The 52,522-nt window shown below is 38.3% G+C and carries 54 protein-coding genes and 1 other annotated feature; of the genes, 10 read left to right on the top strand and 44 right to left on the bottom strand.

Features of this window, described 5'->3' with window-relative positions:
- Positions 1-34: 34 nt before the first annotated feature.
- The 3 genes from gltA to aroD all read right to left on the bottom strand — a co-directional run bounded on the left by gltA (position 35) and on the right by aroD (position 3,175).
- Positions 35-1,438 carry an NADPH-dependent glutamate synthase gene (gene gltA, locus LI241_RS09365; RefSeq protein WP_226897012.1) on the bottom strand — a complete coding sequence of 468 codons (1,404 nt, stop codon included), beginning with the start codon at positions 1,436-1,438 and terminating at the stop codon, positions 35-37.
- Between the two features lies 1 nt (position 1,439).
- A complete protein-coding gene (locus tag LI241_RS09370) occupies positions 1,440-2,282 on the bottom strand; it encodes a sulfide/dihydroorotate dehydrogenase-like FAD/NAD-binding protein (RefSeq protein WP_008688547.1) in 843 nt (280 codons plus the stop codon).
- Between the two features lie 122 nt (positions 2,283-2,404).
- Positions 2,405-3,175, bottom strand: coding sequence for a type I 3-dehydroquinate dehydratase (gene aroD, locus LI241_RS09375; protein WP_008688548.1), 771 nt, complete (start codon positions 3,173-3,175; stop codon positions 2,405-2,407).
- Positions 3,176-3,874: 699 nt separating this feature from the next.
- Between aroD and LI241_RS09380 the strand changes: the two genes are divergently transcribed.
- Together LI241_RS09380 and aroF are read left to right on the top strand one after the other, a co-directional pair.
- Positions 3,875-5,140 carry a shikimate kinase gene (locus LI241_RS09380; protein WP_008688549.1) on the top strand — a complete coding sequence of 422 codons (1,266 nt, stop codon included), beginning with the start codon at positions 3,875-3,877 and terminating at the stop codon, positions 5,138-5,140.
- A gap of 18 nt (positions 5,141-5,158) precedes the next feature.
- Positions 5,159-6,175, top strand: coding sequence for a 3-deoxy-7-phosphoheptulonate synthase (aroF, locus tag LI241_RS09385; RefSeq protein ID WP_008688550.1), 1,017 nt, complete (start codon positions 5,159-5,161; stop codon positions 6,173-6,175).
- A 143-nt stretch (positions 6,176-6,318) separates the two neighbouring features.
- Here aroF and LI241_RS09390 read toward each other — a convergent pair whose 3' ends face one another.
- The 3 genes from LI241_RS09390 to LI241_RS09400 all read right to left on the bottom strand — a co-directional run bounded on the left by LI241_RS09390 (position 6,319) and on the right by LI241_RS09400 (position 9,111).
- Complete coding sequence (locus LI241_RS09390; protein WP_008688551.1) at positions 6,319-7,350, bottom strand: M20/M25/M40 family metallo-hydrolase; 1,032 nt, start codon at positions 7,348-7,350, stop codon at positions 6,319-6,321.
- A 229-nt stretch (positions 7,351-7,579) separates the two neighbouring features.
- Positions 7,580-8,413 carry a DegV family protein gene (locus LI241_RS09395; protein WP_008688552.1) on the bottom strand — a complete coding sequence of 278 codons (834 nt, stop codon included), beginning with the start codon at positions 8,411-8,413 and terminating at the stop codon, positions 7,580-7,582.
- 14 nt (positions 8,414-8,427) lie between these two features.
- Positions 8,428-9,111: a M48 family metallopeptidase gene (locus LI241_RS09400; protein ID WP_008688553.1), complete on the bottom strand. Its 684-nt coding sequence runs from the start codon at positions 9,109-9,111 to the stop codon at positions 8,428-8,430.
- Positions 9,112-9,341: 230 nt separating this feature from the next.
- Here LI241_RS09400 and LI241_RS09405 point away from each other — a divergent pair, with 230 nt between their 5' ends.
- The gene (locus LI241_RS09405) at positions 9,342-10,292 is read left to right on the top strand and encodes a TIGR01212 family radical SAM protein (RefSeq protein WP_008688554.1); all 951 of its coding nucleotides are present in this window, start codon (positions 9,342-9,344) and stop codon (positions 10,290-10,292) included.
- Positions 10,293-10,362: 70 nt separating this feature from the next.
- Positions 10,363-11,028 (top strand): gamma-glutamyl-gamma-aminobutyrate hydrolase family protein, encoded by a 666-nt coding sequence (locus LI241_RS09410; protein WP_008688555.1) that lies wholly within the window; start codon positions 10,363-10,365, stop codon positions 11,026-11,028.
- Here the strand turns inward: LI241_RS09410 and LI241_RS09415 are convergent.
- The 4 genes from LI241_RS09415 to LI241_RS09430 form a co-directional block, all read right to left on the bottom strand.
- Positions 10,983-11,549, bottom strand: coding sequence for a YqaA family protein (locus LI241_RS09415; RefSeq protein ID WP_008688556.1), 567 nt, complete (start codon positions 11,547-11,549; stop codon positions 10,983-10,985). The genes LI241_RS09410 and LI241_RS09415 overlap by 46 nt on opposite strands.
- Positions 11,550-11,632: 83 nt before the next feature.
- The gene (locus LI241_RS09420) at positions 11,633-12,160 is read right to left on the bottom strand and encodes a hypothetical protein (protein ID WP_008688557.1); all 528 of its coding nucleotides are present in this window, start codon (positions 12,158-12,160) and stop codon (positions 11,633-11,635) included.
- Positions 12,161-12,293: 133 nt separating this feature from the next.
- Positions 12,294-14,384, bottom strand: a complete 2,091-nt coding sequence (locus tag LI241_RS09425) for a sodium-translocating pyrophosphatase (protein ID WP_008688558.1) — start codon at positions 14,382-14,384, stop codon at positions 12,294-12,296.
- Positions 14,385-14,585: 201 nt separating this feature from the next.
- A complete protein-coding gene (locus LI241_RS09430) occupies positions 14,586-15,746 on the bottom strand; it encodes an MFS transporter (RefSeq protein WP_008688559.1) in 1,161 nt (386 codons plus the stop codon).
- 137 nt (positions 15,747-15,883) lie between these two features.
- Here LI241_RS09430 and LI241_RS09435 point away from each other — a divergent pair, with 137 nt between their 5' ends.
- Both LI241_RS09435 and LI241_RS09440 read left to right on the top strand, forming a co-directional pair.
- Positions 15,884-16,456 carry a TetR/AcrR family transcriptional regulator C-terminal domain-containing protein gene (locus LI241_RS09435; RefSeq protein WP_008688560.1) on the top strand — a complete coding sequence of 191 codons (573 nt, stop codon included), beginning with the start codon at positions 15,884-15,886 and terminating at the stop codon, positions 16,454-16,456.
- The gene (locus tag LI241_RS09440; RefSeq protein WP_008688570.1) at positions 16,457-16,795 is read left to right on the top strand and encodes a cupin domain-containing protein; all 339 of its coding nucleotides are present in this window, start codon (positions 16,457-16,459) and stop codon (positions 16,793-16,795) included.
- A gap of 126 nt (positions 16,796-16,921) precedes the next feature.
- Here LI241_RS09440 and LI241_RS09445 read toward each other — a convergent pair whose 3' ends face one another.
- The 11 genes from LI241_RS09445 to LI241_RS09495 form a co-directional block, all read right to left on the bottom strand.
- The gene (locus LI241_RS09445) at positions 16,922-17,275 is read right to left on the bottom strand and encodes a hypothetical protein (RefSeq protein ID WP_008688572.1); all 354 of its coding nucleotides are present in this window, start codon (positions 17,273-17,275) and stop codon (positions 16,922-16,924) included.
- Positions 17,272-18,576 carry a pyrimidine-nucleoside phosphorylase gene (locus LI241_RS09450; protein ID WP_008688574.1) on the bottom strand — a complete coding sequence of 435 codons (1,305 nt, stop codon included), beginning with the start codon at positions 18,574-18,576 and terminating at the stop codon, positions 17,272-17,274. The genes LI241_RS09445 and LI241_RS09450 overlap by 4 nt, the downstream gene beginning before the upstream one ends.
- Positions 18,573-19,061 (bottom strand): dihydrofolate reductase, encoded by a 489-nt coding sequence (locus tag LI241_RS09455; protein WP_008688576.1) that lies wholly within the window; start codon positions 19,059-19,061, stop codon positions 18,573-18,575. The genes LI241_RS09450 and LI241_RS09455 overlap by 4 nt, the downstream gene beginning before the upstream one ends.
- Positions 19,058-19,756, bottom strand: coding sequence for a pseudouridine synthase (locus LI241_RS09460; RefSeq protein ID WP_008688577.1), 699 nt, complete (start codon positions 19,754-19,756; stop codon positions 19,058-19,060). The genes LI241_RS09455 and LI241_RS09460 overlap by 4 nt, the downstream gene beginning before the upstream one ends.
- Position 19,757: 1 nt before the next feature.
- Positions 19,758-21,410, bottom strand: coding sequence for an oligosaccharide flippase family protein (locus LI241_RS09465; RefSeq protein ID WP_008688578.1), 1,653 nt, complete (start codon positions 21,408-21,410; stop codon positions 19,758-19,760).
- A 14-nt stretch (positions 21,411-21,424) separates the two neighbouring features.
- Positions 21,425-21,988: a hypothetical protein gene (locus LI241_RS09470; RefSeq protein WP_008688580.1), complete on the bottom strand. Its 564-nt coding sequence runs from the start codon at positions 21,986-21,988 to the stop codon at positions 21,425-21,427.
- 151 nt (positions 21,989-22,139) lie between these two features.
- Positions 22,140-22,304 carry a DUF1540 domain-containing protein gene (locus tag LI241_RS09475; protein WP_008688582.1) on the bottom strand — a complete coding sequence of 55 codons (165 nt, stop codon included), beginning with the start codon at positions 22,302-22,304 and terminating at the stop codon, positions 22,140-22,142.
- 40 nt (positions 22,305-22,344) lie between these two features.
- On the bottom strand, positions 22,345-22,524 hold the full coding sequence (locus LI241_RS09480; RefSeq protein WP_008688585.1) for a sporulation protein Cse60: 180 nt from the start codon (positions 22,522-22,524) through the stop codon (positions 22,345-22,347).
- Positions 22,525-22,563: 39 nt separating this feature from the next.
- A complete protein-coding gene (gene dapA, locus LI241_RS09485; RefSeq protein ID WP_008688586.1) occupies positions 22,564-23,415 on the bottom strand; it encodes a 4-hydroxy-tetrahydrodipicolinate synthase in 852 nt (283 codons plus the stop codon).
- Entirely contained in the window at positions 23,415-23,996 is a 582-nt protein-coding gene (locus tag LI241_RS09490) for a dipicolinate synthase subunit B (protein ID WP_008688587.1), read from the bottom strand. The genes dapA and LI241_RS09490 overlap by 1 nt, the downstream gene beginning before the upstream one ends.
- Positions 23,986-24,756, bottom strand: coding sequence for a hypothetical protein (locus LI241_RS09495; protein WP_008688588.1), 771 nt, complete (start codon positions 24,754-24,756; stop codon positions 23,986-23,988). Before LI241_RS09495 ends, LI241_RS09490 begins: the two co-directional genes overlap by 11 nt.
- A 129-nt stretch (positions 24,757-24,885) precedes the next feature.
- On the opposite strand from LI241_RS09495, the gene LI241_RS09500 reads away from it, so the two are divergent.
- Complete coding sequence (locus LI241_RS09500; protein ID WP_008688589.1) at positions 24,886-25,458, top strand: TetR/AcrR family transcriptional regulator; 573 nt, start codon at positions 24,886-24,888, stop codon at positions 25,456-25,458.
- A gap of 178 nt (positions 25,459-25,636) precedes the next feature.
- Positions 25,637-26,053 carry a DUF2871 domain-containing protein gene (locus LI241_RS09505; RefSeq protein WP_008688590.1) on the top strand — a complete coding sequence of 139 codons (417 nt, stop codon included), beginning with the start codon at positions 25,637-25,639 and terminating at the stop codon, positions 26,051-26,053.
- A 536-nt stretch (positions 26,054-26,589) separates the two neighbouring features.
- Here LI241_RS09505 and tyrS read toward each other — a convergent pair.
- The 23 genes from tyrS to gpr form a co-directional block, all read right to left on the bottom strand.
- On the bottom strand, positions 26,590-27,813 hold the full coding sequence (tyrS, locus tag LI241_RS09510; protein WP_008688593.1) for a tyrosine--tRNA ligase: 1,224 nt from the start codon (positions 27,811-27,813) through the stop codon (positions 26,590-26,592).
- 38 nt (positions 27,814-27,851) lie between these two features.
- Positions 27,852-28,057, bottom strand: a binding site (T-box leader).
- 42 nt (positions 28,058-28,099) lie between these two features.
- Positions 28,100-29,095: a LacI family DNA-binding transcriptional regulator gene (locus LI241_RS09515; RefSeq protein WP_008688596.1), complete on the bottom strand. Its 996-nt coding sequence runs from the start codon at positions 29,093-29,095 to the stop codon at positions 28,100-28,102.
- A gap of 18 nt (positions 29,096-29,113) precedes the next feature.
- On the bottom strand, positions 29,114-29,647 hold the full coding sequence (locus LI241_RS09520; protein ID WP_008688598.1) for a hypothetical protein: 534 nt from the start codon (positions 29,645-29,647) through the stop codon (positions 29,114-29,116).
- Positions 29,644-30,039: a hypothetical protein gene (locus tag LI241_RS09525; protein ID WP_008688600.1), complete on the bottom strand. Its 396-nt coding sequence runs from the start codon at positions 30,037-30,039 to the stop codon at positions 29,644-29,646. Before LI241_RS09525 ends, LI241_RS09520 begins: the two co-directional genes overlap by 4 nt.
- A gap of 49 nt (positions 30,040-30,088) precedes the next feature.
- Positions 30,089-31,402 carry a UDP-N-acetylmuramate--L-alanine ligase gene (murC, locus tag LI241_RS09530; RefSeq protein ID WP_008688601.1) on the bottom strand — a complete coding sequence of 438 codons (1,314 nt, stop codon included), beginning with the start codon at positions 31,400-31,402 and terminating at the stop codon, positions 30,089-30,091.
- Positions 31,403-31,420: 18 nt separating this feature from the next.
- Complete coding sequence (locus tag LI241_RS09535; RefSeq protein ID WP_008688602.1) at positions 31,421-32,176, bottom strand: hypothetical protein; 756 nt, start codon at positions 32,174-32,176, stop codon at positions 31,421-31,423.
- A 19-nt stretch (positions 32,177-32,195) separates the two neighbouring features.
- A complete protein-coding gene (locus tag LI241_RS09540) occupies positions 32,196-32,534 on the bottom strand; it encodes a co-chaperone YbbN (protein ID WP_008688603.1) in 339 nt (112 codons plus the stop codon).
- An 81-nt stretch (positions 32,535-32,615) separates the two neighbouring features.
- Positions 32,616-33,275 carry a tRNA (guanosine(46)-N7)-methyltransferase TrmB gene (gene trmB, locus LI241_RS09545; protein ID WP_008688604.1) on the bottom strand — a complete coding sequence of 220 codons (660 nt, stop codon included), beginning with the start codon at positions 33,273-33,275 and terminating at the stop codon, positions 32,616-32,618.
- Positions 33,276-33,283: 8 nt separating this feature from the next.
- The gene (gene pepV / locus LI241_RS09550; protein ID WP_008688606.1) at positions 33,284-34,675 is read right to left on the bottom strand and encodes a dipeptidase PepV; all 1,392 of its coding nucleotides are present in this window, start codon (positions 34,673-34,675) and stop codon (positions 33,284-33,286) included.
- Positions 34,676-34,869: 194 nt separating this feature from the next.
- Positions 34,870-37,077 carry a polyribonucleotide nucleotidyltransferase gene (gene pnp, locus LI241_RS09555; protein WP_008688607.1) on the bottom strand — a complete coding sequence of 736 codons (2,208 nt, stop codon included), beginning with the start codon at positions 37,075-37,077 and terminating at the stop codon, positions 34,870-34,872.
- Between the two features lie 110 nt (positions 37,078-37,187).
- The gene (gene rpsO, locus LI241_RS09560) at positions 37,188-37,454 is read right to left on the bottom strand and encodes a 30S ribosomal protein S15 (RefSeq protein ID WP_008688610.1); all 267 of its coding nucleotides are present in this window, start codon (positions 37,452-37,454) and stop codon (positions 37,188-37,190) included.
- Positions 37,455-37,705: 251 nt separating this feature from the next.
- On the bottom strand, positions 37,706-38,815 hold the full coding sequence (gene hemW, locus LI241_RS09565) for a radical SAM family heme chaperone HemW (protein ID WP_008688614.1): 1,110 nt from the start codon (positions 38,813-38,815) through the stop codon (positions 37,706-37,708).
- A 22-nt stretch (positions 38,816-38,837) separates the two neighbouring features.
- Positions 38,838-39,557, bottom strand: a complete 720-nt coding sequence (locus LI241_RS09570) for a sporulation initiation factor Spo0A C-terminal domain-containing protein (RefSeq protein ID WP_008688616.1) — start codon at positions 39,555-39,557, stop codon at positions 38,838-38,840.
- A 17-nt stretch (positions 39,558-39,574) separates the two neighbouring features.
- Positions 39,575-40,441, bottom strand: coding sequence for a hypothetical protein (locus LI241_RS09575; protein WP_008688617.1), 867 nt, complete (start codon positions 40,439-40,441; stop codon positions 39,575-39,577).
- A 147-nt stretch (positions 40,442-40,588) separates the two neighbouring features.
- Positions 40,589-42,394 carry a translation elongation factor 4 gene (lepA, locus tag LI241_RS09580; RefSeq protein WP_008688619.1) on the bottom strand — a complete coding sequence of 602 codons (1,806 nt, stop codon included), beginning with the start codon at positions 42,392-42,394 and terminating at the stop codon, positions 40,589-40,591.
- Between the two features lie 254 nt (positions 42,395-42,648).
- Positions 42,649-43,332, bottom strand: coding sequence for a ribose-5-phosphate isomerase RpiA (gene rpiA / locus LI241_RS09585; protein WP_008688621.1), 684 nt, complete (start codon positions 43,330-43,332; stop codon positions 42,649-42,651).
- 4 nt (positions 43,333-43,336) lie between these two features.
- A complete protein-coding gene (zwf, locus tag LI241_RS09590) occupies positions 43,337-44,725 on the bottom strand; it encodes a glucose-6-phosphate dehydrogenase (protein ID WP_008688623.1) in 1,389 nt (462 codons plus the stop codon).
- Positions 44,718-46,133 carry an NADP-dependent phosphogluconate dehydrogenase gene (gene gndA / locus LI241_RS09595; RefSeq protein ID WP_008688625.1) on the bottom strand — a complete coding sequence of 472 codons (1,416 nt, stop codon included), beginning with the start codon at positions 46,131-46,133 and terminating at the stop codon, positions 44,718-44,720. Before gndA ends, zwf begins: the two co-directional genes overlap by 8 nt.
- On the bottom strand, positions 46,134-47,087 hold the full coding sequence (locus LI241_RS09600) for a beta-propeller fold lactonase family protein (protein ID WP_008688626.1): 954 nt from the start codon (positions 47,085-47,087) through the stop codon (positions 46,134-46,136).
- A gap of 172 nt (positions 47,088-47,259) precedes the next feature.
- Positions 47,260-48,189 carry a methionyl-tRNA formyltransferase gene (gene fmt, locus LI241_RS09605; protein WP_008688628.1) on the bottom strand — a complete coding sequence of 310 codons (930 nt, stop codon included), beginning with the start codon at positions 48,187-48,189 and terminating at the stop codon, positions 47,260-47,262.
- 51 nt (positions 48,190-48,240) lie between these two features.
- Complete coding sequence (locus LI241_RS09610) at positions 48,241-48,531, bottom strand: hypothetical protein (protein WP_008688630.1); 291 nt, start codon at positions 48,529-48,531, stop codon at positions 48,241-48,243.
- A gap of 1 nt (position 48,532) precedes the next feature.
- Positions 48,533-49,447 (bottom strand): stage II sporulation protein P, encoded by a 915-nt coding sequence (locus LI241_RS09615; protein WP_008688632.1) that lies wholly within the window; start codon positions 49,445-49,447, stop codon positions 48,533-48,535.
- Between the two features lie 84 nt (positions 49,448-49,531).
- Positions 49,532-50,407, bottom strand: coding sequence for a GPR endopeptidase (gene gpr, locus LI241_RS09620; RefSeq protein WP_008688634.1), 876 nt, complete (start codon positions 50,405-50,407; stop codon positions 49,532-49,534).
- Positions 50,408-50,510: 103 nt separating this feature from the next.
- Between gpr and rpsT the strand changes: the two genes are divergently transcribed.
- Together rpsT and LI241_RS09630 are read left to right on the top strand one after the other, a co-directional pair.
- Positions 50,511-50,777, top strand: a complete 267-nt coding sequence (rpsT, locus tag LI241_RS09625) for a 30S ribosomal protein S20 (protein ID WP_008688635.1) — start codon at positions 50,511-50,513, stop codon at positions 50,775-50,777.
- A gap of 254 nt (positions 50,778-51,031) precedes the next feature.
- Complete coding sequence (locus LI241_RS09630; RefSeq protein WP_008688638.1) at positions 51,032-52,129, top strand: transglutaminase domain-containing protein; 1,098 nt, start codon at positions 51,032-51,034, stop codon at positions 52,127-52,129.
- Positions 52,130-52,522: the final 393 nt, after the last annotated feature.

Genomic DNA, 52,522 nt, shown 5'->3' on the forward strand with positions numbered 1-52,522 from the left:
CGGAACCGTACGTACGGTGGTGTGAGAGGGTGATTTATTTCACCCTACTCGATTTCTTATTTTGAATATAGGCATCCATCGCTTTTGCAGCTGTTTTCCCAGCACCCATGGCCAAAATAACCGTAGCAGCACCTGTAACAGCATCTCCTCCCGCAAAGACACCTTCTCTTGTAGTAGCACCATTATCATCGGCAATTAAACAGCCTTTGCGATTTGTTTCCAATCCTTCCGTAGTGGAACGAATTAAAGGATTTGGTGAAGTTCCGATAGCCATGATCATACAATCCACATCCAAAACAAAATTACTATCCTTTATTTCTACAGGGCGTCTACGACCGCTTTCATCTGGTTCACCTAATTCCATAGATACACATTCCATACCTTTGACCCAGCCGTTTTCATCACCAAGTACACGTACAGGATTAGTTAACAATCTAAAGATAATTCCTTCTTCTTGTGCATGCTCAACTTCTTCCCTACGAGCCGGCAACTCCTCCATGCTACGACGATATACGATGGTAACTTCTTCAACTCCCAGACGTTTTGCGCAACGTGCTGCATCCATTGCCACATTACCGCCGCCGACGATGACTGCACGTTTTGGATGCTGAATTGGTGTATCAACACCTTCTTTATAAGCTTTCATTAGATTGCAGCGAGTTAAGAACTCATTTGCTGAATATACACCTTTCAGATTTTCACCTGGCATATTCATAAAGTTAGGCAAACCAGCACCGCTGCCAATAAATACCGACTCATAACCGGCTTCAAACAAATCATCCACCGATTCACTGCGCCCAATGACCATGTTTGTTTCAATATCTACGCCCATCTGCTTTAAACCATCAATTTCATTTTGTACGATTGCTTTTGGCAGACGGAATTCAGGAATACCATACATTAACACACCGCCGGCTACATGCAATGCCTCAAAAACGGATACTTGATAACCCAATTTTGCCAAATCTCCGGCACAAGTCAAGCCTGCAGGGCCAGCACCAACAACAGCAACCTTATGTCCATTGCTGGCAGGTTTTACCGCCTCATCCTTTACATGTTCGCGATGCCAATCAGCTACAAAACGCTCTAAACGTCCAATTGCTACTGCTTCACCCTTTACACCACGAACACACTTGCTTTCACACTGTGTTTCCTGTGGACAAACACGTCCGCAGACAGCAGGTAAAGAACTTGTCTGGCGGATGATCTGATACGCTTTTTCAAATTCTCCATTTTTTACTTCTTCAATGAAATCAGGAATATTGACAGCTACCGGACATCCGCTAATACATGGTTTCGTAGGACAATGCAGGCAGCGTTGTGCTTCCTCCATCGCCATTTCTTTCGTATAACCAAGGGCTACTTCATCAAAATTATTTCTTCTGACATTCCCATCCTGTGTAGGCATAGGTACTTTTGTCATTGCCATATTTGCCATATTATGCAACCCCCTTCTTCAATAGATTGCAGGCTTCTTCACGTTCTCTAGCCTCAAATTCACGATAGGTAGCACCACGTGACATCGCCTCATCGAAATCAACTTCATGACCATCAAAATCCGGACCATCTACACAAGCAAATTTGGTTTTACCACCTACACTCAGACGGCAACCACCACACATGCCTGTACCATCGATCATGATCGGATTCATGCTGACAATCGTTTTGATGTTATATTTCTTTGTTAATTCGCAAACAAATTTCATCATAATCAGTGGTCCAATTGCAATGACTTCATCAAAGGTTTCTCCCTGATTGATCAAATCTTGCAATACATTGGTAACCAGACCTTTTGTACCGGTACTGCCATCATCACTTACCAAATAAGCATGACTGCTCACCTGTTTGAATTCATCCTCCAGAATGACAAGATCTTTATTTCTAAATCCGGTAATTACCGTCACATCAGCTCCGTTCTCATGCAAGGCCTTCGCGGTTGGATACGCGATTGCACAGCCAACGCCTCCACCAATGACACAAACTTTTTTTAAGCCATCCACATGAGATGGTTTTCCTAATGGACCAACAAAATCTAAAATGCTATCTCCTTCATTCAATTCATTCAACAGCATAGTTGTTTTTCCAACAATCTGAAAAATAATTGTAATTGTTCCCTTTACACGGTCATAATCCGCAATAGTCAAAGGAATACGTTCCCCATTTTCATGCACACGCAAAATGATAAATTGACCAGCCAACGCTTTTTTAGCAACAGCTGGAGCTGCAACCACCATTTTGGTTACGGTTGGGTTCAGGTTCTCTTTCTCTACGATCTTATACATAGCTTCTCCTTCCTGAAACTTTTTCATTATTTCTGAAAAAAGTTCCAACACACCTTTTATTTTACCCTTTTTCGTTTTAATGTGCAACAGTAAAATCATAGAAAAAGAAAGGAAAAGTGGCTTCACTCTTCCTTTAAACTCTTATGCAGCATTTCAACCATATTCTTTAAATCCTTTGCGGCAACTTGTCCTGGTGCACTGGCTTTTGTTGCGGCGCCAAAGGTCATTGCAGAACCAAAGACCTCTCCACATATGCGTGAGACGATACCATCCTTCGCCATCGACATGGTGATAATTGGACGATCCGCAAATTGTTCATACATGATATTTGTTGCAGATAACAGTGTTATAACATCCGCTTTACTCTGTGGCATAACGGCCATTTTCGAAATATCCGCATCGCGTTCCTGCATTGTTTTTAGACGTGCAACAATCTCGTCACAGCTTGGTGTTTTCACGAAATCATGATTACTCATCACGATTGCCACTTGATGGTTATGAGCATCTTTAACAATGGTTTTAACTTCTTCTTCCCCAATAAACAATTCTACATCAATCAGATCCGCATCCTTACTCATGATAATATCATGATACAATGCTACATAATCTTTTTTCTGTATCGCTTTTTCGCCACCTTCCTGTTTTGTACGAAAGGTCGCTAATATCACCATATCGCCTAATGCTTCACGCAATGTATGCAGCATAGCACATGCCTTTGAATGATCCATAATATCATCAAACCAATCCATACGCCATTCTACTACATCAACATCTAATTGTTTCAATTCATCTACTTCTGATAACAGTTCTTCTTTATTTTTACCAAGAATCGGAACACAAATCTTTGGCCGTCCTTCTCCGATTACTGTCTTTCTGACCTTTACCGTTTTCATTTTTTCCTCCTATTGCATATGCTTTAAATGCCTCTAGATTATCATCTCATGAATGGAATACTTTTTAGTCCTTTATGCTTTGAATGCTTTTTATTATACCAAGAATTTCTTTATTTTGCTATTCTTTAGGTTATTTAACAATGAAACAACACCTACACACATTATGGCAATTTACCCAATAACCGTTATTGAACATTCATCATGAAGATAGATACCATCTCCTTCATGCCTGCAAGCGATATGATCGTGTAGTTAAAGAAAAATGATATAATCCTAACAATGTCGGTAATTGTATCTATGATCCTAAGACTACATCGTTTCTTATTGGCGTACCAACGATAGGATCACTCCTTTTATATAACATTGCGCATCTCACAACAACAGGCCAATCGCATGCACACAGCCATTAATCTTTTTTCATTATTTTTCATACATCATGCAAATTCATGAAAATAATTATTGCTTTTTTTGCAGAAACATTGTATTCTATAAGCAATAGGAGTGATACTCATGCATACAACAACCTACGAAACATTTTACTTTTACTTTAGATAGCCCTGAAAAAACCATGATAAATTGAATGGTTCCTTTTCAGGGCTTTAATAAAGCATCGAACAGTTATCAGACGTTGATGCTTTTTTTGTTGCACGGCATGATGTACTTCTATTCATAATCATGAGAAAGAAGAGGTAGAAAATTATGAGATATGGACTTATCGGAGAAAAACTCGGGCATAGCTTCTCAAAAGAAATTCATGAGCGCATTGCTGATTATACGTATGATCTGATTCCCCTTTCCAAAGAAGCATTTCACGCATTTATGGAAAAACGTGATTTTACCGCAATCAATGTCACGATCCCTTATAAAAAAGAAGTTATCCCCTATTTAGATGAAATTGATGAGCATGCAAAAGCTATTGGTGCTGTAAATACCATTGTGAATAAAGAAGGCAAATTGATTGGCTATAATACAGATTTCACCGGTTTTCATTACATGGTAAAAAAGCATGGTGTGCAAATGAAAGGCAAGAAGGTACTGATCATAGGCAACGGTGGAGCATCCGCAGCAATACAGGCTGTTGTGCAGCATGAACAAGCAAAACAAATGATCATTGTAGATGTGGTTGCAGGAAATGGTGCCATCACATATGATGAATGCTTTTTGCATCATCTAGATGCTGAAATTATCATTAACACCTCCCCTGTCGGCATGTATCCTCATATTGGCAATACTCCTATTGACATTACATTGTTTCACAAATGTGAAGCAGTTATGGATGTGATTTATAATCCAATTCTAACACGTTTCTGTTTAGAAGCCCAAAATGAAGGTATCAAACATGTCAACGGCTTAGAAATGCTCATTGCACAAGCAAAACAAAGCGTTGAGTATTTTCTGAACAAAACCATCGATGATGCCATCATAGATGAAATCTATCAAGATATGTTAATGAAACGCTGCAACATCGTTTTGATTGGCATGCCAAGTTCAGGAAAAACGACAATCGGTAAAATGCTAGCAAAACGGATGCAGAAAGAGTTCATTGATTTAGATGATAAGATTATTGAAAAAGCTGGTAAAAGCATTCCTGAAATTTTCACAGAAAGTGGAGAAGCTGGATTTCGCGCTATAGAAACAGAAGTTGCTATTGAGCTTGCGAAAACAAACAATAAGATTATCGCGACAGGCGGTGGCACTGTTAAGCATAAAGTGAATATGGATTACTTAAGACAAAATGGCATCACTATTTTCATTGATCGCGATGTCGATAAGTTAATTAGTGCTGACCCCAATCGTCCATTGTCAAGCAGTAAAGAAGCTTTGCATAAAATGTATACAGAGCGTATAGCGCTCTATCGAAAGTATGCAGCTTATATTGCGGTGAATAACACCGATATAGAAGAAACAGTTAGCGAAATTGAAACAGCTTATCACAGCATTCTAATCAATGCTGTAAAAGATTAATAGAAAGAGGAAAAATTTATGATTATTACATTAAAGAAAAATGCGCCTAAAGACGAGGTCAACAAACTGATTCACAACTTTGAACAAAAAGGCTTATCTGTCACGATGATTCATGGTGATAATTATAATGTCTTTGGTCTAGTTGGAGATACCTCACGAGTTGATGAAAAATTAGTAAAAGCTCACCCTTTTGTAGAAAATGTTACTCGTATTGCCGCTCCATACAAAAAAGCTAATCGCTTATTTCATCCAGCAGATACTATAGTCGATGTAGCTGGTATCAAGGTTGGCGGTAAGGAAAAAATCGTTGTGATTGGTGGACCTTGCTCAGTAGAGGGTGATAAACAAATTATGGATATTGCCAAAAGTGTGAAAGAAGCCGGTGGCTGTATGCTGCGTGGAGGTGCTTATAAGCCGCGTACCTCTCCATACGCTTTTCAAGGCATGGGGACAAAAGGCATTCAATGTATGATGCACGCAAGAGAAACATATGGCTTACCTATCGTCAGTGAGTTAATGAGTGTGGATAAGCTAGATGAATTTGTCGAAAATGTTGATTTGATTCAAATTGGTGCTCGCAACATGCAGAATTTCGATTTATTGAAAGCTGTGGGACGTGTGAAGAAACCAGTACTATTAAAACGTGGATTAGCAAATACCATTGAAGAATGGATCATGGCAGCAGAGTATATCATGTCAGAAGGAAATGAAAATGTCATCTTCTGTGAACGCGGGATTCGCACCTTTGAAACGTATACAAGAAACACCTTAGATTTATCGGTAATTCCAATTCTTAAAGAAAAAACGCATCTGCCGATTATTATTGACCCAAGTCATGCAACCGGTGATTGGAAATTAGTAGAATCTGCTTCTTTAGCAGCCATTGCCGCTGGAGCAGATGGATTGATCATCGAAGTTCATAATGATCCGGAAAATGCATGGAGCGATGGAGCGCAATCCTTAAAGCCAGAACGTTTTAAAGAAGTGATTGATAAAGGCAAAGCCATTGCCACTGTCATTGGTCGTGATATGTAACTCATACATTTTACGATCGTAAGCAAATCAAAAAAAGTCAGCTCATATATTGCATAAGATTGCAAATGAGTTGGCTTCTTTTTCGTTTACCATAACTTTCGTACTAGTATGATGCTTTTAACATTCCTATTTGTTCTATGTAGTTAAAGATAAGAAAAAGCTGAATCTAATGAGCAAAGAAAGGCAGCAATTAAATCAATACAACTTTCTACATCTTTCCAATCCGCCGTTTCAATAGAAGAATGCATATAGCGTAAAGGCAATGATACCAAACAGATAGGTACGCCTTCATTGCTCATATGAATCGTATCTCCATCCGTTGATGTAAAACCTGGCGTAACCTCCCATTGATATGCAATACCATGCTGTTTAGCCAAAGTCTCCATACGTTTATTCATTGCTTCATTCACAATACTGCTATGGCATAAAACAGCACCTTTCCCTAAAAAAATATCGCCGCCTTCATTATTCTGAACACCTTGATAATCACTGGCAAAGGTTACATCAACGATGATAGCGCAATCGGGTTTCACTGCTTTAACCGCATGGAACGCTCCACGCCGTGTTGTTTCCTCACCTGTAGTAGTTGCTGCATACATACCAACAGAAGCTCCCATTTCCTTTGCTTTTCGCACTGCCTCTAAAATGATAAAAGCTCCACCTCGATCATCAATTGCTCTTGCGGCAAAGCGATTCTTTTGCAGTTCTTGCATATCCACTGCAGCACAGACAACATCGCCAAGCGACACTACTTTTTCACTTTCTTCCTTCGTATCACATCCGATATCTATTCGCAAATCATCACTGACGATTGTTCCCTTTGTTTCTAACATTTTATTACATATTACAACTCCATGAATCAGCTCTTTACCAACAATTTGTACATGTGTACCCAAGTATAAGATAGGATGTGCCCCTCCGGCCTTTATGACCCCTAATGTTCCATCAGGGTAGATACGATTCACATAAAAACCGATTTCATCTACGTGTGCACATAACAATACTTTTTGTTTTGCTTTTGCGTTCAAAACACTAATTAGGGTCTTACTGGCATCCATCTGACTATCTTCACATACATCCTTCATATATTCATAAATAATTTGTTGTATCGCTTTTTCTCTCCCACTTACAGAGATACATGTAAGTAATTCTTTCATAAATGTTTTATTCATCATTTCATCCATCCTTTCCAATTATCAAACATCACAAGATATCATGTCTCATTATTGATAACATCAGTATTCTATACTATAGAGTGTAACGTAATTGCTAGAAATATACGAAGGACCTGGCATTCTAAAAGCAAACATAAGCATAAACGATATGCATAAAAATGCTGTTCAGCGTTTGGTTAGAAACAGCTGTTTTTTTATATGCAAAAAAGAAGATACTCCTACATATCTTCTATTTTGCAATATATTGAATGGCAATGCACTGTGGCCCTCCCTGTGTAATGAAAGCCGGTGACAAATCCAATAATTCTATTTCACATTCGCTGAAGATAGATACTAGTTTTTCTTTGATCTTTCTTGCATCTTCTAAGGCATCTGCATGAGAGACAAAGATTTTATAATATTCATTTACGCCATCTTCTTTCATGAAGTCTACAATATGCTGCACTGCCTTACTTAAAGTTCTAGCAATATCAAACTTATCTAGCCGTGTACCGCCTTCTACTTTCTCCATGATTGGTTTAAGTTTCAAAAGACCGCCAATCGTTGCAGCCGCAGGTTTTAAACGTCCACCGCGACGTAAGAAATCAAAATTTTGTGGAATCAAAAAGGAGTGTTCACTGGCAATACTGTGTTCCAGTTCCTGCACGATTTCTTTTACATTCTTTCCTAAATCACGAAGACGCACTGCCTTCTCCACTAAATAACGATGAGGTCCACATAATGTTTGTGAATTTAACACCGTAATTGAGGAAGCATTGCATGCCTGCTGCTTCGCCATACAAGCGGTTTGGTAGGTGCCTGACAAGCCATCAGCCATTGTGATATTTAAAATTTCTTCTTCTTTCGCATCTTCATATGCAGCCAACACTTCACCAATCGGTGGTTGTGAACTGCTGGGAACATGCCCTTCCTTTATTTTATCAAGAAACAATTTTGTATCAAAACATAAATCACGATACTGATGGTCATCAATGCTGACACATAAAGGCAAGACATCTACTCCCATATGGATGCCATTTTCTACCGTAAATAAAGCAGAAGTATCTGTTATAATTTTTACCATGTGAACTCCCTTTTCTAGCTGACAAGCTCCATCCGTTTTTTATAATCCGGCATATAATTTTCGATAATGTGATAAAATGCTTTTGAATGATTTGGCTGAATAAAATGTACAAATTCATGAAGAATTACATACTCAATAAATTCTAATGGGTAATGGATCAGCTTTCGATTCAAAGTAATGGACTGTTTGGCCGGTGTACAGCTTCCCCAACGACTTTTCATATCCCGCACTTTGATTTGAGGGTATGCGATATGATAGTCACTGAGCGAACGACACGTGAGCATTGCTACATCACTAAAGACATCCTTACACAATTTATCAATAAACTGATGAATGACCTTTTGCGGATCACTGTTTGTGCGATATTGCACATACAGATATTTATCATCATAGCTTACATGATTATACTTCCCCGTCATATATTTTATTTTCAAAGAATTACCAAACAACATCAGCTGATTCTCATCAAACACAGTACAATGGCTTCGTTCTTCCATCGATTTCTGGTGTTTGGCAATCCAACTGGCTTTACTACTGACGAAATCATCAATTTTATCCAGTGATACGAATGGATTTGCGCTAACGATGACCTCACCCTTCGTACTAATACGCATATTGATATTTTTCACTTGTTTAATTACCAATGTATAGGTAATCGGATATTTTTTACACTGTATTACTTTCTTGTTTCCATCCATAATTCTTACTACCTCAATCCTTGCGTGTGCATTTTATTATCTCATACTTAATGTGAAAAATAAATACTTTTTCCTTTTACATTTCTGGAATTTTTTTCATTTGTAATATTTTATTTTCCTATTTCATATTTTACGTTTTTATTAGTAAGAGTATTATAGCATGCTTTTACTTTTGATGGAGAAAAGATTTACTTTTTATACGAATATGCTAAAATGAATGCGGTGATTTTATGGCATACAATAACCCCTTCCCGTATAGTGATGATAATAAACGTTATCATACATGGAATTATTATTTAAAGCATCGTTATCATCAAAAAGTATTTAAAGTTCCTTTAAATGCCAATTTTTCCTGTCCGAATCGTGATGGAACCTGTGGTCAGGGCGGTTGCACCTTTTGTGGCAGCTTAGGCAGTGGTGAATATGCTGGAAATCTACAGGATGATTTAATGAAGCAATTTATGGATCGTCAGCAGATGATGCTTAGAAAATGGCCAAATGGTGGTAGTATTGCCTATTTTCAAGCATACACGAATACATATGCCCCTTTGCATGAGCTCAAACACTGTTTTCAACCATTTATGGAACGAAAAGATGTACTTGCCTTAAGCATTGCCACACGCGCAGATTGCTTAGAAGATGATAAGCTTGCTTATCTGCATTCCTTATGTAAAGAGAAAGATATTTGGATCGAATTGGGATTACAAAGCATCTATGATCAAACAGCTCAACATTGCAATCGCGGTCACACATATGCACAGTTTTTAGATTGTTTGCAGCGCCTGGCAAAAACTGATATCAAAGTGGCGGTGCACTTAATTAATTCATTACCCTATGAAACCACAGATATGATGCTGGAAAGTGCCAAAGCATTAGCTACATTGCCTATTCACGCACTCAAACTTCACATGCTGCATATCATGCAGGATACGCAGATGGCAACAGAATATGAAAACCAACCATTTCCGTTATTATCATTAGAAGATTATGTAGATATCGTGATACGCCAGTTAGAAGTTTTGCCTCCGGAAATGATCATCCAACGATTGACTGGTGATGGTGTGAAAGAACTACTTATTGCGCCTACTTGGACCTTGCACAAAGTAAATGTTTTAAACACCATCGATAAAGAGATGAAACGCCGTAATACTTGGCAAGGACGACTTTACTCCAAAAGCTGAAAATCAGCTTTTCTTTTTTTGATAGGCACAAGCATAGGAAAAACGCATAGAGTAAAACAGGAGGCTTGTTATGAAAACCATTGCCATTACATGCCGTATGGAATCTTTTGATAGCCAATCAAAATGGTTCATCAATGCAACCTATGTGGATGCTTGTTCGCAATATGGTTGTGCCCTATTCCCCATTGTTTCCTATGCTTCATTAGCTGTAGCTGCCACAAGTTGTGATGCGCTCATCGTGTGCGGCGGTTATGATTTACGCAGCTATTATCTTCAAGAAATACCAGATGCCTCTTGCAACTTTTATGACCATGCACAGGATCATTTTGATTTTGCTTGTATACAAGCCTTTTTACAAAAACAAAAACCGATTTTAGGAATATGTCGAGGAATGCAATTACTTGCTGTATATTATGGCAGCAAGCTTTTCCAAAACATTGATATAAATACCCATGCCACACTACATGCTCATCCGTTATATTTCCCCAAAAACTCCATACTGCATCAACTTTATAGCGATGGTACCAGTTTCAATAGCTATCATCATCAAGCAGTAAAACAATGTGGTGAACAATTGGATATATTAGCTTATAGTAAAGAACAATATGTGGAAGCCTTTCTCCATAAACAACTTCCCGTTCTTGGTGTACAATGGCATCCGGAAAAAATGGAAAACGATCAACTATTTCCTTATTTCTTAGATGTTGTTTGTGAGCGTAGCTTGCGCCGGCTTTGATACCAGCGATACAACATCCATACTAGAATTAATAAAGAAAACCAAGTTCCAAAAGCATCCACATGAATGATGGTTCCCAAACTCTTTAATCCATAAGTTACGATGATACTGCGTAAAAGTCGAGCCATGCCATCACACAGCGTAAAGGAAAGAAAAGGCATTTTGGTAAAGCCAGCCAAATAAGCCAGTAAGAAATCAGGGATTGGCGTAATACCTCCGATGAACACAGCAAGCAATCCATGTTTGCGCATCAAAGTTTCTCCCTTTTCGATATCTTCATCACTGGCAATATGAGCAAGTGCTTTACGACCGACGCTGTATGCAATGCCATATCCGATAGCACCGCCAATGCAAGTACCAATTGCACCTTCAAAGGAATATAACAGCCATTTTTCCGGATGCTTTAAGCATAATGGAGTCAGCACGACTTCTAATGATGGAAGAGGTAAAAAAGCTTTTAAAATGGCATATAGAATAAGTCCTACATCCTGCCAAAGGGTAAAAAAAGCCTGCAAGTTCATGAAATCCCTCCCGTTTTCAGTATACTTGCAGTCAAGATGAATTATGTTATAGTAAAAGCACTTAGATTGGGATCATCATCTGATTATTTTTCAAATTCATAAGCATCTTGATAACGTCCTTTATATCGATACAAATATGCCTCTTCTTCGAATTTATCAAAGGCCAAATGTGCATCAAACATATACAACAACAAAGCAAAAATGGCATTCAGCGATGTATTACGTAAACGGACAGTAGGTTTTGCATCCATCGTAAATTCGGCAAGCTGCATTTCTTTATCAATACATAAGATTGTTTTTTTGGTGGCATGATAACCACCATAAAAGCGATAAAAAACATCCTTCCATGCCACTTCATAGCCTTCTTTAAAGCCATGCATTTCACCTTGTTTATCATCTTTTGCATAAATTGTAAAATCTTCCGTATGTTTACGGATAAAACGCGTATACCATTTTTGTATCTGATACATTCCTAATACTTCTTCGCCATACATGTTCTTTAGATAGACACACAAAAGACCCTGCTCTTTTTCTTCTTCAATCGTATAAATCGCATGCCCATTTTCTTGAATGATCGTTTGCCCATTCTCTTTGCATAAGACAAGTTCCATAAGGAAATCCTCCTTCATGAAAAAGCTCTTGAACCCAAAAGTCAAGAGCTTTTTCTATTTCAACCCACTATCGTAGGGTCACACAGTCTACTCTTACATAGACATTATAAGAAATTTTTTGTTATTTTTCAAGCTAATGGAAAAGGAAATCCAACAGTGGTGTCATTTCTAATAATACAGGAGCTAAGATCAATGAAATCACTGACATTAATTTGATTAAGATATCCATTGCCGGTCCTGCCGTATCTTTAAAGGGATCACCGACCGTATCTCCTGTGATGGCCGCTTTATGAGCCTCACTTCCCTTACCACCGCAAGCACCGGACTCAATATATTTCTTAGCATTATCCCATGCACCACCGGAATTCGCCATAAACACCGCCAACATGATTGCTGACATCAATGCGCCAATCAGCAGTCCTCCAAGACCTTTTGTTCCTAGAAGGATACCAGTCGCGATGGGTGAAATCACCGCAATCAACCCAGGCAGAATCATTTCTTTTAAAGCTGCTTGTGTAGAAATATCAACACATTGTGCATAATCCGGCTTACTTGTACCTTTCATAATACCGGGATCTGCCTTAAATTGTCGGCGAACTTCTTCAATCATCTGATTCGCCGCTTTTCCTACCGACTTTATTGTTAAAGAAGTAAAGAAAAATGGGAGCATTGCACCAATCAGTAAGGCGATGATCACACCTGGTTCTAATAGTGATATGACATCTAGATGAGCAAGCTGGGAATAAGCGACTATCATTGCTAACGCGGTAAAGGCCGCAGAGCCAATACAGAATCCCTTACCGACAGCTGCTGTGGTATTCCCTACTGAATCTAAATGATCTGTGATTTCTCGCACATGCTCTTCCATATTACTCATTTCAGCAATACCTCCGGCATTATCAGCTATTGGTCCATAAGCATCCACAGATACAGTAATACCGGCAGTTGAAAGCATACCGACTGCACCTAAGGCTATACCATACATTCCAAAAAACAGATAGCTGGCAGCAATACCAGCAGCCAACAAGAGAATTGTTAAAGCTGTTGATTGCATACCGATACTAAAACCGGAAATAATATTGGTCGCATGACCGGTTAATGATTGTTCAGCTATTTCTTTTACATGACGATACGAATCACTTGTGTAATACTCGGCAATACGTCCAATAAAGACACCAACAACTAATCCACTTAGAATGGAATAGAAAGGATAGACATCATTAAATACAAAATAGCTTAATAGTAAAGAGCCTACTAATACTACCAAAGTAGAAACATAAGTTGCAATATTTAAAGCTTTTGCAGGGTTATCCCACTCTTTGGCTCGGACAAAGACTTGTGCAAAGATACTAGATAAAATACCCAAAGCCGCAATCAGTATAGGAAACATTAAGGAACTTATTCCCATGTGTTCACCCTGCACTGCCATATAACTGATACCCAGGGATATTGCGGAAACGATTGCCCCAACATAGGACTCACACAAATCACTTCCCATACCCGCGATATCCCCAACATTATCTCCAACATTATCGGCGATGACCGCCGGATTACGTGGATCATCTTCTGGAATACCACTTTCTACCTTACCTACTAAGTCTGCACCAACATCGGCAGCTTTTGTATAAATACCACCACCGACTCTGGCAAATAATGCGATAAAACTACACCCTAAACTGTATCCACTGATGACGTGTGCTGCCAGATACATATCTTTTGTAAAGAAATAAAAACCGCAAAATAAAACACTTAAACCTAATAAACCAAATCCAACTACACACAACCCCAAAACAGAACCACCACTGAATGCAATACGTAAAGCCTTTGGCATACCGTTGTCATGTGCTGCCTGTGTTACACGGGCATTTGCTTTTGTTGCCGTCAACATACCACAAAAACCTGCTACACCAGAACAAAGGGTTCCAATAAGAAAACAGAAAGCAGCTCCCGGTCCTACACCATCTGCATGTTGCAAAGATGGAATTAAACCTAAAGAAGCCAATAAGACAGCTACTACGATAATGAATAGAATAATGATCTTGTATTCACGCGATAAAAAAGCCATTGCCCCCTCGTGAATAAAACTGGAAAGGTTTTCCAGCAGATGCATGTGGATCTTCTCTTTCTTGACACTGCCGTAAAGATAGCGCGCATAGAACAGCGCCGCAATAGATACCCCTATAGCAATGCCAAGAAACGCAAAGACGTTGTCGTCGTTAATCATTCCAATTCGCCTTCTTGTAAGCGATTACATGTTTTCATTATACACCTGATTGATGGATATCGCAATGTGTTCTTTTGGTATTCTATCAAAAAAAGTACAAAGAAACCAAGCAACGTGATGTGTAATTATTTATCGCTTGATATTTTGAAAAATAGGGCTATTTAGTTAAATACATTTATAAAAAAACATCCGCATAGGATGTCAGGATTGTTTTGCTATCACTTGTTTACGTAAATGTAAATACCAAAGAATTAGTACAACTGGCAAAAGGGTAAAGGCAGCTATCATATACAACGTCATATCATACCCTATTCTCTTGCATAAATAACTTGTGATAATCGGAGTCAGTAAACCACTGACACCAACAAAGATTGCCATGGCAAACATTTGTGCACTGCTAAACAATTTGCGTGGTGTAATTTCTTTGATCAATATCTTGCTGCTTAGCATGATAATCGGTAACGTCACTAACTGTAAAGATGCTGCTGCGATGATTGCCCATGCAACACTAAACACTCCGTATAAGAAAAACTTTAGGCCATACATCACCGTACCAAACAATAAAAGCATGCCTGGTTTTACACGTTTTAAAATAGCGGAAGCAAATAAGAAGAGTGGTACTTCCATAAATGACTGTACTGCCCACTTAATCCCTACAGCACTCGTATCAGCACCAATCGCTAACATCTTATCAATGACGACATATTGATCTGCCGTACCAATCATGTAAATCATTAAATAAATCAACACGAGTAATAAGTATAAGCGATTCGTAAGCAATTCTTTTAAACTTTCTAAACGTACATGTTCGCTCTTCTTTTTTTGTGCATCCACGCTTTTCCAAAAAAAGAAGAGCAGAAATATGCTGACTCCTATTAGCATAAATAGTAAAAAATTATATCCGAAAGCATGAATGACACTGCCTGCGATCGGTGAACCAATGGTCAATCCTAAAGCACCGGCAGCTCGCAATCTGCCATAATTTTCCTCATCAACCTCTAGCATCCATGTTTCATTCAGTCCCATAATGACCTTTACCATTCCTCCACTAAGCGAAACAGCAAAAAGATGATAATAAAACAATTGTTTATGTATGATAAACATCATGATACTACCTGCTATCATAAAACCATATGCCAATAAGAAAAAAGGCTTTAATCTCTTAAATCGATCGCATAAATAACCAAACAGAAATTGTCCGATGATAGCAATAATAGCACTTCCTGCTAAGATATAACCACGCTCAACTACATCATATCCTACCTTTCCCAAATAAGGAATTATTTGTGTATTCACCATAGAAATTGCCGCAAACACGAAAAAATTCAAGCTGTAAAGAATCCATCGTTTCTTTTGTTTCATACCATCACATCCTATCATTAGTATGATTCAGAAAGCCTTATGTCATACCCACAGCAAATGAAAACAACTTTGCTATCATAAAAAAAGTAGTGTATAATAAGATACAAGAAACGGGTGATACTATGCAGCAGGAAAGTATGGATACAAAAAGCATATTAGCAACTGCTCTTATGGAATTGACCTCACGCAAGAATTTTGCAAAAATTACGATTGCGGATATAACACATGTCAGTGGTTTTAATCGTCAAACGTTTTATTATCATTTCCGTGATAAATACGAGTTGCTGAGCTGGATTTATGAACAAGAGGCCAGTCAAGTGTTTGATGAAGACATCTCTTTAGAAAACTGGCATCGCTACATGGCTGTATTACTACAACATATTCGTAATAACAAATGGTTTTACAGCAATACGATTCGTCATGATGAAAGCTACTTCCAAAATTTTATCTTCACACTAACAAGCACCCTTTTTTATAAAGCTATTGATGCTTTAGATTTACATCATCAGCTTGATGCTTCGGATAAAAAATTTTATGCTGAATTTTTCAGTTTTGGTATCAGTGGTGTTGTGATTAATTGGATCAAATCGGATATGAAAGAGAGTCCCGAACAGGTTGCCAGTGCCTTGAAAAGTTTAGCCCAGGATTCTGAAAAACTGGCTTATGAGAAATATCGCGAATCCTATCGTAAAATGAAAGGAACTACCTAAATGAAACAACCTATTGAACATTATGAAAACCGTGCAGGTGGAAAAGGAACCATGCACATAGAACGTCTTTTATCACCAGAAGAAATGGGCCCACATGTGAAAATGTATGCTCGCGTAACAATTGATGTTGGATCTTCGTTGGGATATCATGCTCATCACGGAGATAGTGAAACTTATTATATTCTTGAAGGAAAAGCTCGTTATCATGACAATGGCACTATACGTATTTTAGAACCATTTGATGTAACGCATACTCCAGATGGAGCATCGCATGGCATTGAAAACATTGGTACGACGCCTTTGGTGTTTATGGCACTCATTATTTCTTCTGTAAGATAAAAACAACGTTATGCAATGAAAAACGATTTTCAAAGGAAAAGAGCAGATTCCCTGCTCTTTTGTTGTTCTTATTCAACTCATATACTTGTATTTAATGTTAAACCCATTTTCATTACGCAAATGGCTCTATTCATGAAAGGATAAGCAAATACCTGGTATTATAAACAATACATATGCTGGAACATAAGCGGAGAAAATAGGATATCTTATCATACCAGAGAGCCAAGGCAAGGTATGAAAGAAAAAAGTATCCACTAAAACAATCGTATAACACGTCAGCAATATGACACCCATCATGGTCAAAGTTGTATTTACATAAGTGATACGCTTACTACATAATGCATATGTGAGCAAAGTGATGCCATACGCCATACAGCCATATTTTATGACAGACCAAAAAGAACTAATCAATACTACTTTATCTATTGCCAAGGCAACTAGAATACAGATACAGGCAAGCGCAAACAAACCTTTTTTCATTCACCTAATACCTTATGAATCAAAGGCTGTTTTGCTAGTGGAACAGCGGAAAATGTATACGCGTCATAAAAATCCTGCAACCATTGTTTTGCTAATGGATGATTGCTATGCACATACGCAAGTACATCTCCTGTTTGCACATAATCGCCATCCTTTTTATTTAAAACGATACCCACAGAAGGATCTATGCGATCTTCTTTTACCATACGTCCGGCCCCAAGCTGCATCGCTAATGTTCCTAATTGCAAGGCATGCAGTTCTTTTACATAACCATCACATAACGCCTTTACCTCAAAAATGGCTTTTGCTTTTGGTAATGTTTCTGGATGTTTAATCTGTTCTACATTGCCTCCTTGGGCCTGTACCATTGCTATTAATTTTTCAAAAGCCTTCCCATTTTTAATAACTTCCATCAGCATCGCCCTAGCTTGTGACTCACTATTTGCAAGATGAGCCTGCTGTAACATAATACTGCCAGCTTTCAAGCATAATTCAGTAAAATCCTGCGGGCCTTCCCCTTTTAAGGTAGCTATTGCTTCCTTTACTTCTAAGGCATTTCCAATGGCATTGCCTAAAGGCTGATTCATGCTGGAAATCATGGCTCTAACATCTTTATGGAAATGCTTACCGATTGCTATCATCGTTTCGGCCAATTCTTCTGCTTTTTGTGCAGTTTCCATAAAAGCCCCTTCACCATACTTTACATCTAACAAAATGGTATCACTGCCAGCAGCTAATTTTTTTGACATGATGCTGGAGGCTATCAACGGTATTGAATTCACAGTAGCCGTGACATCTCGTAAAGCATATAATTTTTTATCCGCAGGTACTAATCGTTGCGTTTGTCCAATGATTGCCAAACCGATGGTATTGACTTGTTCAAGAAATTCCTGTTCATTTAAATCCACGCGAAAACCTTCAATACTTTCTGCCTTATCTAAAGTGCCGCCGGTATGACCTAAGCCGCGTCCACTCATCTTTGCTACCTTGGCGCCACAGGCTGCTACCATCGGTGCTAAGGATAAGCTTGTTTTATCACCTACGCCACCTGTAGAATGCTTGTCACATTTCACACCAGAAATCGCAGACAGATCCATGACATCTCCACTATACAACATTTCTTCACATAAGCAGGCCGTTTCCTGAGCATCCATACCATTAAAGTAAATAGCCATCAAGAGTGCACTCACCTGATAATCAGGGATGGTGCCTTTCACATAACCATCAATGAAAAAATGTAATTCTTCTTTTGTCAAGGATGCTTTTTCTTTCTTTTTTTCTATGATATCGACAAACCTCATAAAGATGCTCCTTTCTTTTTTCGCAATAAGCGAAAAAATTGAAATTTTGTATATCTAATTTGCTCTTTCACCATAAAGTCTTTCTCATCAAACTTAGGAAAAAATACCGTTCCTTCATAGGTGTCAGGAAGAAGTGAAAGCCATAACTCATCTGCATATGGTAAAGACTGCTCATATGTTTGCGCACCACCACAGATGAGTAATGGCTGTGCTTGTGGTTTCCAATTGAAGATGACTTTTTGCAGGGAAGTTTCGATATATTCATACCCTGGTTTGCCTGCATAGTTAGGATTCCTAGTTAAAACATGAACGTGTCGTTGCGGCAATGTACTTTCCATCGCCTCCCATGTTTCTCTTCCTATGAGTACATGCTGATGGAGGGTTTTCATTTTAAAAAATGCCAATTCTTCTGGCACATGCCAAGGCATTTTATCATGATTACCAATAAGTCCATGTGCATCCAGAGCAGCCATGAGAACAATCATGCGACTGCCTTAAGAGCAGCAAGCTCTTCCTGTGTCAGCGCTCGCCACTCGCCCACTTCTAAATGATCATCTAATCGCAAAGGCCCCATAGCTACGCGTTTTAAATACAGTACCTCATTGCCAACAGCTGAAAACATCCGTTTTATCTGATGATAGCGGCCCTCTTCAATGTGAAAGAAACAGCTTGTTTCATTAATGACTTCTAATGCAGCACATAATACTGTTTTTTCATCTAAAATGATGCTTCCATTGCACAATGTTTTAATTGCCGTTTCATCTAAACATAGCTGATGCTCGACATAATAGGTTTTACGTACATGGTGCTTAGGTGATAGTAAGTGATGCGCTAGTTTCCCATCATTGCTAATGAGCACCAGCCCTTCCGTATCCATATCTAATCTTCCAACTGGGAAGCAGCCTTTGGGCAACATGACATCAAAACAATCTAACACTGTTTCATGTTCACTATCCTGAGTAGCACAAATGACTCCACTTGGTTTATTCAGCATCAAATAGACGAAAGGTTCATAATAAATATGTTCCCCATCGAGTTGAACCAAATCATCTTCTTCCACATGCATATCATCTTTTACCACCAATTCACCATTCACACGTACATGTTTTTTGCGAATTAGTTGTTTCACTTCTTTACGTGTTCCCACACCGGCATGGGATAAATATTTATCTAATCGCATATTATCCTCTCTTCCGTTTCTTAAATAATACAGCAAAATCCAAGTGTAATAACGTTTGTGGCAAATGGAATACATACGTGAACGCAAAGTAGCCAATACAAGAAATACCGCCAGCAAAGGCCATTTGTATAAATGCCATGCCACGTCCTGCCTCATAATTTCCACGAAGTCCTAAATGAAAGCACAGTTGTGCAAGTATCCATAAAATACCACAACCGCATAGGATGACGAAAAGTCGATGCAAGGTATATTTCCATTGAATATCATGATGTTTTGTTAGTTCATACAAACTGATGCTAATATTCAGCATAGCTGAAATCACCGTGGAAAACACTAAGCCTTGGTAGCTAAATTTTACCAGCATGATATAGCTAAGGGCAAATTTCACAACGACTTGAATTGTCGTATTGCGCACAGAATTGCGTCGTAACCCCGTAGCCACCATTAAATTGGTAACAATTGGAGTCATCGTATCTAGAAAAGCGACAATGGAAAACCAGCGAATAATCTGGGCTACTGCCGGGATGTCTTTAGCATGTTCCGGCGGAAATAGTGTAACGATCAGCGGTTCAGCAAACACATATAGGCAAAACGATACCGGTAAAGCAATATACAAAACGATATCTATGCAATCGCGGATGTTTTTACGTACCTGTTTCATATTATGTTGCGTTATGGCACTTGTAATATGGGGAATGATCGCACTGGAAAAACCTGGTGCCAATACCATGGGAATACTCATCAACTTAACAACCTTATAATTAATAGTAGATGAAATCAGGGTGATTTCACTTCCTGAAAGACCATGCCCCTTTAAACCTTTTTGTAGGAACAATGTGTTAATAATGCTATCACTATAGCCTAATAAAGCTATTAACATAAACGGTATGGATACATATAACAATTCCTTTAAAATCTCTCTGCTTTCAATCTTATTTTCAAAGGCCTGTTCATGTGCCAATCGTCGTATTTCTTTCATTCGCTTACGATCATAAAATTTAAGATGGATCATCGCCGTGATAGCTGCAACGCTCGTTGAGAAAACGCCAAAATATACAGCCCATATATGATCACCATGAAAGATATAAACAGCGATGCTGGAAGCAATCAGCACAAACGAAGCATTTGCTAGCTGTTCCAAAACTTGTGACAATGAATAGATTTCCATCTCTTTCAATCCCTGATAAAACCCACGCATACTACTCAGAATCGGCACAAAGAACAAAGCAAAACTGGAGCCGACAAATGCCCAACGTAAATCATCTGCACTTCCTGCCCCATCGTACATCATATGCGCAATTGGTTTGGAAAACAGCATAAATAACAACATCATGACAAATCCTAAAGAAATCATCAATCGCGTGCTGAGCTTTTTCACAAAAATACTTGTCTTATAATCACCTTTTGTCGTGTAACGAGCTACCAGTGTTGCTATTGCAAAAGGAAAGCCCGCCTGACATACATTTAATAAATACATGTAGAGCGATTGGGTAATCGCATAATATTCGACGTTGACATTGGTACCCAAAATATTATTGAATGGTATTGCATAAATCAGTCCAATCAATTTGGCAAAAAAGATACCAGCAGAGCTTACCAATGCTCCGGCGACGATTGACTGTTTTCTTTTTGTACTTCTTGTGTTATCCTTCATGAATAGTTTCCTCTCTAATCCACATTTGCTTTACCAGCATCTGAAGTAGTCTTTTCTCCAATTGCCGTATCCCCTTTTTCCTGCACATAATTACAGTTGAAAAAAACACGGGATTGGTTTTGCAATGTGCTGTCTTTCCAAGTCACCATCACATTGACCGTAAATTGTTTCTTTGGTGATATCGCATCTAAAATGATCATTTTAACAAAGCCTTTTTCTCCCCGCGCTTGATAGGGAATCATATTATACTGACTGTTGGCATCATCCCCTAATATCCCAATACAAGGATATACATTCGTATTAGAATCCATATTCTGATCCACTGCGATGGCCTGGATATCATACATGGCAACTTGTGGATTATACAGCTCTATTTCATATTTATAATCATCCTTTTGTTTAAATACATTCATCTTATATTCAAAGGGAATGATTTTTGATTCTATCCCCTTATTACTAACTACGGCATCAATAAAGCTCTCATATACTTTTATGCTTTCACTATCTTGATGATGCAGATTTTTACATCCGGTAAGAAATACCGTCAACAAGATGCATAAAATCGAAAGTTTACGCATGAAATCACCTCGGTTTTAATTATACCATATGTATGTGAAATGCACCATACCTGTAATATCAAGGGGCTTTTATCTGTCGATGGGAAAGTATTGATGATTGTCTTAGGAATTCGCGGAAAGAAAAAGCGATCGTATGGATCGCCTTTGTTTGTTATTTTCCGCATTTGCAACGGAAAGAACTGCATTCAGTTTCGCAACAAGCATTTGGTTCAATGCAATTGTCGCAAGTAACACTGATGGTTTCTGCTACACAATGATTGTCTTTATGATAGACACAATTGTTCACACTACATAAAATTTCGGTTTTTTTCTGCATATTTACACCTCCATCAGTAGTATGCGCAAACACTTTCATGTTATGTGCGATATATGAGTAGTGCTGAAAAGCAATATATTTGTTCTTCCTCCTGTATACTGCAGGAAGTTGAAAATTTAATATCAACTACATCGATATCCGGATTATCCTCTAAAAATGCATTGATCATATCGCTGAGATCATCCTCATGCTCCTCATCAAACACTTTGACCTGAACCATCTTCATCACCTAAGATGACTCTAACATATTCATGAAGGATTACTTGTCGATAAAAGTAGCCTGTAGTTTCTTTTTTAAATGTTCATTTTGCACTTCGATCATAGGTAATCGCAAAACATTTTGAATTTCTCCTCTTTGTGCCAAGACATATTTCACACAAGCTGGAGATGGTTCCTGAAATAACAATGTCGCTTCCTGCTTTAATTCCTTACGCAATTCGTTATCTTTACGATTGCCACATAGAAAATGCTTTAGCTTGGTAAGTGATACATGTCCAAGTACAGATACCAAACCATCCATACCCGCATCCATGCCTTCGTCAATGGTTCCATCTTCCCCGCTATATATTATGAAATGAGGATGCTCTTTTTTTAACTTTTGAACTGCTGCAAAATCATCACATGCCTGCTTTAAAGCAACAATATTCGGACATGTTGTTATTAATTTTGCGATCGTCTCTGCTTCAAGTTTCACACCTGTCCGAGATGGGATATTATAAAGCATAACATTGACAGAGCTATGTGCAGCAATGCATGCAAAATGTTCATACAATCCAGCTTGTGAAGGTCGATTATAGTACGGTGCAGCTAAAAGCACACCATCAATAGGCAGCTGTTGAACCTGATGCACAGCCCGCAAAGTATCTGCTGTACAATTTGTCCCACAGCCAAACCATATTTCTATCTCATGATGGGTTTCTTGCAAGACAAATTTCACTATTTGCGAACGTTCCTCTTCACTTAAACAAGGTGTTTCTGCTGTTGTACCACATACGATAAACCCATCCGCTCCCTCCGCCATTAAGCGGGCAATTAATGCACGCAATGCCGGATAATCAACCTCATGTTCTTTGGTAAAGGGAGTAATCAATGCTACCATCAATTTTGCCATTATACGTTTCCTCCTAATAAGATTGGTTCTATCTGTTGATCTTGAAGCGCCATATCACAGGTTTCCATTAACAGATCCCATTTGGCGACAATACTGCGTTCTTTTTGGAATGGTGCATCTTGAGCAAATGGAATGGCATAAAACCCTCGATAATTCAGCAGAGTGAAAATATTAGCACCACTAATCCCCAGGCCATCATTTGTTGCTATTCCAAAAACAATATTTTTCTTATTTCGCAGCATAGCTTTGGCAGCTAGTGTAACAGGATGATCGTAAATGCCGTGCACTAGTTTTGCACAAACAGTAGCACTCATCGGGGCAATCACCATTAGATCGTAACAATTGCATGGGCCGACCTTTTCAGCCTCTACGATTGTATGAATGATACTGTGACCACTTAAATTTACCAAGCGATTCAAAAAATCATCTGCTTTAAAGAAACGTGTATCACAAGTGTACACATTTTCACTTACCACGATTTGTACATCATTTTCCTGACATAAGATTTCCAACTGCTTTAATACTTTCGCATGATTACAAAATGAGCCACAAATACCAAATAAAATGCGCTTATTCTTCATGTAATCTCCTCCTTATATGATCTGCGATAATATTACCGGCACTGATACATGCAAAACGACCTGGCAGATTACTGATCTTGTAATAGTTCAGATGCAGACGGTGTATTTGTTCCTCATGAAACAAAACGGGTGTTGAAATATCTAAGAATAATGGTGTTTTTGACCATGAACGTATCTGCGCATCATCCAATATTTGTACCGGAGCAGTATAAATGATGACATCGCCACATTCTTTCCATTCCTTTATTGGTAAAAATTCCTTACTCATCACACAATCACGGCGTATTACGCGTACATGAGTATGAAGATTTTTTAACATTGTATAAATAGCTTTACCACAATGCCCATATCCAACAATATCGATTGTTATAGCATAAATACTTTTACAAGTATGTGAAATTAATTCATTTAAAACACCTTCTGCTGTTAAAATAGCGTTTTGTGTTATGACCTCTTCCGCATTCATATAATAATCGACTTCTACATTTAATTTTTTGGCAGCTTCATTTTCTATACCCTGGAAAACAACCATTTCTTTTCCCTGAATTTTCCAAAAGCTACTGGGAATATGCATATAGGAATTCCACATCTGTACATTATGTTCTTCATTCATTCCCTTCACTGGCAAGACAAAAGCATCCAGCTGTGGTAATGTTAAAAAGTCAGTATCTTCCTGTATCCTATAAACTACATAATCTTTTTTCAGATTATCTGCTACCTGCATCATTCTTTCATCACTACAAACCACACCGATTTTCATAGCACTCCTCCTTTACTTTTATACTATGTGAATTGTATCGATTGGTTCTATAGCATAGAAAGGTATTCTACTTGACGAGCAGCAATAACGCGTCTATAATGAACAGTGTTCATATTAGGAGGAATCATTATGAATAAGGTAGTCACATCAAAAGACGAATTATTAGAAGCTGCCGAACAAATCACCTATGAGGAAGGAATGACTCACCTCAGTATTCGCTCGCTCGCCAAAAAACTGGATATATCTGTTGGTGTAGTGTACAATTACTTTCCTTCAAAAGCCGATTTAGTATTGGCTATCATCGAAAATTTCTGGAAAAAGGTTTTTCATAAAGATCTTTGCACATTCGATGAACCCCCTTGTTTCCCTATCTTCTATGAAACCATCTATCAACGTTTAAGCGAACATATAGAGGATTTCCAAGCTGTTTTTTTAGGACAATTGCATGTATTGCGCTCAGAAGATAAGCAAAAGGGGAAAGCCTTGGAACAACAATATTTACAGCACATACAGAAAGGGTTTCTTCTTGTCCTATCTCAAGATTCGCATATTCCTGAAAGCTTATGGACAGCAACCTTTACAAAGGAAGCCTTTCTACAGTTTTTATTTGAACATATGTTGGTAGATCTCTCACATCAACGCAAAAACTGTCAATTCACAAAAGAAATGTTATATCGCTTATTATATGCGAAATCAACATAATTTCACGTTACAACGAACAAAGTTCAGCAACAATGCTTTGCAAACAATAAATAATGGAAATAGGCTTTCATATTCTCTATCTAACCATTGTTATTTTTTGAAACCCTCTCTATTAAAAAGGCGAAGCATGATAAAGCAATTCCATTATTTAGCATCATAAGAAAGGAGTTCTATCATTATGAAAAGAACAGTAAACTACGCTATACTTTATGCAATTCTCGCCATGATTGGTGGTATCTTTTATCGCGAATACACCAAATTCATGGGATTTGACGGCAGGACAACACTTGCCTTTGTACATACCCATCTCTTTCTGCTGGGAATGGTCATGTTTCTCATCGTGACATTTGCCATTCATCAATTTCATATCGAAAAACAAAAACATTATCGGCTATTTCTTATTCTCTATCATCCCGGTGTCTTATTAACTTCCCTCATGCTCTTTCTGCGCGGTATCACACAAGTAAATGGTAATGAACTAACCAATACTGTTAACGCTATGATCTCCGGTGTTTCCGGTATCGGCCATATCCTAACAGGTATCGGTCTTCTTCTTTTCCTGTTTATATTGAAAGCGAGTGTGAAAGATGCGTAAACGAATGTATATCCCTAAAAACTACCTTTTGTTACTAGCCGGCTTCATTTGGTTGCTAGCGGGTATTAATATACTAAATATCGGCTATCAATCCACTTCTGTTCTTACTTTATGGATGATGCTAGCAACGATCTTGACCTTTCTTGTTTTCTATTTTGCTATTTTTCGCAAACTCATTCATAAGCATACAAATCGAATCTTACGTTATGCCCATGCTTATATGCATATATTACAATTTTTCGATAGAAAATCATACATCATCATGTTTTGTATGATGAGCGGTGGTATTTTATTAAGAATAAGCCATGTATGGCCAACAGTATGCATAAAATCTTTTTATACCGGTATAGGTCTAGCCCTATGCATATCAGGCCTGTGTTTTATAAAGCAATTTTATCACCAGCAGCTTTCATTCACTAATAAATAAAGCACATCAGATACTATTTCTGTATGTGCTTTTTTCTCATATATATATAATCTTTCATATTGAAACGTGGGATTTCATAAGTATATCTGTTTGAAATTCTTTGTTTATCTTATTGTGTAATTACATAATAATTACGTTTCCCGCGTTTGATAATGGTTTTATTCGTTGTGATTGCATGTGTTGAGCTTACGATAAATTCACAGTCTTTTATACGTTCACCATTGATTTGAATAGAACCTTGCTTGATCCATTCTCTTGCTTCACGTTTACTACTAGCAATTTTCGCTTGTACTAAGACATCAAGTAACGGCATATGATCATCCACTGCGATACTATCAAAACCATGCAACGCATCCTCGAGTTCATCGCTGGTTAAATCTTTAATATTTCCTTTGAAGAAAGCATTCGTAATTTTTAATGCTTTTTCATATTCCTCTTCACCATGCAAATCAATAACGACGGCTTTCGCAAGTGCCTTTTGTGCTTCTCTGCGTCCCGCATCTATCTTTGTCTTTTCTTCTAAATCTTCAATTTCTTCGCGGCTTAAGAAGGTCAATGTCTTTAAATATTCAATAACCTTACTATCTTCACTATTCACCAAGAACTGATACAGTTCATAAGAAGATGTTTTATTTTTATCCAGCCAAATCGCCTTGCCTTCGCTTTTGCCAAACTTTGTTCCATCCGCCTTAGTTACCAATGGCATTGTAAACCCATATGCTTCTTTACCTAATTTCTTACGAATCAATTCAATACCGGCTGTGATATTCCCCCACTGATCTTGTCCTGCTACTTGCATGATACAGTTGCGGTTTTCATACAAATGCATAAAATCCAACGCCTGTAAGATCATATAAGAAAATTCTGTATACGTAATTCCTTCATCCAATCGACGAGCAACAATATCTTTATTCAACATATAATTAATGTTAAAATATTTCCCATAATCGCGCAAGAAATCCAAAGTATTGATATCCTTAATCCAATCGTAGTTATTTACAACTTCAAAGCCAAATACATCCTGCGCCTGTTTCTTTAGACATGCAAAGTTATGCGCAACTTCATCTTTTGATATCATAGCGCGTTCTGCTGTTGGCTTAGGGTCGCCAATTAACCCTGTTCCTCCACCAACTAACAAAATCGGATTGTGCCCTGCCTGTTTTAAACGCTTAGAAATTAAAAAGGATGAATAATGTCCAATATGCAAGCTGTCTCCGGTAGGATCAGTACCAATATAAAAAGTGACCTTTTCATTATTCAGCATGTTTTCAATTTTCGGTGAGCTGCAATCTTTAATTAAGCCTCTCCATACCAATTCTTCATAAATATTCATAGTCTATTCCTTTCTCAGCCATTAAAAAAGCGTCCTTATCCAAGGACGCCGTTTTTTATTTGCGTGGTACCACCTTAGTTCCTCATAACATGAGGCTCTCAAGCTCATAACGTGAGCATACGGCTTTACTTTTCATAAAGCAGCTCCAAGGTGTATTCCATAAGTTCCTGACTGCGGCTTTTCACCAGCCAGCCGCTTCTCTGTGCTCATTTCCTTATGTACTCTTTCTTATCATAGCTGTTGTAGTATTAAGTATAATGTAATTTTTTACTTTGTCAAGCAATGATTACTTGGTTGATTTACGTGGAGTGAAAATATAGCTCAATTCGATTTCTTTATCTGGAACATCATTTTCATCCGTTAGCATCTTTGTCAATAAACGCATAGCAACAGCACCTAAATCATAATCTGGAATTTTAAAGCCAGAAATCTGAGGGCGTGCCATAGAGTTATATTTACTATCTAAGATACATACCAATTCCACATCATCCGGAATATTCATTCCTGCTTCTTTCACGGTGTTCATAACCGCCATAGCTTGAGAATCACGATACGTAATGACGACATCATAAGGGACGCCATCCTTCACATATTCTTTCAAAAATAAGTAAGAGGAACGATATTCCTTAGGAATTTCAATATAGCCGTCAAATTCCATACCGTTTTCTTTATAAGCACGTGATAATCCATCACGAAGTTGTTTGATCATTGCTGGATTCTTACGATCCTCAATCAATGCCAAACGTTTTTTCCCTTTTGCGATGCAATCCATTGCATAATCATAAACAAGGCTGGAGTAATCCACATAAACAGAACCAACAGTTTCATCACTCATCTTATTACCGATGACAACAATGGGAACTTGATATTTTGTTAACTGATTCAATTCTTCCTTATTTAGCTTATCATTGAAAATCACAACACCATCCACACGGGATTTGATGATATTTTCAATAATATCATTCATTTCAGTAATGCCTTCCGTCGTTGTATGCAGCATCAGATTATATTTATAAATTTTTGCCACATCAATCAAACCATTAATAATCTGTCCCGTATAGAAATAGCTTGCTTCTGGTACGATCAGAGCAATCGTCGTCGTTTTCTGAAGTGCCAATCCTTGAGCAATCGCATTCGGTTTATAGCCTAATTTTTCAATTGCCTCCTGCACTTTCACACGTGTGTCTTCACGGACAACTTCAGAACCGTTGATAACACGGGAAACGGTTGCCAGTGAAACATCTGCTTCTTTTGCTACATCATAAATGGTAATTCGTTTCATAACACTTATCCCTTCTGACTAATCGTCTTCATCCTTCGTGTCTAAGACACGTTGTAACCCTTCAAAGGCTTTTTCCGCTGCTTTCAGCGTACCCTTTTTTAGCTTCTTTACATTCTTCTTAACGCGCTCATCTTCACGAATAGCACTAACCGTGTCCGTAATGGTATCCATCGTTTTCACAACATAGTCCTTCTTCATAAGCTCATCTACACCATCACTGAATGCATTCGTCACTTTGCCCGTCATTTCATTCAGTTTTTCCTTGCCATTTTTTACATCCTCACGCTGATTAAAGGCTGCTACTTTCTGTTTCGTTGTTTCCAATAACAAGGCCGTATCAGTCTTCAGTTTTTCTAAACGCTGTGTTGTTTCCTGCGCATTCACATTATTTTTTATCCACTGACGAAATTCTGCGTACATCCGACTTAGTTCTATTTTGGCATCCGCAAAAATTGAAGAGGCATTTTCATTATCCTCGTCATCTTCCATTTGAATAATGGTATAACGCGTTTCTTTTTCCATGTCATCAACATGCTGGCTTTCATCGCTCATGAAGTATGCACCTCCTGCTCACAGGCTTCTTCCTGTTGCTCATCGCTGCCATCTTTTCCCATATGATGTAAAATCCAATCTTTAATCAAAGAGAAATTTTCAATCACCATCACCATCGTACTGCGAACAGCATGTTTGCTTGCTTCATGCACACTGTCAACAGTCTCACTTAATTCATTTAAAGTCTGTAAAGGCTTTTCCAGTGTTTCCAATTCTTTGTTTGTCGTATCGAGTGTTTTTTTCATACTGATCACTGCTTCATTCGCACTTTTTAATAACACGATCAGATGCCTGACAAAGATAACCAGAAATATCAGGACGATAACACCTACAATCGGTAATGCCTTAGCGGCAACATTACTCGTTAATTCCAATAACTGATCTAAACCCATAGAAACACCTCTTTTTATATTTTACCTTATTTTGTAAACATTTACAAGTTTACTGAAAACTTTTTACAATATTTTTTAATTTATAAATATCTTTACTGCTCATAAACAGATATACTGCAGGGCCGCGATCTGCTAAAAACTTAGCCGCTGTTTCATCTTCTTGAATCACTTGAGCATGCGCGCAACGATCTGCTAAATCTTGTATCGTAATATTGATTCCTGGCTCTTTTGCGGCATTTTCAGGAAAATGGCATAAATATGTCTCGTCAGCTTGATCTAATTCTTGGGCAAAACGATCCATAAAATAATAGATACGAGAATAACGATCCGGTTTAAATATCGCAATGATTTTTTTATCAGGATACTTAATGCGAGCAGCCTCAATCATATACTTAACAGCAGTTGGATGATGTGCATAATCATCAATATACACATTACCATTTTTTTCTTCTATCGTAAAACGGCGTTTTACTCCCGGAAAACTTGCCAATCCTTCCTGTAACACTGCCGGTTGTAATCCTTCCATGATTCCTAAAGCGATTACCCCTAGGCTGTTCCACAATAAAGGTTTCCCAACAAACGGTAATTTAAAACTGCCAAAGTACGCTTTTTTATATAAAACATCAAAAGACATACCTTCTTCATTTTGTATAACATGAACAGCTTGTACGTCATTGTCATCCTGTAAACCATAATACAAATGCTTCGTTTTGACGTGCAGGCGACGCACTTCTTCATCATCACCAAACAGTACAATACCTTTTTTTACTTGATTGGCAAAGGTTTCAAATGCATCGCGATAATCTTCCATATTTTTATAATAATCCACATGATCCAATTCAATATTCGTAATGATCGCGTATTGCGGTTTATAAGCCAAAAAGTGACGCTGATATTCACAGGATTCTAAGACAAAATATTCACCATCATCCGGCATATCTCCTGTACCATCACCAATCAAAAAACCAGTTGGTGCTACTTCGGCCATCACATGAGAAATCATGCCTGTCGTTGTGGTCTTACCATGGGTACCGGCAACACTGATACTTGTATATTCTTCGACCAACTGCCCTAAAAAATCATGATACCAGTATACCTGCACTTTTCCTTGCTTGGCCAATTCCATGGCTTTTTTCACTTCCGGATTGCTTTCATTAAAAGCATTGCCAATGATGATTGTCATTCCTTCTTTAATGTTATTCTCATCAAAATGGTAAATCGGAATATGTCGTTCCTCTAAAGGTTTTTGGGTAAAGATATATTTATCAATATCCGAACCGCTCACTTGTTCATGGCGGTCAAAGACGATCGTAGCTAAAGATGCCATACCGCTTCCCTTGATACCAATAAAATAATATTCCATATTACGTTTACACTCCCTTTATTTTTCCGTTACATCTTTTATATTAGATTCAGCCTCTTTGATTGGCGTAGAATCGCCAAACAGCGAAATTTGCAACAAATCTTCAGTATCCGTATCATCATCTGCTAAAATAGCTTCCAAGGGTAACGTATGTTCTTCCTCTTCTTCTACCTTTTGTAATAAATCTGCCGGCATTTCTTGTGATGAAAGCTCATCCCTTGTTTCCGTCATGATGATTTCTTCCTGCTTACTTTTGGCTTTTTCTTCAATATCTTTTTTCGCTTCTTCTTCAAATTCTTCCAATTCATTCACACCATAATACGGTGATATAATTGTCCCTAACGGATTTTCCTTACGTTTGCGAGCGCGTGGCATATTGACATTAGGTGTCTTCGTTGAAGTCTTCGCTTTTGCGTTTTCTTCTTTCGCTCCAAAAATCGGCGAAATCACCGGTGTAAACTCATATTCTTTCTTTTCTTCTTTTTTCATAACAGGTCGACTTTTTATTGTCTCTTTTGGTTGTTTTACTTCTTTTGCTGGTTCTTTTTTTGTCTCTAAATCAATACTGACAAACTTTCTCGTCTCCTGCTTGATTGGCGTCTGTTCCTTTTTAACACTTTCTAGATCCGCTTGTTTCGGCGTATTTTGCGGTTCTTTATCCACTGTTTTTGCTTCTTTCTCTTTTAAAGAAATTGCTTCCAAATCATCTTCTGCAATGATATCTGCCTCTGTTTCTTCAAACAGAAAGGAAGTAACTTTTTTCCATAACGACATTTTCCTCACCCTTTCTGCGTCATTGATTTACTTGATTCAAGAATTGTTCTATTTCTTCTCTTGTCTTGCGCTGCTTCGATACAAACCGATTACTTTCTTTCCCATTTAGATAAATGACAAAGCTAGGTATGCCCATGATCATCAAGTCTACACATACATCCATGCATTGATCACGGTCAACATAGTAAAAGGTAAAGCCTTTTGCCGTATATTCTTTTACGACGTCTTCAAAAAAGCCTTCTAAAAAACGACAGTCAGGACACCAATTCGCAGAAAAGACAAAGACATTTTTGCCTTCGCTGGCACATGCTTTATAAAACGCTTCTGCATTGTTAATTACATTCATATATTCTTTCATGGTATGACTCCTTTTGTTGAACCGTTTACATGTTCTTATTATAGCATCATTCGATGAAAATTTACTTTTTATTTTCATTATTTATGCATTCTTTTCATTCATAGGATGTTTCTTCCAAATGGCACGATAAATAGGCTGCCCTTTTTCCATGAAGCGATGCTCATATTCCGTAATTACATCTTCATCATGAGCAACACGGCGAAAATCCACACTGAAATCATGAAGAAACCAACCTGCATTTTGGAATTCTATTATACTATATTCAAATAATGAGCTATTATCTGTTTTCATCTGAATTTCCCCATCATCTGCCAAGATTTTCGCATATTGGGCAATAAATTTATGATTTGACAATCGCTTTTTATGTGCTCGTTTTTTAGGCCAAGGATCACTGAAATTCAAATGGATGACTTGAATTTCACCTTCTGCAAACCAAGAAGCAAGCTGCTCAGCATCATCGTTGATGAATCGCATATGTGCTTTTTCTTTTTCTTGTTTTGTATATTTACGTACCGCCAGAGCAGCTACATTGTTATTTTTCTCAACACCGATCCAACCGTATTCTGGATATTGCAAAGCCATCTTTGTCCAATAATCCCCTTTGCCACAGCCAATCTCTAAATGTAGCACATCACGTTTTAGCGTTTCTTTCCATTTGCCTTGCAAAGCAGCGGGTTCTTTAATAACGACATCCTGCTCCTTTAAAAAGTCTTCTGCCCATGGTAATTTTCGCATTCTCATAGATCGTCCTACTTCTTTCCCAGCTTTTCCACAGCTGCTGTATAAATAGCGATAGAAGTCATTAAATCTTCTAGTTTTACCCCTTCATCTTTTTGATGACATCCTCCGACATATAATCCTTCAGGAATCTCGGTTTTCGGAAACTCAGGTCCAAAGGCGACAAAGTTTTTAAATTTCTTCGCATAGGTACCTCCGCCAATTGTCTTATTTGGTGTAAAGGTGTCCTTGCTGTATTCTTGATATACTTCACTTAATGTACTTACCAAGGTAGATTGTGGATCAACAAACAAAGGTTTTGTATCGTGTTCTAATAGTACATCTAAAGCATATTGACGTTTTTCGGCACTTTTTTTCATATTATCTATGATCAGATTTGCATCCGCATCATTTGGATAACGGATATCAATGGTAATATCCGCCTTTCCATCAGCAATATGAATGATCCCGGTATTCATTGTCAAAAATCCCATATAAGCGCCCTCAATGGCAATATTCAATGGTTTTCCCTGCCAATCATGCAGCAGTGCATACGTATCATACGCAAATTTATCCTGCATAGCACTTCCTACAAAATTCAAGAGATGCAAACCAGCATTTACTCCATTGTATGGCATCGCTGCATGTGCGGATACCCCCTCCATGGTTAAAACAGCTTGTTTTCCATCATAGGCAACACTGCCTTTTAACCCATTCGATTTTAGGTAAAAATCAAACATATCCATATAGGCATCGTTCCATTTATCCACGCATAAACTAGCTTTACCGATGACGATATTTGGACGTTCACCGGCATGCATGCTGGTTATACACGTTTGCACATCGCCTTTTAACCTAACATGCAAGCCGCCTTTTTCACCATAAATCACAGGAAAATCAGCATCGGGTGTAAAGCCCATAGTAGGTATTTCTCCATGTTGTGTATAATACTTCATGCATTCCATTCCCGTTTCTTCATTGCACCCTAAGATCAACATGATCTTGCGATCCAATTGGATACCTTTATCTTTTAACATCTTTAAGGCATAAAAACCCGCCATAGCAGGACCTTTATCATCCAAAGCCCCTCTGCCAAACAAATAGCCTTGTTCAATTTCTCCTCCATAAGGATCTTTGGTCCAGCCATCACCTAAAGGGACAATATCCAAATGTGCTAATACACCAACACTTTCCGTACCTTCACCATAGCTGATCACGCCAGCATAGCCATCATAATCCTTTACTTCAAAGCCTTCCTTACGTCCCAGCTCTAACATATAATCCAAAGCTTTGCGGCACCCTTCGCCAAAAGGAGCACCTGCTCGAGCACTTGCTTTATCTTCTATTGAAGCAATGGCAATCAAGCCTCTTAAATCACGAATAAAATCTTCTTTATATGTTTCCAATTCCTGTAACCAGTTCATGTTTTTCACCTCGCATATTATTTTATCATAAAGCGAATTGAATACCTACGCTTTTTTTCATAAATTTTCATTAAGATGACAAATTGGTTGTAACCTTTGCAGCCCCTTTTTTTGCTGCTTTGTACCTATCGTGTAAGAAATATCCATCCACAAAAAAAAGGACAAGTGTATAACACTGTCCTCACGTATTCACCTTATGATTCTACAGCCGGTGTTTCTTCTTTTTTTGTTTCAACCGTTTCTTCTGCAGGTACTTCATCTTTTTTCACAAGCTGTTTTTCTTCTTTTTTAGGTCTTGGCAATAATGCTTTCGCACTGACATTGACACGTCCGCGATCATCGATTTCCATCACCTTAACTTTTATGGTATCACCAATATTCAGCTTGTCTTCAACCTTTTCAACACGCTCATGACAAATCTTTGAGATATGCAATAAGCCATCTGTACCCGGGAACAGATTTACAAAGGCTCCGAATTTTTCAATACGTACAACCTTACCTTCGTAAATATCACCGACTTTTGCAACACGTACAATGTCACGGATCATATTCGCAGCTTTGGTAATAGCCTCTCGGTTCATATGATAGATGACCACATGTCCATCGTCTTCAATATCAATTTTGACCTCATCGCAAGCTTCGATGATCTTATTAATCATCTTACCATTAGGTCCAATGACTTCGCGAATCTTTTCTGGGTCAATATAGAATTGTTCGATCTTAGGTGCATATGTACCAACATCTTCACGTGGTTTATCAATAGCAGTCATCATATTTTCCAGAATCTGTGCACGCGCACCTTTGGCCTGTGACAAAGCTTCCCGGAAGACATCTTCTGTAATACCAGCAACTTTGATATCCATCTGCAGTGCTGTAATACCTTCACTTGTTCCCGCTACCTTAAAGTCCATATCGCCAAAATGATCTTCCATACCCTGAATATCGGTCAATACGGTATACTTCCCGCTATCCTCGTCCATGATCAAGCCCATTGCAATACCCGCAACAGGTGCCTTAATAGGAACTCCAGCAGCCATCAAAGACATTGTGCCGGCACAGATAGATGCCTGCGAACTAGAACCGTTTGATTCCAAAACTTCCGCTACTGTACGAATCGTATATGGGAATTCTTCTTCACTAGGCAATACCTGTGATAAAGCACGTTCTCCCAAAGCACCATGACCGATTTCACGACGGCCTGGATTGCCCATTCTTCCTGTTTCACCAACAGAATATGGTGGGAAATTGTAATGATGCATAAAACGTTTATATTCTACATCGGTAACATCATCAATGATCTGATTATCATTCATCGGACCTAACGTCGTTACCGATAATACCTGTGTTTCCCCACGTGTAAACAACGCACTGCCATGCACTCTTGGTAAAATATCAACCTGTGAATCCAATGGACGGATTTCATCAATCTTACGTCCATCTGGGCGTACTTTATCTTCAATGATCAAACGACGTACTTCATTTGCCTCAATGCCATGACAGATTTCTTTTACCTGCTTCAAAGCTTTGGCTTTTGCACTCTCTGATGCATATTCTTTTTCTTCAAAGCGAGCTAGCGCTGCTTCTGTTAATTCATCAATCTTACCATAGCGCTCCAATTTCTTTTCAATAGACACCGCTGCGCGAATATCGGCTTCAAAGTTTTCCCGTACTTCCTGATCAATTGCTTCATCTACAGTATACAGTGTTACTTCCATTTTCTCTTTACCGATAGCTGCCGCAATTTCTTCTTGGAAAGCAACTAATTTTTTAATATGTTCATGACCGAACATGATAGCTCCAAGCATAGCGTCTTCATCGACTTCTTTTGCTCCAGCCTCTACCATGTTTACAGCATATTTTGTACCGGCAACAGTCAAGTGAATATCACTTTTTTCTAATTGTTCCGGTGTTGGATTAATGACATATTCGCCATCTACACGTCCAACGATTACTCCGGCAATCGGACCATTGAAAGGAATATCCGATACACATAATGCCAAAGATGCTCCGAACATTGCAGTCATTTCCGGTGTGCATTCCTGATCAACAGAAAGCACCGTATTCACAACCTGTACCTCATTACGGAAACCTTCCGCAAATAAAGGACGAATCGGACGATCGATCATACGAGCCGTCAATGTTGCATGTTCACTAGGTCTTCCTTCTCTTCTTAAAAAGCCTCCGGGAATCTTACCAACAGAATATAGTTTCTCTTCAAATGAAACAGTCAATGGAAAGAAATCGATCCCTTCTTTTGCCTGTTTGCTGGCAGTAGCTGTTGATAAAACAACGGTGTCATTATATCTTACCAGAGCACTTCCTCCGGCCTGTTTTGCTACTTCTCCAGTTTCTACTGTGAGCACCCGCCCACAGAACTCTAAACGAAATGTTTGTTTAGCCACGTTTTTCACCTCTTAATTTTTCTATCTTTTAAATGATATCATAAATTAAACACTTAGGAAAGAAAAAAAGCCGCAAATTCATGCGACTTTCTGTTTCCTTTACAAATAAATTACTTACGCAGTCCTAAGCGAGCGATCAGTTCTTTGTAACGGTTCAGGTCTTTGTTCTTTAAGTATGTTAATAAGTTTCTACGACGACCTACCATTTTCATCAAACCTCTTTGAGAATGGTAATCGTGCTTATGTTCTTTGAAGTGTTCTGTCAGCTGATTGATTCTAGCTGTTAATACAGCGATCTGAACTTCTGGAGAACCTGTATCCCCTTCAAATCTTGCATACTCTTTCATGATTGCCTGTTTTTCGCTTTTTAATAACATGTTATTTCCTCCTGTATTTTCATAATGTTTCATACTGAGTGAGCCGTCGAGGAATACACGTGCAGACCAAGTATAAAACCTTGTTAATAATAGCATACTCCCTACCGTATCGCAAGTGTTTTTCAATATTTTTGCACTTCATTTTATACGTCATTGCATTATTTCTTTGCTCTTTGCAAGCATTTTAATATCCTTTTCTGTATTATCTCTTACCTAAAGTAAAAAACGCTTGATTTTCATGCATATCTTATTTATCCATGTGCTTTATCATCACCTAAAAACTCTACCAACACATCATTCAATAGATGAAAGCCTCTTTCACTTGCCCAAATTTTCTCTTCATCTACTAAAAGCAAGCCTTTCTCTTTTTGTTTTTCGATTATTGACCCATATACTTCGCTGATATCCTTTCCAAAACGCTCAAAAAAAGCTTGTCGGGAAATACCCTGTTTCATTCGTAACGACATCATGATCATCTCAAACATCTGAGCCTTCGTATCTAGCTTTTCATATACTGAAGATGCCCCTTGTTGCAGATAGGTTTCTAAATTGCTTGTGTTTTCATAGCGACCTCGCTTGTCTTTTCCACTAGCTCCACAGCCAATGCCATAAAAATCTTCATATCGCCAGTAAACTTGATTATGTAAAGAGGCATACTTGGGCTTTGCAAAATTGCTGATTTCATATTGTTGAAAACCATATTGTTGTAACAAGGTTATCGCAAGATCATACATATCCGCCTCTATATCCTCATCAATATTCTGTATACCTTGACGACCAAATTCCGAATGAGGTTCTATTGTCAGTCCATACAAAGAAATATGCTGAATGGGAAAGGATGATACGATGGTATGTAAATCTTCCTCCCACATAGCCAAGCTTTGCTTAGGTAAACCATAGATCATGTCAATAGAAATATTATGAATACCATGTGCATGAATACGTTTTATACAAGCAAGGACATCTTCGCTCGTATGATGACGATGCATCTGATTCAGCAAAGATGGTTGCAAGCTTTGCACTCCCAGAGAAATACGATTCACGCCATAACGCTGACATATATCTAACTTTTCATCCGTTAAGGATTCAACATTGGCCTCGATCGTATATTCGTTTACTTCTTTTGTATAAGGAACTAGTAAGGATAATAGTGTTTCCAGTTGTTGCGGCTGTAATGCACTCGGTGTCCCACCACCAATATACATCGTCGTTAGCGGTGATAACTTTTTTATCGTCAATTCCTTTGCTATCGCCGCCAACCATTTTTCGGCAAGCCCAACATGATAACGGCATCGAAAAAAATCACAATAGGCGCAGATATCCTGACAAAATGGCACATGTAAATAAGCAGCTTTGCACATAAGGTTCCTCCTTAAAAAGCAATTAATAGGTCAACATCGTTAATTTCAAATGTTCACTCACATAATGAATGATCTGTGAGCAGGTTGGCTTGGTATTATAGACGCAGATTAATTCCGGACAATGACGATACGCATAGGCAATCGCTGTACGCATACATTTTTCAACACGTATTTGGGTCGTAGCATGAACTTTTGCCACCATAGCGTATAAGGTCCCCATCTTTAACTGTAACGGATCTTCCTGCTGTGAAAATAAAATCGCAGCGGTACGTAAATAATTATAGCCTTTTAAGTGCGCCGGCAGGCCAAGTTCTTCCAGGATCCTGCCAGCCACACTTTCCGAGGTCCAGTTGCCATTTTCCACAAGCTTATGATAGCGATTCTTGCTATGGATGGCTTCCATCAATTCATGAGGATTATAAGGTTTTGCTAAAAAAGTATGTAGATCATATTGTGCCATAAGTTGAAAAACATCGCTATCCATTTCATCAAACATCATGATAATTTGCAAATTCACTAACGCTTCGCTCAGCGCAATTTCTTCTAATAAATATTTCGCCTTTTGCTGGTCGATGGCATAACGCATGATAAAAATATCTGCATCTTGTTGTATGAGTTCTGTGGCAGACTGTGGAATGGATGTGGTAATACCAACGATTTTAAGATCTTGTTCCTCCATGCTCATATCCATAACTTGTTTCAGCAATACAATGTCATCCAGACAAACATACACTCTTGCCATTGTTTTATTCCCCTTTATCAGCTGTTTATATAATACACAAATTTACGACCGACTTTTTCTTTGGTATACCAACCTAAAGCTGCCAAGCCATCCATAGAAGTGCGGGCTGTTTCATAACATACATCATGTTCTTGCATACATTGGGCAATCGTATAATAATGATGTGCTTCATGATGCTTTGCATAAAAGGCGGCCTGTATCAAGGACATTGCCGGACATACTTCTTGTAAAGTTTGAGCATCATAGGTAAGAAATTGCCGGCTTTTCCGTTTTAATGATACCATTCTGTTTGAAATTTGCAACTGTAAATCTTCAAGAAACCTTAGCAGCGCATAGGTCAAATCGTGTTCCTGATGTTCGATCAGTATATCACGATATAGCGATTGCAATAATTCCCCATCTCCTAAACCACAAAGTCCTTCACAACGCAACATGAGTTCAGCTGCTCGTAAAAGCGATTCCTTATGTTCTTGCAAGAGAAAAAATAAACGTAATATCACATGGATAGATGTATTACAGATCAGCTGTACATACATTTGAGGAATCGCTATATGAAAGCATTTCACTGTTTCTGATATATCACAGGGCCATTGCTGCTCGATATAAAAGCGCTGTGCCTGTGTTAATGTAGATGAATGTGTTGGTTTCTTATGCCGTTGTTGATATTGCAGAAGTAGCCTTTCACAAAAGGAAAGCTTTTGTATTACATATGGGTTTAAGGTAACATAGTATGGTTTTTCTTTATATGGTGTAAAACGAAAGATTCGTCGATATTCTTGAATTTGTTGCCATACGCTTTCCAATACGACGCCTGATAATTCTTTCCTTAATTCCTCTTTCTTGATATATTGATCTTCACTATATGTCCTTGTTGTTTCAAACATACCATCACTCTCCAAGGCAATAGTGTAGCATGTTTTTACAGGAATCCTCAAAGTTTCGACAAAACTAGCGAAAAACAGACCTTTTACAGCCTGTTTTTCTTATCTTCCTCGTATTATGTATACGCATAAGTGATATGTTAGCTTATTTTAAGATTCATCATCCATAGATAGAACCGCCATAAATGCTTCCTGTGGAACCTCCACACTGCCTACCGCCTTCATCCGTTTCTTTCCTTCTTTTTGTTTCTCTAATAATTTTTTCTTACGGGAAATATCCCCACCATAACATTTAGCCAAGACATTTTTGCGTAAAGATTTAATATCTGCACGAGCAATGATTTTCCCATTGATTGCTGCCTGAATAGGAATTTCAAATTGCTGTTTAGGAATCAATTTCTTTAATTTTTCACAAATAGCTCTTCCTCTTGGATATGCAAACTCCCGATGCACAATGCTGCTTAAGGCATCGACAACTTCTCCATTTAACAAAATATCCATCTTCGCTAACTTATTGGGCTGATAACCGATTAATTCATAATCAAAGGATGCATAGCCCTTCGTACAAGATTTCAGTTTATCAAAGAAATCATAAACAATTTCTCCTAAAGGTAATTCATAAATCAGATTCATTCTCGTATCATCAATATACACCATATCCGTATAATTGCCACGCTTGCGCTGACACAGTTCCATGATTGCCCCGACATATTCTTTTGGTGTCATGATGCTGGCTTTGACAAACGGCTCTTCAATATGGTCAATTTTCTGCACATCAGGTAACAGGCTTGGATTATCAATAGCAAGCATGCTGCCATCTGTCAGATAAGCATGATAGACAACTGAAGGTGCGGTTGCAATCAGATCAATATGATATTCACGCTCAATGCGTTCTTGGACAACATCCATATGTAGTAAACCCAAGAAACCACAACGAAAACCAAAACCTAAAGCCTGTGAAGTTTCCGCTTCAAATTGCAAAGAAGCATCATTTAATTGTAATTTTTCCAAAGCATCACGAAGATCATTATATTTTGCCGAATCAATCGGATATAAACCACAATATACCATAGGGTTCATTTCCCGATATCCATGCAGTGGTGCACTAGCAGGATATTCGACATTGGTTATGGTATCACCGACACGCACATCTTGAATGGATTTGATTGACGCACATAACCAACCAACTTCTCCACATTCCAAACTGTCTTTCTTGACCTCTTTCGGTGTACGTACACCACATTCCAACACTTCATACTCTGCATCACTCGCCATAAAACGCACCTTATCACCAACGCGAATACGACCTTCCTTTACCCGCACAAAGGCAATGACACCACGATAGGCATCATAAACAGAATCAAATACCAAGGCCTGTAAAGGCGCATTAGGATCACCCTTTGGTGCCGGTACATTGGCTACGATATCTTCTAACACATCACGTATATGCAAGCCATTTTTAGCTGAGATCAATGGTGCACAAGAAGCATCCAAACCAATCACATCTTCAATTTCTTTTTTAACGACATCCGGTTGTGCACTAGGTAAATCTATCTTGTTGATGACAGGTAAAATTTCTAAGTCATTATCCAATGCTAAATACACATTTGCCAGTGTCTGTGCCTCAATTCCCTGAGCCGCATCTACGACTAAAACAGCACCTTCGCAAGCTGCTAAAGAACGAGATACTTCATAAGTAAAATCGACATGACCTGGTGTATCAATCAAATGAAAAATATAAGTCTTTCCGTTTAATGCTGTATATTGCAGCTGTACGGCATTTAGTTTAATGGTGATGCCACGTTCACGTTCCAGATCCATCGTATCCAACAGCTGTTCTTTCATTTCTCTTTGCTCAACGGTTTCCGTCAATTCCAAAATACGATCCGCAAGCGTTGATTTTCCATGATCAATGTGGGCGATGATGGAAAAATTACGTATATATTTTTGTTCCACAGGTATCACTCCTAACAACACAGACCTAATTATAACAGAGTTTTAATGGGATGCAAACAGAAATTGTGCAGGCGTTCTTGACGAAAGCGCACAGGCAGTGCTATAGTTATGTTTGTAAAGGATGAGAGAGCATCTCTTACACGAAAAAGAGCCATCTAGTTTGTATGCAGATAGCTCTTTTTTTCTTATTCTAGCAGATGCCTATAATACTCATACAAAGAACTTCCATCCATCATGAATCGATTGATCTATCTTTATACATCACGCACAGGATGAATACATACCCCCTTTGACGAGGCAATGATACATAGATTGTCTTCATCATGGAAGTAACCGGTTTGGACGATAGCAGCAAAAGACATAAGAAAGGTATGTGCCTGTGCCAACGTTACTTGCTTCGGCACGAAAACATCAAGAATATAATGCTGATTATCTGTCAGAAAAGGTTGTGTTTCGGCCATACGCAAACTCGTTTTATAACCATGTTCGTTAAGCATATGGCGCGTATGAGCAAGTGTAAAAGGCAGAACCTCAACTGGCAAAGCATAACAATGACAGTCATCAACCAGTTTTTCATCGTCGCAAATCCAAATCGTCTTATCGGCCCATTGAAATAACATTTTTTCTCTAACCAAAGCTCCACCACCGCCTTTGATGATATCGCCATGATGATTCAAGACATCAAAGCTGTCTACATAAACATCTAATGTTTGTACATACGTATCTGCCAGCAAAGGGATCTGATATTGCTTCGCCCATTGCTGCGTACATAGCGAGCTTGCCATTGCCCGAATTTGTAATCCTTTGGCACATCGTTGTTGCAATGCTTGTAAAAAGTAATTAACTGTTGTTCCACTTCCTAAGCCGATATGCATGCCATCTTTTAGATACGCTATAGCCGCTAGCGCTGCCTGTTTTTTCTTTTCTTCCTTTGTCATAAGATTATTCTCCTTGCGGCTGCATAGTGAAGAGTTCATAACTTGCTTGAGGTCCTTCACTGCCAGATGGATAGATATATACAGGAAGCTGCGCGTTTTCATAACGCTCTTTCAATGCATCGACATAGGCCCAGCTTGTTTCAATTTGATCCCAGCTGGAAAACCAGGATGTATCTGCATGCCAAACTGCCTGCAATAAGCGTTCATATGCTTCTGGTGTATTGATGCGATGAATATCGCTACAACTTTGACAAAAATCCATACTCACTGGCAAAATTTCTTCACTGTTCCCTGGCTTTTTAATGTTAAAACGTACATAAACTCCTTCGGTCGGCTGAATCTTGATGATTAATACATTTGGTTCCACATTAGGAAATGGAGCCTTAAAGGTAATGACAACTTCCATTTCTCGTTTATTCAGTTTCTTACCGGTACGAATCAGAAACGGTGTGTTTTGCCAACGTTCATTATCAATATATAAACGCAATGCCGCAAACGTTTCAGTCGTGGAATCATGTGCGACATGAGCTTCTTTTTGGTAACCAAAATATTGACCTAGTACCATAGTATCCTGTATATTCAGCTGATCTACGGGACGTAGTTGTTGTAGAAGCGTAAGCTGCTTCTCATGCAAATCTTCTTGGGTAAAGGCTTCTAAAGGTTCCATGGCGAGGATACTGAGAATTTGAAACAAATGATTTTGAACCATGTCTTTTAATGCTCCGCTTTGATCATAATAGGTACCACGCGTTTCTACTCCGACTTCCTCCATAGCAGATATTTGTACATGAGCAATACATTCATGATTCCAAACATTAGCAAATAATGGATTCAAAAAACGAATCGTTTGAATGTTACGCACCATTTCTTTGCCTAGATAATGGTCAATATGATAAATATGACTTGCCTTGAAGAACGATTCCAATTGTTCATTTAAGCGTTTGGCACTCTTGCGATCTTCTCCAAAAGGCTTTTCTATGACCACTCTGCCTTGTTTTGCATGCGGCACACGAAGCAATCCTTGGGCAATCGTTGAAAAGAATCGAGGAGCGACAGCAAAGTAGAAAATATGCTGTGTATCCTGATGTTGTTTGTAGAAGGCAGCCAGTGTATCATAAGCCTCCTCTTTCGTAAAATCCATACATACATAAGATATCTTTTCACAAAACGATTGAAAAAGGGTTTCACGATATGGCAATCGCGCAAATTGCATTACCCAGTCTTTTATGATCGTACAATACTGTTCATGATCATAGGGTCGTCTGCCAAGCACAACAATCTTCGCATGCTGAAAAGCTTGATTGGCATATAAATTATAAAAAGCCGGTAATAATTTGCGATACGCTAAATCCCCAGTGCCTCCAAAAATCGTAAACGTGACTTGTTCATTCATGATCTCTCCTCCATTCATGATGAAAACTTCCTGACATATCACATCTTTCGAATGTATGTGCGCCAAAATAATCACGCTGCGCCTGAATCAGATTGGCACCGCTATGAGATGAGCGAAACATATCCAAGTAACTGACAGCATTTGCCATCGCCGGAATTGCCAGACCCTGTGTGATTGACATGGCTACCATATCACGCAAAGCTTGCTGATGTGTCTGCAATTGTTTGGCAAAGAAAGGATCAAATAGAAGGTGCGATGCTGGATTCTCTTTAGTAAAGGCCTGTTGAATATCGTTCAAAAAACGTGCCTGAATAATACAGCCAGCCCGGAAAATAGCGGCTATCTCACCTAATGCCAGCTGCCAATCATATTGTGAAGAAGCATGTGCTAACAAAGCAAACCCCTGTGCATAGGCAAGTATCTTTCCTGCATATAACGCCTGGCGTACAGTTTCTACAAATGCATCATTTTTTCTTTGCAAAGGTTTTCTGTCGGGATAAAGGATTTGCGCTTGATGACGCTGTGCTAACAAATTTGACATGACACGAGCATTACAGGAAGCCGTAATCATGGAAACATCCACTCCCTGTTTCAATGCTTCTATGCTTGTCCAGCGTCCAGTCCCTTTCTGTGCAGCACTATCTACAATAACATCTAGCAAATCCTGAGAGGAACGATCATCTGAAGCAAGAAAAATATCTGCTGTTATACGGATAAGAAAGCTCTCTAATTCGTCGGCATTCCATTCTTTAAAAATTTTTGCGATTTCCGTATTTGTATAGCCACCTATATATTTTAATTGTAAATACGCTTCACTGATCAATTGCATATCAGCATATTCAATTCCATTGTGGACCATTTTCACATAATGTCCTGCTCCATTTTCTCCTATATACGTACAACACGGCTTCCCATCACTTGCCTTAGCCGCTATTGTTTCTAAGATAGGGCGTATTTTATCATAGGCCTGCTTATTTCCACCGGGCATAATACTAGGGCCAAAGCGGGCACCTTCTTCACCGCCGGATACACCTACTCCAAAATAATGCAAACCATTTTTGCGTAATGCTTGTTCTCTTCGTATCGTATCCTCAAAAAATGAATTACCACCATCTAAAATGATATCCCCTTCCTCTAATAAATCCACTAACTGTTCTATCACCATATCCACTGCTTTACCGGCCTTTACCATCAGCATTACTTTCCTTGGCTTTTTCAGTGCCGCAACACAATCTTTTAATTCCTTATAAATGTGTATATGAGGATGAGGGTGGTTTTTAGCCATCTGCTCACTAACCGCATAACTACGATTATACGCAGCCACAGCAAAGCCGTGATCTGCCATATTCAACGCTAAACTTCTTCCCATGACGGCTAAGCCGATCACAGCGATATCCTGTTGTTTCATTTAACTTTCCTCCTGTTCAAATACGATACAAACACCTTCCTGTACATGTAATTTTGCACGTAATGGCTGTATTAAACCGCTTTTTTCATCTCTTTCAAAAACACGGATGTCATGACTGAAACGATGTATGACAAAGACAAAACGTCCATCCTTTGACAGTTGCATATCACGAGGATGATCTCCCATAGTCGATAAACGTTGAACGATACGTTTCGCTTTTCTGTCGAATACGATGATCTGGTTGACTTCTCGTAAAGTGATATACAAGAATTTTTCCCGTGCATCTATACGTATAGCGGCAGCTGCTGCTTTTTGATTTTGTGTATCCCAAAGTTTCTGGACAACTTGCACATTCCCTTGCATCTTTTCATTCATATGACACATAAATAACTCATTGCTTAATTCACTGACGACATACAAGTACTTATTCTTGGTAAAGACGCCATGCCGCGGTCCACTATGCGCAGGGAAAGGCAAAATGTGAACACAGGCAAAATCTTTTCGACGATCAAACACATATATGGCATCCAATAATAAACATGGCACAAGCAGATAATTTTCCTGTAATAAAACCTGATGACACCCTGCTGCTTCTTGAATATAAATACGTTTGATCAAAGGCAGATCTTGAACCTTTTTATAAACTGATATCGTACCTTCATGATAATTAGCTGTATAAATATAGCTATCATCCTGCGTAATAAAACACGATGTTTTGGTTTCACTCAAATGTGTCATTGTTTTATCGCAAGAAATGTCCCATAAAGTGATTCCCGCAGCATTTCTACGACATACCGCTGCCAATTTCTTGTTAACATAAGAGAGATATTTGGCATCTTCAAAGCCAGGAAGCTCTTTGCGCTTTGTGAATTGCTTCGTAGTCTCATCAAAGCAAAACTGTATCAGACATTGGCTTTGTTCACTGGCATAGCTTCCTGCATAACCTTTGATCATCTTACACACTCCTTTCTGTAGTGACTTTACTTTTTAAAGTATCTATCTATATCCTATCATAGTGTCACCACATACACTATTCATATGCTCTGGAAACCTTTACCAGCATCGCATAAAAAAAGATTTCCACTCAAACACAATTGTTGTGCTGAATCGAAATCAATGAATCTTATTATTCGCAGATACAACCGATAAGCTGTTTCCCCATTCCATTATAGAAGGATTTGGCATCTACTTTGGCTTTCCCTTCCATTTGAATCCTATCGACCAGAATATATCCATCTTTTGCCGCAATCGCATAACCATGTTCTAGCCAGCCAATGATTTCACCTGGTGTATAGGAATGGTCACAACGCATCATGCGCACTTTATGAAATTTTATCTTTTTCCCCTTCACAATCGCATTTCCTACTGGGAAAGGTATTAACCCACGTATATGATCGTATACCTTTTGGACATCCTCTTGAAAATTGATGTGCTCTTCTTCTTTTTGAATCGTATATGCAAATGTTGCCTCTTCTTCCTTTTGTTCTACAAAGATGGCACTGCCATCAATAATTTTCGGTATACTTTCACTTAATAAATCAGCACCGGCAACAGCAAGTTTCTCATATAAATCACCGGTCGTATCCTCTTGTGTAATCGCAACACGACACTGTGCCATAACCGCACCGGCATCCATTTTCTTCACCATCCGCATAATCGACATGCCACTTTCCTTATCACCTTCTATAATAGCTTTATGAATAGGAGCTCCCCCACGCCATTTTGGCAATAAAGAAGCATGTACATTTATGCTGCCATAAGTTGGGGCATCCAGTAACACTTGAGGAATAAACTGTCCATACGCACATGTAACAATCAGATCCATATCTAGTTTTAATAATTCTTGATATTCTGAACGAATAGACAATGGCTGATAAATCGGCAAATGGTTGGCAAGTGCACATTGTTTGACCTCTGACATTTTTAACTGCTGTTTTCTTCCGGCTTTTTTATCCGGTTGGGTAACAACTCCAATGACATCATAACCATCTTTTAATAAACGCTTTAACATCACTTGCGCAATGTCCGGTGTTCCCATAAATAAGATTTTTATCATTAACATCACCTCTGCTGTGGGTATTATAGCATGTTTTCAGTTACGTTTCATCTAATTTAGTAAGGAGTCAAACAAAGACGAAAGCACTTCCACTCCACCATGCAACGTATCAACGACAAAAGCACTGCCATACTTCGCCATGCGACTTGCTTTATTATCTTCCTTATCTTGTAAATGTACCTTCGTATTTTTAGGAGTAATCCTTTTATGCTGTGCTATAGTATCCTCAAAAGCTTCAACCTCTGCCTCGATGGAAGGAACTTTTTCATCCTGTTTTTGGACATAGCCTCCTAAGCCTACTAGTATGAGAATCAATATCGCATCCGCTAAAAACCGTTTCATGTTACCATCCCTTCTTCATTAGCTCATCAATACCCTGTGCAACAATACCTAAAGTGTTTTTTACTTCTTCAAATGTATTATAATCACTTCCACATTCCATTAACACGATACCTTTATGGACATATTGATTATAGTAAGCCTCTTGTCTGGTCATGACATGCTTCATAATACCATTTTTCCGCTTGTTGACCATGTCGGTTAGTGTCGTCGATATTTTGGTAGCGCTCTTTACATTCGAAGAACTGCCAGCCACGACCATCATTGCCTTTGCATACGTCTTATTGCCAATCTTGATATAGCTATACGCTCTTGGAACACTATCACGATGTAGATCAATGCATAAATCAAAACCACCATAATTCACCAATGCATCATTAAGATATTTATTGGATACGGTATATAGATCATTATAGGTTAACCCATGCGTATTACAATATGCATTAAAATCATTTGTTTCCAAAACAACCTTATATCCCTTTTTTTCTAAATGTCCTGCTAGGATCACAGCTGCATCCATGACTGTTTTACCACCTTGATACTTTTCATCCTGATGGGTATTGTAGATGTATATTTTCTTACCATTTGAAGGGACATTTTGTTTTTTATCCGTAGATGCATCCGAACTATTTTCCTTTTTTTCCTGTTTATTGTCACCAGGTACGATCATAGGATCCTCAAGTGTTGTTTCAACTTTAATTTCATCTTTGGGCAACGTCAAATTCTCGTTATAACTCCAAACATTGAGCTGTTTTTTTAACGAAATATCTTGTGCAACCACCTGTTGATGATAGATCAGATTATGCATGAAATCCTGCGAGTTTTCAAAACAATTTAACAAGCCATCATAAAACGGTGTCACATAAAGAAAGAGAACTAGCATTGCCAGTTTGACTATGATCTTGGCTGTATTTTTCATAAAAAGCACTCCCTTCTCTATACTTTATGAGAAGAAAGTGCGTATCATGTTGGGAAACCATCTTCTAATTTCGACAGTATTTGCTTATAGCTTTAAAAAATCAGGGTGAAGAAAACGATTTAAACTTTGTGATACAATATAGATCAAATGTTTTAATTCATCATCCATTGATTTTGGGGTGACAACAAGATCTAAATGTTTATTGCCATAAACACTTTCCAATATTGCTTCTCGATTAATTTCCGCTTGATCAAGAGCTTCGTTTAAGATTGCCCCGATACTTGTAACGGTGGCAACTCCAATAGCAATCACTGGCACATGTAAGGAATCTTCATTCAATGCCATGCGATGATTGCCAACACCACTTCCCGGTTGGATCCCGGTATTGTTAATTTGAATGACGCGATTGATACGGTTTAAGTTCCGCGTAGCTAACGCATCGATTGCGATCACCAAATCTGGTTTGTATAAAGCTGTCACACTTTGAACGATCGATAATGACTCCAATCCGGTCTGCCCCATGACTCCTGGCTGCAGCACTGCTACATTACGCGTTCCTTTCAACATTCGCGACGATTGTTGTGCATAAAGATGTGCTGTCACCAGAATTTCATTCGCTACTCCAGGGCCTAAAGCATCACTGGTAATAAAACGATTTCCTAAACCAACAACGAGTATCTTCTTCATCTTGATGTTCATATTGGCACTCATATGTTGTAAGTTTTCCAAAATAGCATCCACCATTTGCTCTCTTATATCGTGATCATACAAATCCTTACATTCAATGGAAACATAATCACCTTTCGCTTTTCCTAATTCATTTTCATCCAGCAATACTTTGATATAATTGCTTTTGATATTGGCATTTTGTTTTTCAATATGTTCATACGTTTTCGATCGGATATCGGCGCTCAATATCTCATCGGCAAAATCGCTACGTATCTGATAACTTTTGCCCATATTCATCACCTCTACCATAGTATGGAAATTTTTATCGTCCTTATTGCTTTTTTAAATTCTTTTTGTTATAATTTACTGGCAATTAGAATTTAGGAGGTGCAATATGCCACAGATCCAGTCTCAGAAAAAACGTGTAAAAACTAATAACAAGAGAAACCTGGCTGTTAACGCTCAGAAATCAGCTCTGAAAACAGCTATCAAAAACGTTCTGTCTGCTGTTGAAGCAAACGACAAGGAAGCTGCAGTTGCTGCCCTGAACACAGCAAACTCTAAGTTAGATAAAGCAGTTGCCAAGGGAATCCAGCACAGAAACTATGCCGTTAGACAGAAATCACGTTTAGCTAAAGCAGTTAACTCCATTGCTGCATAATGTCGATCGTAAGATCGATTTTTTTTATTCTCGAAAAAGAGTTGTACTTTTGCTATCCAGTTTAGTAAAATAGAACTAATGAGGTATGATAAAATCTCATTTAAGAGGAAAGCAATCAGTGAACTCACATCTTCATCTTTTATAAATGATATCAACCGTTATCAACCGCGGTGAGAAAGGTTGATAGAAAGGAAATGTATATTGTAAGTATGACTGCTTTGATGCGTTATGTACAATATATCAAGTGAACGTATATGAAAAAATTAGGCGTCCTATTGTTGTGTGCGGGTTTATTACTAAGTGGGTGTTCATCAGCTGTTAAAGAGCCAATAGCTGCAACAGCTGAAACCATGAAGATGTATCAATGTGGCAGAGATCATCTGGATAAGAAAATACAACCTTCTTATGATGCTGTCTTACAAGGATATAAAAATTTAGATAAAGAAATTATCTTAAAAAATGTTACGATTTCTGACGTGAATGATATTCATGCAGCTATTAAGATGGATCATCCTGAACTTTATTATCTTGAAGACAGTTTTGATTATGTAACAGATAAAAACGAATATGAAAGCAAAGCTACGTATTTATTCTTAAAACCAAGTTATCGTATGATCAAAAGTGAAATCGAAAGTCGTGATAAAGAAATCAAGCAAGTAACAGAAAAAATAATCAATACTGCAAAAAAGAAAAAAAGCGATTATGAAAAAGTAAAATATGTATATGATTATTTAATCGATCATACCTCCTATGATGAAAAAGCCAAAGAGAATCAGAATATATTAAGCACCTTTCTTGAACATAAAACGGTTTGTGCCGGTTATGCAAAAGGTATGCAATATTTATTGAATCAGATAGGTGTTCCCTGCACGTATATCACCGGTTTTACACGACCGGACAAAAGAGATGTATCCCATGCATGGAACATGGTAAAAATGGATGGCAATTACTATTATATGGATGTTACCAATGGGGATATGTTAAATAATACAAAAGAATCACGATATATGTATTTTGCTATGACCAAGAAACAGATTCTTGCGGAAAATCGACCATTCACAGATGATTATATGGAAGACACACCTTCCCGCAAAGATTCTTACTTCATGAAAGAAGGAGCTTATTTCACTTCTTGTGATAAGCAGCAGATGACAAAGCTTATCCAAAAAAGTGCAAACAAAGGATATCGTTTGGTTTTCCAATGTTCCAGCAAAGCATTAGGTGAACAACTCGATCAGATGCTGACAGCGAATAACTTTATTTTTAATATGACTGGATATGATTATTATGCTTATTATCGTTACGAAGATACCAACACTTATATTTATGTACCAGATCATCAAAAGCTTTAATCCTTCTATTACACATTCATGATAACACGCATATGAAAAAGGTCCCTACACGCACCGTTTGATGAAACATTGGTGGTTGAAGAGGACCTTTTTTTATGGGATATTTAAATTATCGTGGGGATAAAACCTGCCTCTAAATTATCATGGGGTTTACAGAGAGCTTACCTTTAAACTATTGTGGGGTGGGTTCTTTTGTTCATTTCACAAAAAAACCTTTCGTTGTAGAATATCATTGTCAAACATTATTCTTAACGAAAGGAGTGGTTTTCCACTATGGATATTATAACAGATTTATTGAATATACCTCAAGAAGATGTTTTATCCTCTTCCTCTTCTCAAAGTGAAAACGGTTCTTTGATTATCGACATTACTCTCGTATCTAAAAAGTTTAGC

The organism is Longicatena sp. 210702-DFI.1.196, from assembly GCF_020563125.1.
Lineage (GTDB): Bacteria > Bacillota_I > Bacilli_A > Erysipelotrichales > Erysipelotrichaceae > Longicatena > Longicatena caecimuris.

Bases quoted from the DNA above. Each gene is read 5' to 3' on its own strand.
- LI241_RS09615 (WP_008688632.1), bottom strand. From the start codon at position 49,447: ATGAAAAATACAGCCAAGATCATAGTCAAACTGGCAATGCTAGTTCTC.
- rpsT (WP_008688635.1), top strand. From the start codon at position 50,511: ATGCCACAGATCCAGTCTCAGAAAAAACGTGTAAAAACTAATAACAAG.
- LI241_RS09515 (WP_008688596.1), bottom strand. From the start codon at position 29,095: ATGAAACGAATTACCATTTATGATGTAGCAAAAGAAGCAGATGTTTCA.
- LI241_RS09395 (WP_008688552.1), bottom strand. From the start codon at position 8,413: ATGGTAAAAATTATAACAGATACTTCTGCTTTATTTACGGTAGAAAAT.
- murC (WP_008688601.1), bottom strand. From the start codon at position 31,402: ATGGAATATTATTTTATTGGTATCAAGGGAAGCGGTATGGCATCTTTA.
- LI241_RS09415 (WP_008688556.1), bottom strand. From the start codon at position 11,549: ATGAACTTGCAGGCTTTTTTTACCCTTTGGCAGGATGTAGGACTTATT.
- rpiA (WP_008688621.1), bottom strand. From the start codon at position 43,332: ATGACAAAGGAAGAAAAGAAAAAACAGGCAGCGCTAGCGGCTATAGCG.
- LI241_RS09630 (WP_008688638.1), top strand. From the start codon at position 51,032: ATGAAAAAATTAGGCGTCCTATTGTTGTGTGCGGGTTTATTACTAAGT.
- LI241_RS09495 (WP_008688588.1), bottom strand. From the start codon at position 24,756: ATGAAAATCGGTGTGGTTTGTAGTGATGAAAGAATGATGCAGGTAGCA.
- aroD (WP_008688548.1), bottom strand. From the start codon at position 3,175: ATGAAAACGGTAAAGGTCAGAAAGACAGTAATCGGAGAAGGACGGCCA.
- trmB (WP_008688604.1), bottom strand. From the start codon at position 33,275: ATGAGAATGCGAAAATTACCATGGGCAGAAGACTTTTTAAAGGAGCAG.
- LI241_RS09540 (WP_008688603.1), bottom strand. From the start codon at position 32,534: ATGAAAGAATATATGAATGTAATTAACAATGCAGAAGCGTTTTATAAA.
- rpsO (WP_008688610.1), bottom strand. From the start codon at position 37,454: ATGTTATTAAAAAGCGAAAAACAGGCAATCATGAAAGAGTATGCAAGA.
- LI241_RS09460 (WP_008688577.1), bottom strand. From the start codon at position 19,756: ATGCGATTAGATAAATATTTATCCCATGCCGGTGTGGGAACACGTAAA.
- LI241_RS09405 (WP_008688554.1), top strand. From the start codon at position 9,342: ATGGCATACAATAACCCCTTCCCGTATAGTGATGATAATAAACGTTAT.
- dapA (WP_008688586.1), bottom strand. From the start codon at position 23,415: ATGGCAAAATTGATGGTAGCATTGATTACTCCCTTTACCAAAGAACAT.
- LI241_RS09445 (WP_008688572.1), bottom strand. From the start codon at position 17,275: ATGAAAAAAGGTTTGTTTGCGCTTGCCTGTATCTGTATTCTAGTTGCC.
- gltA (WP_226897012.1), bottom strand. From the start codon at position 1,438: ATGGCAAATATGGCAATGACAAAAGTACCTATGCCTACACAGGATGGG.
- LI241_RS09525 (WP_008688600.1), bottom strand. From the start codon at position 30,039: ATGGGTTTAGATCAGTTATTGGAATTAACGAGTAATGTTGCCGCTAAG.
- gpr (WP_008688634.1), bottom strand. From the start codon at position 50,407: ATGGGCAAAAGTTATCAGATACGTAGCGATTTTGCCGATGAGATATTG.
- LI241_RS09370 (WP_008688547.1), bottom strand. From the start codon at position 2,282: ATGTATAAGATCGTAGAGAAAGAGAACCTGAACCCAACCGTAACCAAA.
- LI241_RS09490 (WP_008688587.1), bottom strand. From the start codon at position 23,996: ATGAAGAATAAGCGCATTTTATTTGGTATTTGTGGCTCATTTTGTAAT.
- aroF (WP_008688550.1), top strand. From the start codon at position 5,159: ATGATTATTACATTAAAGAAAAATGCGCCTAAAGACGAGGTCAACAAA.
- LI241_RS09570 (WP_008688616.1), bottom strand. From the start codon at position 39,557: ATGGCAAGAGTGTATGTTTGTCTGGATGACATTGTATTGCTGAAACAA.
- LI241_RS09470 (WP_008688580.1), bottom strand. From the start codon at position 21,988: ATGCGTAAACTTTCGATTTTATGCATCTTGTTGACGGTATTTCTTACC.
- LI241_RS09450 (WP_008688574.1), bottom strand. From the start codon at position 18,576: ATGAGGTTTGTCGATATCATAGAAAAAAAGAAAGAAAAAGCATCCTTG.
- LI241_RS09465 (WP_008688578.1), bottom strand. From the start codon at position 21,410: ATGAAGGATAACACAAGAAGTACAAAAAGAAAACAGTCAATCGTCGCC.
- LI241_RS09455 (WP_008688576.1), bottom strand. From the start codon at position 19,061: ATGATTGTTCTCATGGCTGCTCTGGATGCACATGGACTTATTGGTAAT.
- LI241_RS09480 (WP_008688585.1), bottom strand. From the start codon at position 22,524: ATGGTTCAGGTCAAAGTGTTTGATGAGGAGCATGAGGATGATCTCAGC.
- LI241_RS09435 (WP_008688560.1), top strand. From the start codon at position 15,884: ATGGATACAAAAAGCATATTAGCAACTGCTCTTATGGAATTGACCTCA.
- gndA (WP_008688625.1), bottom strand. From the start codon at position 46,133: ATGAAACAACAGGATATCGCTGTGATCGGCTTAGCCGTCATGGGAAGA.
- hemW (WP_008688614.1), bottom strand. From the start codon at position 38,815: ATGTGCAAAGCTGCTTATTTACATGTGCCATTTTGTCAGGATATCTGC.
- LI241_RS09420 (WP_008688557.1), bottom strand. From the start codon at position 12,160: ATGGAACTTGTCTTATGCAAAGAGAATGGGCAAACGATCATTCAAGAA.
- tyrS (WP_008688593.1), bottom strand. From the start codon at position 27,813: ATGAATATTTATGAAGAATTGGTATGGAGAGGCTTAATTAAAGATTGC.
- pepV (WP_008688606.1), bottom strand. From the start codon at position 34,675: ATGAACTGGTTACAGGAATTGGAAACATATAAAGAAGATTTTATTCGT.
- LI241_RS09475 (WP_008688582.1), bottom strand. From the start codon at position 22,304: ATGCAGAAAAAAACCGAAATTTTATGTAGTGTGAACAATTGTGTCTAT.
- LI241_RS09610 (WP_008688630.1), bottom strand. From the start codon at position 48,531: ATGAAACGGTTTTTAGCGGATGCGATATTGATTCTCATACTAGTAGGC.
- LI241_RS09425 (WP_008688558.1), bottom strand. From the start codon at position 14,384: ATGATTAACGACGACAACGTCTTTGCGTTTCTTGGCATTGCTATAGGG.
- LI241_RS09575 (WP_008688617.1), bottom strand. From the start codon at position 40,441: ATGTTTGAAACAACAAGGACATATAGTGAAGATCAATATATCAAGAAA.
- LI241_RS09600 (WP_008688626.1), bottom strand. From the start codon at position 47,087: ATGATCAAAGGTTATGCAGGAAGCTATGCCAGTGAACAAAGCCAATGT.
- LI241_RS09440 (WP_008688570.1), top strand. From the start codon at position 16,457: ATGAAACAACCTATTGAACATTATGAAAACCGTGCAGGTGGAAAAGGA.
- LI241_RS09505 (WP_008688590.1), top strand. From the start codon at position 25,637: ATGAAAAGAACAGTAAACTACGCTATACTTTATGCAATTCTCGCCATG.
- LI241_RS09410 (WP_008688555.1), top strand. From the start codon at position 10,363: ATGAAAACCATTGCCATTACATGCCGTATGGAATCTTTTGATAGCCAA.
- LI241_RS09400 (WP_008688553.1), bottom strand. From the start codon at position 9,111: ATGGATGGAAACAAGAAAGTAATACAGTGTAAAAAATATCCGATTACC.
- LI241_RS09520 (WP_008688598.1), bottom strand. From the start codon at position 29,647: ATGAGCGATGAAAGCCAGCATGTTGATGACATGGAAAAAGAAACGCGT.
- LI241_RS09430 (WP_008688559.1), bottom strand. From the start codon at position 15,746: ATGAAACAAAAGAAACGATGGATTCTTTACAGCTTGAATTTTTTCGTG.
- LI241_RS09535 (WP_008688602.1), bottom strand. From the start codon at position 32,176: ATGTCGTTATGGAAAAAAGTTACTTCCTTTCTGTTTGAAGAAACAGAG.
- LI241_RS09380 (WP_008688549.1), top strand. From the start codon at position 3,875: ATGAGATATGGACTTATCGGAGAAAAACTCGGGCATAGCTTCTCAAAA.
- zwf (WP_008688623.1), bottom strand. From the start codon at position 44,725: ATGAATGAACAAGTCACGTTTACGATTTTTGGAGGCACTGGGGATTTA.
- LI241_RS09390 (WP_008688551.1), bottom strand. From the start codon at position 7,350: ATGATGAATAAAACATTTATGAAAGAATTACTTACATGTATCTCTGTA.
- fmt (WP_008688628.1), bottom strand. From the start codon at position 48,189: ATGATAAAAATCTTATTTATGGGAACACCGGACATTGCGCAAGTGATG.
- LI241_RS09500 (WP_008688589.1), top strand. From the start codon at position 24,886: ATGAATAAGGTAGTCACATCAAAAGACGAATTATTAGAAGCTGCCGAA.